This window comes from Collinsella ihumii (genome assembly GCF_030385545.1).
Lineage (GTDB): Bacteria > Actinomycetota > Coriobacteriia > Coriobacteriales > Coriobacteriaceae > Collinsella > Collinsella ihumii.
In genome coordinates, this window is sequence record NZ_JAUEIQ010000001.1 from 455,690 (window position 1) to 497,834 (window position 42,145).

The following is a 42,145-nucleotide window of genomic DNA, read 5'->3' on the forward strand; positions in this document are numbered from 1 at the left end:
CTTCGCGGTTTGTCCAGTGGCCGAAGGAGAACCCCTCGACATCGGTTATGGAAATCGGCTCCAAAGAATCGCTCATGGTCAACTCATTTCTCAACAGGTTCAACGGGCGCGGAAGGACGGATGCAGAGAGGGCCGGATTGCGTCAGCTGCCGGTCGCCACGGCGTAGCGGCGGATGGCCCGGACGGTCTTGGCGATGGGAAGGCCCACAACGTTGTAGAAGTCGCCATCGATGCCGCGGACGAGCAGGCGTCCGCCGACGCCCTGGATGCCGTAGGCGCCCGCCTTGTCGAGCGGCTCGCCGCTCGCGACGTAGGCGTCGATCTCCTCATCGGTCAGGTCGTAGAAGGTCACGTCGGTGACGTCGACGAACGAATGGCGCGCGCGGGCGCTGTCGCCGGCGACGATCAGGCATACGCCGGTCGCCACCTGATGGGTGCGCCCGGACAGCTCGCGCAGCATGCGGTGGGCGTCGGCGGCGTCCGCAGGCTTTCCCAGCAGCTCGCCGTCGATGGCGACGATGGTGTCTGCGGCGACGACCAGCTCGCCGGGCTCGGCGACGGTGCCCGCGATGCACGCGGCCTTTGAGACGGCCAGGCGCTCGACCAGCTCGAAGGGCGTCTCGCCCTCACGCGGCGACTCGTCGATATCCGCGGGGGCGACCCGGAAGTCAAAACCCGCCTCGCGCATGAGCTCGATGCGGCGCGGGGATTGCGATGCCAAGATCATGGGCGCGTCCTAGAGCTGGATGCCCTGGCGGACCTTGTCCACCGCCACGTCGCCCGCGATGTCGCCGAGAACGGCCAGGGCGAAGGGGAGCGCCTGCCCCATGGCCGATGCCGTGATGATGTTGCCGTCGACCACGACGGTCTTGGGGCCTGCGAAGGTGCCCTCCGGGAAGGTCTTCTCGTAGCCGGGGAAGCACGTCGCGCGGCGCCCCTCGAGCAGGCCGAGCTCGCCCAAGATCGAGGGCGCGGCGCAGATGGCGGCGACGTGCTTGGTCGCGGCGAACTCGCGGACCAGGTCGCATACGCGCTCGTCGGCGCGCAGGTGGGCGGTGCCCGGCATGCCGCCCGGCAGCACGATGTAGTCGAACTCGGCGAAATCGATCTCGTCCAGGGTGCAGTCGCAGGTGACGGAGATCTGCTGGGCGGTCACGACGTCGCGCGTCGACATCACCGACACCAGGGCCACGCGCACCCCGCCCCTCCTCAGCACATCGACGATGGTCAGGCACTCGATGGTCTCGAAGCCATCAGCGGCAAGAACGGCAACGGCGGACATGATGCATCCTTTCATCGGGGATATTGACTGTTTATACCCTGTTTCGCGCGGGCGAGTATGGGGTGCGGCAACGTTGGGGGAACGTCCGGCCGCCGGGGACTCGGGCGTCCCTAGGCGCGGGTGAGATGGGCGACCGTCTCGCAGTGGAACGTCTGCGGGAACAGGTCGACCGGCGTGGCGGAGACGACCTTGAAGGTGCCCTCGTCGAGGAAGCGCCGCAGGTCGCGTGCGAGCGTGGCGGGGTCGCACGAGACGTAGGCCACGTCGCGCACCGACGTGGCCGCGATCAGGTCGATGGCGGCGGGGTCGAGTCCCGCGCGCGGCGGGTCGACGACGAGCACGTCGGCGTCCTCGTCGGGGAATTCGCGCACCGCGTCGCCGCCGATGGGGTCGACGTTGTCCAGCCGTGCAATCTCGAGGTTGCGGCGCAGGTCGCGGATGGCGGGGCCGTAGGCCTCGACGGCCGCCACGTAGGCGCAGCGGCGGGCGAGCGGGAGGGTGAACGTGCCGGCTCCGCAGTACAGGTCGATGGCGACGTCATCGGCACCGGGGTCGAGCGCGTCCATGACCAGCTGGATGAGGATTTCAGCAGCAGCGGTGTTCACCTGGAAGAACGAGGGGGCGCTCAGGCGCATCTCGCCATCGGCGATCTTCTCGGTCCAGGAGCCCTCGCCCGCAAGCGCCTCCACGCCGGCGACCTTGCGGGCGCGCCGGTCGCCTTTGGACATGACGCGCACGACGCTCGTGGGATGGACGGCGTCGGTGAGCACACGCGAGACCTGGGCGCGTGGGAAGGCGCCGGTGGGGGTCCACAGCGCGATCTCGAGCGCCTTGGTCCTGCGGCTGGCGCGGATGCCGACGCGCTCGAGGCCCAGATCGCGGGAATTACCGAGATAGGACAGGGCGCCGGCGACCGCCTTCACCGCGCGCGGGTACTTCTTCTCAAAAAGCGGGCAGCTGTCCACCTTGATGATCTGGTCGGGGTCGACCCCGTGCATGCCGAGGCGGAAGCGGTTGTTGTCCCACGAGGGCGCGAGCTCGACCTTGTTGCGGTAGCCCCAGGCGTCCTTCGCATGGCGGATGGGCTTGACGATCGCGTCGACCTCCTCGTCGGAGAAGCGGCCGATGCGGCGCAGCGTCGAGCGCAGGTTGCCCTCCTTGGCCGCGCGCTGGGCGTCCATCGAAAGGTTGCCCCATGGGCAGCCGCCGCAGATGCCCACAAAGGGGCAGGGCGCCTGCACGCGCTGGTTCGAGGGCTCGAGGATCTCGGAGACTACGGCGCGGTCGAACGAGGAGCCCGTGCTCACCACGTCGGCCTCCACGACGTCGCCCACGACACCTCCCGACACGAAGACGGCCTTGCCGTCCTCGGTGCGCGCGAGGCCGTCCGGGCCGTAGGTCATGCTGTCGACGGTGAGTTTCATGAGGGAACCTTCCATTACGTGATATGTGCTATGCGCAGCTTAGCGAAAGCGCTGGTAGATGTCGACGGATTCACGAGCCGACCACGGATTTGCCCGCTCGGTTCGCGTCATCGGCGCCTCCCCTCGGTCTCGATGGGTTGAAGCGAACCCGTCCCCAACGAACCCACCCAACGAACCCATGGGTCCCAAAACGAGGCCGCCCGTGCGGGGGAGCGCACGGGCGGCCGATGCGATGCGGAAAGCGGGCTTATCGCTAGCGCATGTCGCGCTTCTTCTGCTTCAGTTCCTTTTTCTGCTGCTTGAGGGCCTTCTTCTGCTGGTCGAGCATCTGCTGGCGCTGCTTTTGCTGCTGCTTCTGCTGGCGCAGGGCCTGCTTGCGCTGCTTGTTCTCAATCCGCTGCGCCTTGAGCATCTGGTCCTGCTGGCGCTGCTGGATGCGCTGCAGCCTCTCGGCCTCGCGCTCATGCTCCTGCTTGCTGCCGAACAGCAGGGTCTTGAAGCCCATGCCGATGAGCGCGAAGCCCGTGGCGACGCGGCCGATGCGGCGGATGACGATGGTCTTCGTGCCGCCATCCTTCTCGTCGAGGTCCTCGTCGACCTCGTCGGCATCCTCCTGCGGGTCGATGATCGTGGCCTTGACCGATGTCGCGCGCGGCTGCGCGGGCTCAAGTTCGGACTCGGGCTCGAAGGCGGGTCCCGGCGTCGGCTGCGGCTCGGGCTCCGGCGTCGGAGCGGGCTGGGGCGCCGCGACCGGCTCGGGTGCCGGTGCGGGCTCGGGCGCGGGCTGCGCCTCGACGGCGGGCTGCTGGGCGGGTGCCGCGGAGGGCTGAACGACCGGCTCGGGCTCCGTTGCGGGCGCGGGCTGCGGCGCGGGCGCGGGCTGAGCCACGGGCGCCGGCTGCGGCTCGACGATGGGCGCGGGCTCCACCGGCATGCCGTCGGGATGGCCCGCGCCCTCGAGCACGAGCTCGTGATCGGCCTCGACGGCGGCCGCCGGCGGCGTCCCCATGGGGACCGTCGGGCGCGCGGCGGCGCGCTTGGACGCGGCCTTCTCGGCGGAGCTGGCGCGCTCGATCGCGAGCGTCATCAGGTGCTCCTGCGCGATGAAGGGCTCGTCGCCCACGGCGCGCACGATGGGGGCCCACAGGCCCTTGGGCGTGAGCTCGCGTGCCTTCACGTTGTCCTTCAGCTGGATGTCCATGTATTGGATGACCTGCGCGCGCACGCCGGCGTCGAGCACGGGGAACGCGATCTCCACGCGGTGCTCGGTGTTGCGGGTCATCATGTCGGCACTCGACAGGTAGACCGTGTCGGCGTCCTCGCCGAACGCGTAGACGCGCGCGTGTTCGAGGTAGCGCCCCACGATGGAGCGGATGTGCACGTTCTCGGTCTTGCCGGGGACTCCCGGCAGCAGGCAGGAGATGCCGCGGATGATCATCTCGACCTGCACGCCGGCGCGGCTCGCCTCGGAGATCTTATCGATGACCTCGCGATCGGTCAGCGAGTTGAGCTTGAAGAACACGCGTGCCGGCAGGCCCGCCTGCGCGCGGTCGATCTCGCGGTTCAGGCCGGTCATGATGAGCGGCTTCAGGCCCGCAGGGGCCACGCCCAGATAGCGGTAGCTGCCGCGCAGGTTGCCCAGCGACAGGTTCTGGAAGAAGGAGTTCGCGTCCTCGCCGATGCCGGGGTGCGCGGTCATGAGCATGAAGTCCGAATAGAGCTTCGCGGTCTTCTCGTTGAAGTTGCCGGTTCCCAGCAGCGTGATGCGGGTGACCGCCATGCCCTCGCGGTAGGTGATCTGGCAGATCTTGGAGTGGCACTTGAAGCCCTCGGAGCCGTAGATGACGGTGCAGCCGGCCTCCTCGAGGCGCTCGGCCCACTCGATGTTGTTCTCCTCGTCGAAGCGGGCGCGCAGCTCCATCAGGACGGTGACTTCCTTGCCGTTCTCGGCGGCGGCGATCAGCGACTCGCACAGGCGCGACTGCTTGGCCACGCGGTAGAGCGTGATGCGGATGGAGAAGCAGTCATCGTCGTAGGCCGCCTCGTGCACGAGGTCCAAAAACGGGTTCATGGACTCGTACGGGTAGAACAGCAGCTTGTCGCCCTCGATGACCTGCTCGCGCATGCTGCGGCCGGAGTCGAACCCGGGGTTGTTCTGCGGCGTGAAGGGGTCGAAGAGCAGCTCGTGGCGCGACGCCTCCGGGATATGGGACTCCAGCGAGTACACGTAGCCCAGATCGAGCGGGATGTCCACGACCGCCGTCGCGCGCCCGGAGAGCTCGAGCGCCTGGCGGATCGGCTTGACGGTCTCGCGCTCGAGCTTGCCGCGGATGAAGAGGTAGACCGGCTGCAGGCGCAGGCGCTTCTTCAGGATGCGCTTCATGTGCTGGCGGTAGTCCTCTTCCTCCTCGACGCCCTCGCCGTCCGGGTCGATGTCGGCGTTGCGGATGACGCGGATCACGGCGCGGTCCTGCGGCTCATAGGAGCCAAAGCACCCGTCGATGCAGGACATGATGACGTCCTCGAGCAGGATGTAGCGGTACTCTCCCGTGGTGCTGGGGATCTCGATGACGCGCGGCAGCGAGGCGGGAACCTCGATGAGGCCGAGCAGGCCGGACTCGTCGGCCGACGCCGCGAGGCTGCAGACCAGGTACAGGCCGCCGTTGCGCAGGTTGGGGAACGGGTGGCGCGGGTCGATGACGAGCGGGGAGATGATGGGGGAGATGAAGGATTTGAAGTACCCCTCGACGAACGTGCGCTCGTCGCCGATCAGGGTGCTGGGCTCCAGGCGCACCATGCCGCGGTCGGCGAGCTCCTCCTCGAGCTCGTGGAAGGCGCGCGCCTGGCGGGCGTACAGCGGCGGCAGGGCCTCGAACACCTTGTCGATCTGCTCGGACGGCGTGAGGTTGCTCTTGTTGTCGCGCGGCTGGTGCTTGAGCGTCGCCAGGTCGGACAGGCCGCCGATGCGGATCATGAAGAACTCGTCGAGGTTGCTCTCGAAGATGGACACGAACTTGAGGCGCTCGAACAGCGGCACCGACTCGTCGTATGCCTCGGCGAGCACACGGTCATCGAAGCGCAGCCAGGAGAGCTCACGGTTCTGGGTGTAGGAGAAATCGTAACGCTCCGCCTGGGGGATGCCCTCAAGCGGCGCGGGGTCTTTCTTCTTGTCGTCTTTCTTGCGGTCTTTGTCTTTGACTGCCATGGCGGATCCGTCTCTACTCGAAGGGGTATGCGGTACCAACCGCGCCCGCGCCCCGCCGAGGGCGCCTGCGCGATGTGCATAGTTCAACTCCATCATAGGGCCTCGCGCCCCGTGCGGGCGCCTCGCGGGCAAAGCTTATCGGGATGCTTACACGAACGGTCGGGGACCGGTTGAGGGAGGCGCCGACCGGGCCGTCTTGAGCCCGCTGCGGGATGTTCGTCGCGAAGGCGGCCGGAAAGCGGCCTTTCAGGCTGGGTCCGGAACGTGCGCGGCGCGCGCTGTATCCGTCCGGTTGAGAAACCGAACGTTGATAAAACCTTTTACCAACGTGCGCAGGCGCTTCATTTTGAATTTGGTATCAATTCGCGGGCAATAAGGGCCTCATTAGAGCGGATCCGGGGTTCCTCCCAAGGTTTCCGGACCAGCGTGGACAAAGAAACCGCAGGTCACAGGCTTGTCAGATATGGCCGCTTCCAACCCGTACTTGCCGATTTGATACCAAATTCGTTTTCAAGATATAGCAACCCCCTCTATCCTGGGGTTTTGCGGTGCGGTTTCCCCACCGTGCAGCGCCGGGCCCCCAGGACCACCCCAGGCCCCGGGGCCCGCGCGCCGTTCAGCCCAGCCCAGCTTGCGTAATATGGGTTTTATCCAAGGTTTGGGCGCGTTCGGAAAGACGTGAGATAATCAAAAAGATTGTGAGTGGAGAACCGGCGCCTGCGCACGCGGGCGCGGCTGGGCTGCGCGGCGGCCCGCGCGGAAAGGGTAGGTCGATGGCGAAAGGTCTGCATGTCCCGAACGAGATCGGGCAGCTTCGGCGTGTCTGCTTGCACAGGCCGGGCGACGAGCTGCTCAATCTTCCGCCGAGCGAGCTCGACAGGCTCCTGTTCGAGGACGTCCCGTTTCTGGAGGACGCGCAGGCCGAGCACGACGCCTTCGCCCAGACCCTGCGCAACCAAGGGGTCGAGGTCGTCTACCTCGAGGACCTCGTCGCCGAGGCGTTCGACGCCATGCCCTCCGCCCGCGAGGAGTTCCTGGACCAGTACCTCGCCGAGGCCGGCATCAAGGGCAAGATCCTGCCCGCCGCCATCCGCGAGCGCCTGGGCGCCATCGCCGACAACCGCGAGTTCGTGAAGAAGACCATGGCGGGCCTCACCAAAGACGAGATCGACCTGCCGCTCGTGCGCTCGCTGCCGCTCGACGCGGTGTCGCGCGTCGAGAGCGAGACCAACCTCGCCATCGACCCGATGCCCAACCTGTACTTCACGCGCGACCCGTTCGCCGTCATCGGAAACGGCGTGAACCTCAACCGCATGTACTCCGCTACGCGCAACCGCGAGACCATCTACGGCAAGTACCTCTTCAAGTACCATCCCGACTACAAGGACACGACGCTGTACTTCCGCCGCGACGCCTCGTTCCATGCCGAGGGCGGCGACGTGCTGAACATCAACGAGCACACCATCGCCGTGGGCATCTCGCAGCGCACGCAGGCGGCCGCGATCGACGTCATGGCGCAGAACATGTTCTGGGACTCCGACTCCAAGGTGGACCGCATCCTGGCGTTCGAGATCCCCAACTCGCGCGCCTTCATGCACCTCGACACGGTCTTCACCCAGATCGACGTTGACAAGTTCACGATCTACCCGGCCATCATGGAAACCCTGCGCGTGTTCGAGCTGACGCCGTCTTTGCGCTCGGGGGAGGTCTCCATCCGCGAGATCAACGACACGCTCGAGCACATCCTGGCGGGCGCTTTGGGCATCGACCAGGTGAAGCTCATCCCGTGCGGCGGCGGGGACCCCATCGCCGCGGCGCGCGAGCAGTGGAGCGACGCCTCCAACACGCTGGCGGTGGCCCCGGGCAAGATCTGCGTCTACGCGCGCAACACCGTGACGAACGACGTGCTGTACAAAGAGGGCATGGACCTGCTGGTGATCCCGTCCGCCGAGCTGTCGCGCGGCCGCGGCGGCCCGAGGTGCATGAGCATGCCCTTCTGGCGCGACGACCTCCCGACGGGCTGAGACGCCGCGCTCTCGGTTCGTCCGCCTCGCGGTTTATCGTTTCGAAACAGGCGGACCTCATACTTACATGGATGATTGCGCCGGGGAGACCGGCCACAGGAACATGACCGAAAGGAGCCTTCATGGGCGTGAACCTCTCCGGACGCAGCTTTCTGAAGCTGCTCGACTTCACCACCGAGGAGATCGAGTACCTGCTCGCGCTCGCGCGCAACTTCAAGGACCTCAAGCGCACCGGCACCCCGCACCGCTATCTCGAGGGCAAAAACATCGTCCTGCTGTTCCAGAAGACCTCGACGCGCACCCGCTGCTCGTTCGAGGTGGGCGCGATGGATCTGGGCATGGGCGTGACCTATCTCGATCCGAGCGGTTCCCAGATGGGCAAGAAGGAGTCCATCGAGGACACCGCGCGCGTGCTCGGCCGCATGTACGACGGCATCGAGTTCCGCGGCTACGACCAGGCCGACGTCGAGGAGCTGGCCGCCAAGTCCGGCGTGCCGGTGTGGAACGGCCTGACCGACCAGTGGCATCCCACCCAGATGCTCGCCGACATCCTGACCGTTCAGGAGAACTTCAACTACGACATCAAGGGCAAGACCCTCGTGTTCATGGGCGACGCGAAGAACAACGTGGCCCGCTCCCTCATGGTCGTCTGCGCCAAGCTCGGCATGAACTTCGTCGCCTGCGGTCCGGTCGAGTGCATGCCCGCCTCCGACGTGATCGACGCCTGCACGCCGATCGCCGCGGAGAACGGGTGCACCATCACCTTGACGCAGGACCCCGAGGCGGCCTGCCGCGGGGCGCACGTCATCTACACCGACGTGTGGGTCTCCATGGGCGAGCCCGACGAGGTCTGGGCTGAGCGCATCAAGCAGCTCGAGCCGTATCGCGTGACCTCTCAGCTCATGGCGCTGGCGGATCCCTCGGCGATCTTCTTGCACTGCCTGCCGAGCTTTCACGACACCAACACCACCATCGGCGCCGATATCGCGAGCAAGTTCGGCGTCACCGAGATGGAGGTCACCGACGAGGTGTTCGAGTCCCGTCAGTCCAAGGTGTTCGACGAGGCCGAGAACCGCATGCACACCATCAAGGCGGTCATGTACGCGACGCTGAAATAGCGGACGCGCGCCTGTAACGGGCGCCGTGAAGGCAACGAACCGGTACTGCCCATGGGCCCTTCGGATTCATCCGGAGGGCCCATGTGTTAAGCGCCCTTGAGGGGGCCGCCGGTCGCGCCCGTCTCACGGCGTCGCCGCCAAAACGCGGGCGCCGCGGCGCACGGCGTGTGTTTTGTCGGCCCGATTCCGCTGCCGGGCGGGCGGCGGCATGCGTCTCGACTATACTTAGGCAGGCTTGTCGCCAGCGGGCGTCGGGCCGAGCCACACAAGCAGACGTCTGAGAGGAGCCCCGCCCAATGCGCCAGGGATTCGATAACGAGAAGTACATCAGCCTGCAAGCGGAACACATCAAGGAGCGCATCGCTCAGTTTGGCGGCAAGCTGTATCTGGAATTCGGCGGCAAGCTCTTCGACGACTACCACGCAAGCCGCGTGCTTCCCGGCTTCGAGCCCGACAGCAAGTTCCGCATGCTCAAGAGCCTGTCGGACGACGTGGAGATCGTCATCGCCATCAACGCGGGCGACATCGAGAAGAACCGCGCGCGCAGCGATCTGGGCATCACTTACGACGAGGACGTGCTGCGCCTGACCGACATCTTCCGCAGCTACGGGTTCCTGGTGAGCTCGGTGGTGCTCACCCAGTATGCCGGCCAGCCCGCTGCCGACCTGTTCCGCCGCCGTCTGGAGGACCTCGGCATCACCTGTTACCTGCACTATCCCATCGAGGGCTATCCGCACGACATCGATCTGGTCGTGTCGGATGCGGGCTACGGCAAAAACGACTACATCGAGACCTCGCGCCCGCTCGTGGTGGTGACCGCCCCGGGCCCCGGCTCGGGCAAGCTCGCCACCTGCCTGTCGCAGCTCTACCACGAGCACAAGCGCGGTATCGAGGCCGGCTACGCCAAGTTCGAGACGTTCCCCATCTGGAACCTTCCGCTGTCGCATCCGGTGAACATCGCCTACGAGGCGGCCACGGTCGATCTGGACGACTCCAACATCATCGACCCGTTCCACCTGGAGGCCTACGGCAAGATGACCGTCAACTACAACCGCGACGTGGAGGCCTTCCCGGTGGTGAAGTCCCTTATGGAGAAGATCATGGGGGAGAGTCCCTACCAGAGCCCCACGGACATGGGCGTCAACATGGCCGGCTACGCCATCGTGGACGACGAGGCCTGCCGCGAGGCCTCCAAGATGGAGATCGTCCGCCGTTACTTCAACGCGGCCGAGCAGGTCAAGCGCACCGGTGCGGGTGCCGAGCAGGTGGACCGCCTGCGCAACATCATGAAGAAGGCCGGCGTGACGAAGGACTACTCGCCTGCGCGCTCCGCCGCGCTGCTGCGCGAGGAGACCACGGGCGCGCCTGCCGGCGCCATGGTCATGCCCGACGGCTCGGTGGTGACTGGCAAGACCTCCACCCGCCTAGGCGCGGCGAGCTCGCTGCTCATGAACGCGCTCAAGGCCGTGACCGGCGTGGACATGGAGACCGAGGTCATCAGCGACGACGCCATCGAGCCCATCCAGCGCCTGAAGACGCACCGCCTGGGCAGCGTCAACCCGCGCCTGCATCCGGACGAGACCCTGATCGCCCTGTCCATCACATCGGCGACCAGCGAGGTCGCCGCCCGCGTGCTCGAGGGCCTGAAGAAGCTGCGCGGCTGCGACGCGTTTTTCTCCGTCATCATCTCGGCCTCCGACGAGGAGCTGCTGCGCAAGCTCGGCATCAACGTGTGCTGCGAGCCCAAGTACGAGCGCAGCGGCATCTACCACAAATGATACGGTGGGGACGGGGTCAAACGTCTCATTTTGCACGGTGAGGCGATGGGCTGTTCCTCACAGGGCATGATGCAAGCGGCCCTCCGTCTGCCACCCCGGTTCGGGGCCGGCGACGGAGGGCCGCATCTCATCTGGATGGAGATTCGGGCGGCTCACGCCTTCGAGCGGCGTCTGCGATGGGCGGCCCACGCGGCGCCCGCAGCGGCATAGGTCGCAAGCGGCAGCGCCAGGCCCGCGAGATACCACGGGTCGGTGGCGCTCACCAGCAGGTTGAATGTCGCATGATAGGTGATGGCGGCGGCGAGCAGGCCGAACGCGCCCGTGTAGAAGAGCTTTTTCTGCTTGTGCACGAACGTGAAGCCCAGACCCACGGTGACGGTGCACAGGCCGTGCACCAGGCTGGTGGCGAGCCCGCGCGTGAGCGCCCAGCTCACGGCGGCGCTATCGCCCACGCTCATCATAAGGTAGGCGTTCTCGGTGATGGCAAAGCCCACGCCGCAGGAGAAGGCGAGCGCGAGCACCTCGGAGCGGCGGTCGCTGCGGGCCGCGGCGTAGATGAGCACGGGGAGTGCCTTCAAGATCTCCTCCACGATGGGCGCCACCGAGAGCGACAGCTCGAGCGACGTGATGCCCAGCGCCTGCCGAATCATGCCGTTCACGGCGCCGGCGCAGACAGCGATGTAAGATCCTGCCAGCAGATAGGTCACAAGCCAGCGCGAGCGTCCCTGCAGGATGGGAAGCATGAGGGCGAGCGGGACCGCGAAGCAGATAAAGGCTATCGAAACCATTTTGCCACCCCAATTCTTGCGAGGGGCAGCGCCGCCAGGACCGCTGCTGCGGTTGTCAAGCAGGCGGCTGCGTGCATGATGCCGCCTGCCGCCGCGAGCAGGACGACGGGCTGCAGGATGCAGATCGCCAGCACGCAGGCGTTGTAGGGGCGCATGACCCGGATGATGCCCATCTCGATATCGGGCAGCACGAGGTGCTTGGCGGCAAAGTAGGAGGTTCCCGCCACCGGGATGAGCGCCAGCGCCATGGGCGCCATGGCATCGCGGGCTCCGGGCAGAAGGAGTGCACCTTCAAGCACGATGAGCACGGGCGCGGCCAGCGCGCCCAGCCGGTAGGGGCGAAGCTTTGGCTCGCGCCCGTCCGCCAGGGTGTCGAGCGCGCCCACGTAGGAGGAGAACAGGAAGAAGAAGGCGCCGGCGTACCCGATGAGCCCGATGGAGAAGCCCGCCTGCCCGGTGACGAGTGGCATGACGGCGCCGGGGTCTGCGGCGGACAGCTGCTTCAAGGCGAGCGCGGGCAGCGCGCCCGAGCTCACCAGGGCCGTCCGCAGGATGTCGTAGAGCGTTCCCATGGCGTAGCAGGCAAACCCGTAGGTCACGATGCGGAAGAACAGCGGGATGCCGCGCTTCGTGCCCTGGACCAGGCCGAAGATCGTCGAGATGAGGGCCGCAGCCCCGATGAGGGTCTGCATGCGGCTACGCCTTCTGCTCGGCCTGCGATGCACGCCGGCGCATGAGGGCATAGATCGCGCCGCCGCCGACCAGCGCGCCCGCGCCGGCACCGACAGCGATCATGCCGAAGCTGTCTCCGGACCCGCCCGAGACGGTTCCCGTGGCGCCCTGCTGAGCCTGCTGGAGTGCCTCGCAGCCCATGGCGAGCTCGTCGAGCGCGGCGTCGATCTGGTCGTTGACGTTCTGGGCATCGGCGCTTGCGGGGTCGAGGTTCTCGAGCTCACTCTTAAGCTCCTCGATCTTGTCGGCGCGCTCCGAGATGAAGGAGACGAGCTCCGACTGCACGGCCAGGATCTGGTCCGCCTCGTCGATGGTCCCGCGGGAGGCAGAGGCCTGCGCCTCCTGGGCATCGGCGACCGCGCTCGCCGCTCCCTGCACGTAGCTGTTGTACTGACCCATGTAATCCTGGGTGAATTCCATCTGCTGCTGGATGTCGGTGCCGAGGTTTTCTTGCATCGCCTCGATATCGGCGATGATTTGGTCGATCTCCTCTTCGGTGTAGCCGTCGGCGGCGTTTTTGGGCGCGGAGAACTCATATTCTGCCTGCGAGGCGAGCTCGGAGATGCTCTGGGGGATCCTGATGCCCTTGAAGCTGGCCGAGGTGACGCTCGTGCGCTGCTCCTCGGTAAGCGTCACGCCGATCGAGGCGGCGATTTCATCTTGGCGGGCCTTGGTCGCCTCGGCAGCGGACGCGACATCATCCGTTTTGGTGACGCCGTGGGACTTCAGATCGTTCTTGAGCTGATTCGATAGCGTGCCGCCGGAGTTCGAAAGCTCGTTGAGCTGCTTGAGGTAGCCGGCGAGCGCTACAAGTTCCGAGACCGAGGACGGATAACTGTTTTTGAGGGCTCTCAGCCCGTTGATCAACTCCGTGCAGGCCCTGCTCTTATCCTGCTGCTCGCGGATCGCCTCGACCTTCTCCATCGCCTGCTGCTTGTTCTGCTGGGCGAGCTGCATCTGGAGCTGGGCGAAGATGAGCTGGGCGTTTTGCCCGGAGTTCAGGAGCGAGTCGAATGGGGACGGGGTCACGCTGAGCGCGCGGGATGCCGCCTCGGTCGCCTGCTGGTTGGTGGGATCTTCCACCATGAGCTCGACTTGCTCGGTTGCCTCCTCGACAATCTGGGTCTCCTCTGTGACGGTCTGCTGGGCGTCTTCGAGCTCGTCGGCGAAGGCGGGCATCGGCGCCGCAAGCGCGCCGATGAGTCCTGCCGTGATGGCGAGCGCTGCAAACGGGGTGCGAAGTTTCATATGGTTCTCCTCTACATGGCCTGGTCGGTTCCGGGTTGACGTTTGCCCTTCGGATGAAGGGCGATTCGGGTGCGTACGGCATGCTGTTGGTGTCGCGCGGGGCATGCATTCGTGCGCATGCACCACATAATAAGGGAGGGGGTACGATCGTGCTCGCCTCGTCACCCATTGGCGTCGTGAGTGCCCCGAGATTTCGAATGAATGAAATCATCGACTTGTGCCGCCGGGCCCTCTGCCCGGTGCTACGATAAAGACCCGTGAAGACAACAGGACTTCGACGGGAAAGCTCAGGTACAAAACAATGGCAAAACACATCTTCGTCACCGGCGGCGTGGTCTCCTCGCTCGGCAAGGGCATCACCGCCGCGTCGCTCGGCCGCCTGCTCAAGAGCCGCGGCTACAAGGTCACCATGCAGAAGGCCGATCCGTATCTAAACGTCGACCCGGGTACGATGAGCCCGTTCCAGCACGGCGAGGTCTTCGTGACCGAAGACGGCTACGAGTCGGATCTCGACCTCGGCCACTACGAGCGCTTCATCGACGAGAACCTCACGCGCAACTCCAACTTCACCACGGGCGCCATCTACCAGAGCCTGATCCACCGCGAGCGCCGCGGCGACTTCTTGGGCGGCACCGTGCAGGTGATCCCGCACGTCACGAACGCCATCAAGGACAAGTTCCGCCGCATCGAGGAGCAGACGGGCGCCGACGTGGTCATCACCGAGCTCGGAGGCACGATCGGCGATATCGAGAGCCAGCCGTTCGTCGAGGCCATCCGCCAGTACCGCAAAGACGTCGGGCCCGAGAACGTCTGCTACATCCACGTGAGCCTCGTTCCCTACATCGCCGCCGCCCACGAGGTCAAGACCAAGCCCACGCAGCACTCCGTCAAGGAGCTCCGCAGCTTCGGCATCCAGCCCGACATCATCGTGCTGCGCAGCGACCACGAGATCGACAACGCCATCCGCACCAAGATCGCGAGCTTCTGCGACGTCGACGACGACTGCGTGTTCACCAACGAGGACTGCGCCTCGATCTACGACGTGCCGCGCCTGCTGGCGGACCAGGACTTCGACCTGCGCGTCTGCGAGCGCCTGGGGCTCGACCCGCGCGAGCGCCACATGGAGGACTGGTACGGCTTCCTGTCCAAGCAGGACCATGCCAACCGCCATGCCGACCGGGTGAAGATCGCCGTGGTGGGCAAGTACACGCAGCTGCCCGACGCCTACCTGTCGGTCATCGAGGCCCTGCACCACGCGGGCATCTTCTTCGACCGCCATGTGGACGTCCAGCTCGTCGATGGCGAGAGCCTCGATGAGGCCAACGTCGACGAGATGCTCGGCGACGCGTCGGGCATCCTCGTCCCCGGCGGTTTCGGCAAGCGCGCGTTCGACGGCAAGATCTGCGCCGCGCGCTACGCCCGCGAGCACAAGATACCGTATCTGGGCCTGTGTCTCGGCATGCAGGTGGCGGTCTGCGAGTTCGCCCGCAACGTCGCCGACCTGGCGGGGGCCAGCTCGTCGGAGTTCGATCCGGATGGTCCGCACTCGGTCATCGACCTCATGGATTCCCAGGAGGACGTGACCGAGAAGGGCGGCACGATGCGCCTGGGCGCCTATCCGTGCAAGCTCGCCGCCGATTCGCTCGCGCGCGAGGCGTACGGCGAGGAGCTCGTCTACGAGCGCCATCGCCATCGCTACGAGTTCAACAACGCCTACCGCGACCAGCTTGAGCACGCCGGCCTGGTCATCTCCGGGGTGAGCCCCGACGAGAGCCTGGTCGAGATGATCGAGCTGCCGCGCGACGTCCACCCGTGGTTCGTGGCGACGCAGGCGCACCCCGAGTTCAAGAGCCGCCCCATCAAGCCGCAGCCGCTGTTCCGCGAATTCGTGCGCGCATCGGTCGCGCAGCATGAGGGGGTCGCCCGCACCGAGGTGAACCCCATCAACCCGGTCGAGCAGTAGGGCGGCGGGCGCTATGGACGGACGGACGCATGCGCCGCGCGGGCCGCGGCGGGGACGCGAGGGCGCATCGCCCGCGCCGCGGACCCCGCTCGAACGCTGCCGCGACGAATACCTCGGGCATCTCGCCGTCGAGCGCGGGCTCTCCCGCAACACGCTCGACGCCTACCGCCGCGACCTCAACGCGTACGTGTCCTATCTGTCCGAGCGCGGCATCGACGAGGTCGATGCCGTCGCGCGCCGCGACATCGAGGATTTCATCGCGGCGCGGCGCGAGGCGGGCTACGCCTCGTCGTCGATCAATCGCACGCTGTCGGCGGTCAAGGGGATGCATCGGTTCCTGATGCGCGAGGGCATGAGCGGGACGCATCCCACCGCCGGCGTGCGCTATGCGCGCCAAGACGACCGCCTACCGGAGTATCTGACCATCGAGCAGGCGACGGCCCTGCTCGACCAGCCGTTTCCCCAGACCGATGCCGGCGTGCGCGACCACGCGATCCTCGAGGTGCTCTACGGATGCGGGGTGCGCGTCAGCGAGCTCACGGGGCTGGACGTGGGCGACCTGTATCTCGATGACGAGTTTCTGCGCGTGACGGGCAAGGGCTCCAAGGAGCGGCTCGTGCCGATCTCCGGCACGGCCGAAAGCGCCCTGCGCTCCTATCTCGCCGACGCGCGCCGCTCGCTTGCCGCCCATGCGCGCAGCGGCGTCTCGGCGGCGGTGTTCCTCAACGCGCGCGGCGGCCGCATCTCGCGCCAGTCGGTGCACACGATCGTGGAGCGCGCGGGAAGGACGGTGGGGATCGAGGGCCTCCATCCCCACATATTGCGGCACTCGTTCGCCACCCATATGCTCGCCGGGGGAGCCGACCTGCGCGTGCTCCAGGAGATCTTGGGCCATGCGAGCATCTCGACGACGCAGGTCTACACCCATGTCGACCGCACCCAGCTGCGCGAGGTCTACCTGGCGGCCCATCCGCGCGCATGAGGGTGCGCTCGCCATGGGGGGCGGGCGCATCCGGCATATCCGCAGAAACCGAATCGACCGGCTCGCCTTGGGCCAAAACCCGTTCATTCATGAATGAACGGGGCCCGTTTTGGCGTTTGCCCAGGATTCGATTTTCTGACACCCCTCTTCATTCATGAATGAAGAGGTCGGCTGTCATCGTTGCTCGATACTGAACGGGTCGACGGGGCCGACCCGGCGCGCGGGGACGCACCCGAGGGACCGTCCTGGGGCGCGCATCGACCGCAGCGCCGGCGCCCCCACGGCGCCCCCACTTCCTCCCACCGGCGTTCCCACTTCCTCCCACTGGTGCCCCGCGGGCGCGCACATCGCTGCAAAAGCGCGAGGTGTAACAACAAAATAGCTGGTCAGAGGCCTACTTTTTCTCCCACCGCGCTGACCTGCGGATTCTCGATTTCGTCACAACTTCGCCCCGCCGGATAAATCGGTTCAACCTCAGCTTGAACGTTATGCTTTGCCGTCTCTCTGGCGAGGGGTGGTGGCTTTTCGTGCTCAAAACACAAGATGTAGTGGTCGGGGCGATGGCGTTCCGAAACCTCTCAACAAGGTTGGGTGGGTTGGTGGGAGCCGATGGGGGAGAAAGTGGGAAAAAGTGTTGCGAAAGGGTTCGAAAGTCCATAAGATTGAAGACGTCGACAGCGGGGTGGCTCCCGCACAAGCCCACGAATCGCCTAAGGGGGTGCGGCGGTGTATCTCACCGGTACCTATGATCGAAACCTCGATGCAAAGGGCCGTCTGTCTCTACCGCCAGCCTTCCGCAAGCAGTTCGACGAGCAGGTGCGCGTGCTGCCCGCTCCTGAAAAGGAGCTCGACGCCCTGTACGTGTTCACCGAGGACACGTTCAAGGCCTGGCTTGACGATGTGTTCCGCGCAAAGGGCGGTTATGACCCCACGAACGGAGAGCATCGCATGGTCAGGGAGGCGCTGAACGGTCAGGCGGCTACACTCGATATCGATTCGGCCGCCCGCATCAGCCTTCCTGAGCCGTATCGCGCTCAGGCCGGTCTCGATCGCGAGGTCACGATCGTCGGCAACGGCGACCGCCTGGTGATCTGGGACCGTGCAAAGCACGAGGCGCGTCAGGCCGCGGTCAAGAACGTGCTGGCGAACTTCTTCGATTAGGGAAGCGGTCCGGAGGAGAACACGAACATGGAGACGGGATCGTTGACATACGAATATCGGCATGAACCTGTCATGCTCAACGAAGTGCTCGAGCAGCTCGCCTTGCACGAGGGGGAGGTCGTGTGCGACTGCACCCTCGGAGGGGCCGGTCACTCGGTCAAGCTGGCCGCTGAGGTCGGTGCGACGGGCCTGCTCCTCGGCATCGATCAGGACGACATGGCGCTGGCCGCGGCGCACGAGCGCCTCGACCGCGAGGCGCCGGGCGTGCCCCGCAAGCTCCTGAAAGGGAACTTCGGGGATCTGGACGAGCTTCTGTGCTCGGCCCAGGTGCCCGGTGTCGACGGCTTCCTGTTCGATCTGGGCGTCTCGAGCCCGCAGCTCGATATCCCTGGCAGGGGCTTCTCGTACCACGAGGACGCCCCACTCGATATGCGGATGGATCCGGGTAACAACACCTTAAACGCAGCTGAGGTCGTGAACACCTACAACGAAGCAGACCTCGCCCGGATTCTTCGCGTCTACGGGGAGGAGAAGTACGCCCGCCAGATCGCGCGCCAGATCGTGCGCAGGAGGGCGGACGCGCCTCTCAAGACCACGGGAGATCTGGTGGAGGCGGTCAAGGCGGGCATTCCCGCCGCGGCCCGGCGCCACGGGGGGCACCCCGCGCGCAAGAGCTTCCAGGCGATCCGCATTGAGGTCAACCATGAGCTCGATGTGCTCGAGCGCGGCCTCGAGGCTGCGGTCAGATGGGCGAATCCGGGAGGGCGCATCTGCGTCATCTCGTACCATTCGCTCGAGGACCGCATCGTCAAGCGGCTGTTCCAGGAGCATAGCCAGGGCTGCATCTGCCCGCCGGATATTCCGGTGTGCGTGTGCGGGCACGTGCCGGTAGTCGAGATCATCACCCGTAAACCGCTGGTTGCGCAGGCCGAGGAGGTCGAACGCAACCCCCGGGCCCGGTCTGCCAAGATCCGCGTGGCGAGGCGCTTGTGACCTTGCGTGCGATCGCGGTGCGGCCATCCCCGAGCGGCAGCATAAACGTACTTTAATCGCACTACTCTTACTTCGAGGGGAATGGGTTGCATACCATGGGTTATCGTCAGTCAAACGCAGCATTCGCCTATGATATGCAACCCGCCGCAACACCGGAGCGCCTCCGCCAGAACGAGGCGCCGCGCGTCGCCGAGCGCCCGAGCCTGCACGTCGTCACCGGCGAGGGCCGCCAGGCCAACCAGGCGGTCAGCCCGGCGTTCGTGAGCGTCATCAAGGTGTGCTGCGTGCTCATCGCCCTGTTCTGCGTCGTCGGCCTGGCCCGCGTCAGCCTGGCGAGCGCGACGGCGGCGACGCTCAACAACAACGCCGCGCTCACCAACGAGCTCGAGACCGGCCGTGACGAGAGCTCCAACCTCGAGGTCATGCAGTCGGTGTACGGTTCCCCCACGCGCATCCGCGACCTCGCGTCCGGTACGCTGGGCATGGTCGATGCCGAGAACACCGTCGAACTCGACCTTTCCGGTTCGGCCGCATCGTCTGCCACCGAGGGCCAGCCGTCCGCAGACCAGCAGTAGGAGCCGCAAGAGGGGCGCATCTATGGCACAGAACAGAAACGGATACGGTCGCGACCGCTACGGGAGCGACCGCTTTGCTGACCGTCGCTTTGGCGACGGTCGTTTTGACTACGGTTCCCGCGAGCGCCGCGACCGCGCCTCGGCGCGCGCCGCCCGCGGGGGAGGCAGCCGGCGCGGCCGCGGCGGCTCAGGTGCGGGAGGCACCGCATCGGACGGCGCGCTCATGTCCCGCCGCACAATCGTGAAGGGCCTGCTGGGTGCGTTTTCGCTCGCGGGCGTCTTCAAGCTCTCGCAGCACCAGATCTTCTACCACGACGTCAACATGGAGCGCCTCGAGGCGCGCCGCATCGCCAACTCGACGCTGCACGCCAAGCGCGGCACGCTCTACGACCGCAACGGCAACGTGCTCGCGGCGAGCGAGGAGTGCAGCAACATCGCGCTCAACACGTACAACATCGAGGACAAGAAGAAGGTCGCAAGCGCGCTCGTGAAGCACCTGGGCGTCGAGAAGAGCTTCGCGAACGACAAGGTCAACGAGGAGACCACCTGGACCTACGTGGCGCTCAAGGTCGACCAGGACGTGGCCGACGCCCTCATGGAGGAGGGCCTTGCGGGCATCGAGTTCGAGCAGACGATCAAGCGCGTCTACCCGTACGGCCAGCTCGCCTCGCAGGTGCTCGGCGTCGTCAACACCGACAACGAGGGCATCACGGGCCTGGAGCTGCAGTACGAGCAGGACCTGCGGGGCGAAGACGGCTGGATCGCGCGCGAGCGCGGCGCCGACGGCAGCTATATCGCCGGAGGCGCCTACGAGAAGCAGGCGGCGGTCGACGGCGACGACCTGGTGCTCACGCTCGACATCAACATCCAGCGCGAGGCGGAGGAGGCGCTTGCCGAGGCGGTGGCCAACAGCGGCGCCTACCACGGGTCCATCATCGTGACCGACCCCACGAGCGGCGAGATCTTCGCGGCCTGCTCGTACCCCACCTACAACCAGGCCGACCTGTCGACCGCGCGCGCCGAGGACATGAACCTGCGCGTGGTGACCGACGCCTACGAGCCCGGCAGCGTCTTCAAGGCGCTCGTGAGCGGCATGGCGATCGATCTGGGCGTGGCCGACGTGGACACGACGTTCGACGTGCCACCCGTGGTGCTCGCCGGCGACGACGAGGTCACCGACGTCGACGACCGCGACTACGCGATGACCATGACGCTGCGCGAGATCATGCGCCGCTCGTCGAACACGGGCATGATCCTGGTGGGCGAGAAGGTCGGCGCCGACAACTTCGCCGAGTATCTCGACCGCTACGAGATCGGCCATGCGTCGGGCATCGACTTTCCGGGCGAAAACACCGGTATCGTGCGCTCGCGCGACGAATACGACGGCGCGAGCGTGGCGGCCATGTCGTTCGGCCAGTCGGTCTCGGTGGCGCCGGTCGAGCTGACGCGCGCGATCTCGGCCATCTCCAACAAGGGCATCATGACCACGCCCCACTTCCTCATGGCCAAGAAGGGCGTGAAGGTCGATTGGTCCGCGCACGACAAGCAGGTGCTCTCCGAGGAGACGGCGACCAAGGTCGCGGACATGATGCTCACCGTCGTGGACGAGGGCACCGGAGAGCTCGGCCAGGTCGAGGGCTACGAGGTGTCGGGCAAGACGGGCACCGGACAGCGCGCGAGCGAGACCGGCGGCTACGAGCTCGGGAGGTACCTGGCGTCGTTCATGGGGTTCGCCCCGACGAAGGACCCGAAGGTGCAGGTCTACGTCACGCTCGACGGCACGGGGTACACCTCGGTCGCGGCGGCCCAGCCCTTCGCGACCGTCATGGGTGCGGCCCTGCAGGCACTTGGCGTCAAGCCGACCCGCTAGGCAACGTCCGCTTGGCGCGTGTTGGGTCGGGCTCGCTTGCGCTCATGTCGACGGCGCGAGCATCCACAGGGCCTGCACGAACTGGGGTGCCGGTCGCGCTAAAATGTACGGTCGGCATATTCGGCTCGTTAAGGAGCGATGCATGATAGAAATCGCAGTCAAGTACCTCGAGAGGGTCACGGGCGCGAAGCCGTGGACGGGCAACGCCGACCGCGTGTGCCGCGGCGTCGTGATCGACTCGCGCGAGGTCTCCCAGGATTCCATCTTCGTGGCGTTTCCCGGTGAGCGCGTCGACGGCAACGACTTCGCCGCCTCGGCTATCGAGGCGGGCGCCGCGTGCGTCGTGCTGACGTGTGAGCCCGCGCGCGACCTCATCAAGGCGGCCGACCGCCACGAGTGCGCCGTCTTCACCTGCGAGGACCCCACGCAGTTTTTGCTCGACCTGGCGCAGGGCTACCGCGCCCGCATGCGCTGCACGGTCATCGGCGTGACCGGCTCGATCGGCAAGACCACGACCAAGGACACCCTCGCCGCGCTGCTGTCCACGCGCTACCGTGTGCACGTGACGAGCGGCAACCACAACAACCTCATCGGCATGCCGCTGACCATCCTGTCCGCCCCGCGCGACACCGAGATCATGATCTTGGAGATGGGCATGGACGGCTTCGGCCAGATCGAGCGCCTGTCGCGCTGCGCGCAGCCCACGTACTCGGTCATCACCAAGATCGGCACCTCCCACATCGGTCTTCTGGGGAGCCGCGAGAACATCGCGCGCGCCAAGGCGGAGATCCTGGCGGGCATGCCGCCCAGCTCCGAGAACTTCGAGGGGCACCATTCCGCGCTTGTGCTGAACGGGGAGGACGACTTCACCCCCTTCATCATCGAGAACTTCGCCAAGCCCGCGGGCATCGAGGTCATCCTCTGCGGCATGACCGACGATGATGACGTGAGCGCGCGCGACGTCGAGCTCGAGCAGGACGGCTGCCCGTCGTTCACCATCTCGTTCGAGGACGGCGCCCAGTTCAGGACGCACGTCTCGATCCCGGGGGCCCAGTCGGTCGTGAACGTGCTGTTCGCCGCCGCCCTCGCGCACCGCCTGGGCGTCGCCCAGTACGTGATCGACGAGCAGTTCGCGAAGCTGGAGATCACCGGCCGCCGCACCGAGGTCCGCATCTCCGCGTGCGGCGCGCGCATCATCGACGACTCGTACAACGCGGCGCCCGAATCCATGGCCGCGGCCCTCGACCTTCTGGCAAAGCTGCCCGCGACCGGCTCGCGCATCGCCGTCCTCGGCGAGATGGGCGAGCTCGGCTGTGAGGGGGAGCGCCTGCACGCGCTCACCGGCGCCTACGCGGCCGCCAAGAAGCTGGATCTGCTCGTGTGCGTCGGCGGCGAGAACGCCGGGCACATGGCCGCCGCCGCGCGCCTCATGGGCATGCCCGAGGACCGCGTGCGCGTGCTGCCCACCACCGATGCCGCGATCGCGCGCCTCTCGCACGCGATCGCTTCCGATGACCTGGTGCTCGTCAAGGGGTCGCGCTTCGTTGGCCTCGACCGCTTCGTGGAAGAGGTGTGCTAAATGATCGGCAACCCCCTGTATCCTACCTATCAGACGTTTCTCGCCCTCGGCATCGCCGCGCTCATCGCGCTCGTGCTCATGCCGCTGTGGATCCGCATCCTGAAGTTCGAGGGCATCGGCCAGCAGGTCCGCGCCGACGGGCCCAAGCGCCATCTGGTCAAGCAGGGCACGCCGACCATGGGCGGCGTGGTCATCCTGATCTCCGTCGTGCTCACCTGCGTGCTCATGGCCCGCTTCTCCGTCGAGCTGCTGCTCGTGGTCGGGGCGACCGTCGCCACGGGCCTGCTCGGCCTGATCGATGACGTCACGAGCGTCACCCACGGCCGCTCGCTCGGCCTCACCCCGCATGCCAAGATGATCGGCCTCACCCTCATCTGCGTCGTGTTCTGCCTGGTCGCCGTCAACCTGTGCGGCGTCACGCCCGCGGTGCGCTTCCCGGGAGGCTTCACCATCGACCTCTCCGGCATCAAGACCGTCTTCCAGATCGGTGACCGCGCCTACTACATCCCGTGGCTCTACCTCATCTTCACCTGGCTCGTGATCGCGGGCTTCTCCAACGCCGTCAACCTGACCGACGGCCTCGACGGCCTCGCGGGCGGCACGTCCATGATCGCCATGCTCATCATGGCGGCCATCGCCTTCATGCGCAGCGATCCGGGCCTGGCGATCTTCGGGGCCGCCTGCGCCGGCGCGTGCCTGGGCTTTCTGTGGTTCAACTGCTACCCGGCGAGCATCTTCATGGGCGACACCGGCTCGCTTGCGCTGGGCACCGCCTTCGCGAGCATGGGCCTGATCACGAACACCGAGGTCGTCTCGCTCATCATCGGCGGCCTGTTCATCATCGAGGCGCTGTCCGTCATGATCCAGGTCGTGAGCTTCAAGCTCACCGGCAAGCGCGTCTTCCTCATGGCCCCCATCCACCATCATTTCGAGAAACTCGGTTGGGCCGAGACCAAGGTCGTCATCCGCTTCTGGATCGTCGCCGCGGCGTTCGGCGCCCTGGGCTTCGCCTTGTTCTTCCAGCTGGGATAGTGATTCTTCATGCCGTTGCCTAAAACATTCTCGCTTCTGGTGCTCGGTCAGGGGCTGACCGGGATCGACGTTGTGACCTGGGCGCTCGATGCGGGCTCCGCGCGCGTGAGCTCGATCACCGTGTACGGGGGCGCCTCGTCGGAGCCCACTGAGCGCACGCGGGCCCTCGAGTCGGCGGGCGTTCGGTTCGTCTACGGCACCGAGGAGGTCGAGGGCGACTACGACATCTGCGTGGCGAGCCCCGGCATCTCCGAGTTCTCCGACTTCTTCGCCTCCGCCGCAGCGCATGCGGGCGAGATCATGGGCGAGCCCGAGCTCGCCTGGCGCCTGTCGCGCGCGCCGTGGTGCGCCATCACCGGCACGAACGGCAAGACCACGACCACCACGCTCGTGAACCACCTGCTCCAGGGCGCCGGCATCGAGTCCGTGGCGGTCGGCAACATCGGCACGCCGGCGATCGAGGAGGCCGAGAAGCACGGCCCGGACGCCTGGATGGTGGCCGAGCTGTCGAGCTACCAGATCGCGACGACCCATGAGCTGCACCCGCGCGTCGCCGTGCTGCTCAACATCACGCCCGACCACCTGGCGTGGCACCGCACGCACGAGAACTACGCCCTGGCCAAGATCAAGCTGTTCGACAACATGACCGCAGACGACCTCATCATCGTCGACGTCGAGGACGAGGGCGTCATGACGTATGCGGACCGGATTTTCACCGGCGGGCACCGCGTGCTGTCGCTCGGCATGGCCGACGCGGGAACGCGCGACGCGGCTTTCGTGCGCGAGAGCCGCCTTGTCGTGCGCCTGGATGGAGAGGAGTTCGACCTCGTCCACGCCGACGACCTGGCGATCGCGGGGCAGCACAACGTCATCAACGCCCTGGCCGCGTCCGCGGCGGCCCTGTACTGCGGTGCGCCTGCGGATTGCGTCCGCGCGGGCCTCGACACGTTCAGCCCGCTCGAGCACCGCGTCGAGCCGTGCGGCGAGCTCGACGGCGTGCGCTACTACAACGATTCCAAGGCGACGAACACCGATGCGGTCGAGAAGGCCCTGACGGCGTTTCCCGACGACGACGTCATCTTGCTGCTGGGCGGCCACGACAAGGGCACGCCGCTCGAGGACTTCGCCGCCTATGTGTGCGACCACGTGCGCGCCGTCGTGTGCTACGGCGAGGCGCGCGCCCGGTTCCGCCGCGCGATCGAGGACGCCGACCGCAACCAGGACGTGGACATCGCCGAGGCCGATGACCTGCGCGACGCCGTCGACGTCGCGCGATCGCTCGCCTCGCGCGGGGACGTGGTGCTGCTGTCTCCCGCCTGCTCGTCGTTCGACGAGTTCTCCGGGTTCGAGGAGCGCGGCAGGTATTTCAAATCGTATGTGGAGAAGCTGCGCCAGGCGCACGATGACGAGGAATAAGGGTGAGCGTGGGTAACGACACGAAGATGCAGGAGCGGACGCCGCGCCCTCGGCAGGACGCGCGGGGCGGGGTTCCGGCGCGCCGGGACCAGGCCGGCGCCGAGCGCCGCCGCACCGGAGGCCGGCGCCAGTCGGGCGCCGCGCAGGACGGCATCGCCGAGCGCCTGATCGCCGGCGTCCCCGCGCGCATCATGCGCCCCCGCCTCATCTTCCTGTGCTGCCTGGTGGCGCTCGTCGCGTTCGGCCTGCTCATGGTGTACTCCGCCTCGGCGGTCGAGGCCGCCTCGGACGGGTACGCGCCCACGCACTATCTGGAGCGCCAGGCGCTGTTCGCGCTCGGCGGCACCATCCTCATCGTGGTGATGGCCTTCATCCCCAACCTGTTCGACCACTTCAAGCGCTGGCTCGCGTGGCCCCTGTGGGGCGTCGCCCTCGTGCTTTTGGCCGCCGTGACCCTCGTCGGCATGGTCGGCGGCGGCGCGCAGCGCTGGATCAGCCTCGGCTTCTTCACCCTGCAGCCCTCCGAGCTGCTCAAACCGGCGCTCATCCTGGTGGTAGCCAAGCTTTTGTCCGAGTACTATGCGGAGCGCGCGATCGACATCAACACGTATGCGGCCCGCATGGCGATCGCCGTGGGCGTGCCGCTCGTGTTCATCATCGTCCAGCCCGACCTCGGCACGACCCTCATCATCGGCATGACGGTGTTCACGATGATGTTCCTTGCCGGCCTCCCTGTCCGCTACGCCCTGTTCTTCGTGGCGGTGATCGCGGTGGGCGGCGTTCTCGCCATGATCGCGGCGCCCTACCGTCTCCAGCGCTTCCTGGTCACGATGGACCCCTGGGCCGATCCGTACGGAGACGGCTACCAGGCGACGCTCGCCATCATGGCGTTCGCGTCGGGCGGGCTGTTCGGCCGCGGCATCGGCAACTCGACCATCAAGTACAACTATCTGCCCGAGGCCCATAACGACTACATTCTGGCCGTCATCGGCGAGGAGCTCGGGTTCGTGGGCACGGTGCTGTTCTTCGCGGTGTTCGCGCTGCTCATCTGGAGCGCGTTCAAGATCGCGAGCGAGTCCCAGACCGTGTTCGGCCGCCTGGTCGCCGAGGGCTGCGCCGTCGTGCTCGCCGTGCAGTTCCTCGTCAACGCGCTCGGCATCATCGGCGTGCTGCCCATGACGGGAAAGACCCTGCCCTTCATCAGCTACGGAGGATCCTCGATGATCGCGAGCATGATCCTCGCCGGCCTGATCCTGCGCGCGTCGATCGAGTCCGAGGCGCAGACCGTCTACGACATGCGCCGCGACAGCTTCGCCGTGATGTCTCGCGCAGACGCGGGCTCGGCGCATGTGGGCACGTCGACGGCGGGCGAGGCGCGTCCGCGTCGCACCAGCGGGTTTTCCGTATATGATGGAGCGGGTGCGGGCGGCCGCCAGGCTGCGCCCGCGCACCCGCGCACGGCGCGTCCCGCCCGCGACGGCTCCTTTGGGCGCGTCGACCTGGGGCCCGATAGCGCCGATCGCCTGAGAAGCCGCGGCCCGCAGGTGCGTCGTGCGCCGCGGACATCATCGAGAAGGGATCGTTATGACCGATAAGCTCTCTGTTGCCATTGCCGCCGGCGGCACCGCGGGCCACGTGAACCCGGCGCTCGCGCTGGCGGAGGAGCTCGCGTCCCGCGGCGATTCCGTTCGCTTCTTCGGGGAGACGCGCCGCCTGGAGGGCACGCTCGTGCCCCGGGCCGGATTCGAGTTCTTCCCCGTCCAGGTGACGGGGTTCGATCGCGCCCGACCCTGGACCCTCGTCACGGCGCTGGCGCATCTGGCGCGCGAGGAGCGCCGCCTGATCGCGGCGTTCAAGGCCGACCCCTCGCTCATGCCCGACGTGGCGGTGGGCTTCGGAGCCTACGTCGAGCTGCCGCTCATGCGCGCGGCGGCAAAGCTCGGCATCCCGGTGGTGCTGCACGAGCAGAACTCGGTGCCGGGACTTGCCAACAAGCAGTCCGCCAAGAGCGCGGCGCTGATCGCCATCGCGCAGCCGAGCGTGCGCTCCGTGTTCGAGAAGCACGCCGGCCCCTCGACCACGATCGAGCTCACGGGCAACCCCGTGCGCCGGTCGGTGCTCGCGGGCGATCGCGCCCGCGGTCGCGCCGCCCTCGGGGTTCCGGAGGATGCGACCCTGCTGCTCGTGTTCGGCGGATCGCTCGGCGCCCATCACCTGAATCAACGCATGGTTGAGCTCAAGGAGCGCCTGCTGGGGCTCGATGGCGTCTATGTCGTCCACTCGACGGGCAAGGATGACTTCGAGGCCACGCGCGACGCGCTGGCGTGCACGGAGCAGGAGGCCCTCCGTTATCGCGTACAGCCCTATATCGACGGCATGGGCGACATGCTCGCCGCCGCCGACCTCGTGCTTTCCCGCTCCGGCGCCTCGTCGGTGGCCGAGATCGCGGCGCTTGCCGCCCCGTCCATCCTGGTGCCGTACCCGCTGGCGACGGCGGACCACCAGACCACCAACGCGCGCTTTCTGGTCGACGCCGGCGCCGCCGTCATGTTCGCCGACGCGGATATCGACGGCGAGCCCTTCGCCGACAAGCTCATCGGCCTGCTCGGGGATCCCGCCGAGCGCGACCGCATGCGCGCGGCCGCCCGCGGTCTTGCGCAGGACCAGGCGGCGGTGCGCCTGGCGGATGCCGTGGAGGGGCTGCGCCGCTGACCGTTCAGGCGTGCAGACGGCGTGGCCGGCCAAACAATCTCCCCGCGCGCGGCCCGTTTGCGTTAGAGTAATAGGCTGCTGCATTACATCGTCGTCCCAAGGGGAGACCAATTCGACATGGCACAGACTAGCACCATCATCGCGCCTTCGTTCAAGAGCGCTCACTTTATCGGCATCGGCGGAGCGGGCATGAGCGGCATCGCGCTCGTCCTGCACGAGCGGGGCTTCGACGTCACGGGTTCCGACCTCAAGACCTCCCGCTACATCCGCCAGCTCACGAGGGCCGGTGTCGACGTGCGCGTGGGCCACGAGGCCAAGACCATCGATGAGGTCATGCCCGACGTCGTGGTGGTCTCCACGGCGATCCCCGACACCAACCCCGAGGTCGTTCGCGCCCGCGAGCTCGGCATCCCCGTGTGGCCGCGCGCCAAGATGCTCTCGGCGCTCTCGCAGGGATACACCACCATCGCGGTCGCCGGCACGCACGGCAAGACCACGACGTCGTCCATGTGCGCCACCATGCTCGACCGCATGGGGCTCGATCCAAGCTTTCTGATCGGCGGCATCGTCGAGGGCTACGACACCAACGGCCGCAACGGCAAGGGTTCGTACTTCGTCGCCGAGGCCGACGAGTCTGACAGCTCGTTTCTGTATCTCGACCCCAACGTGGTGGTCGTCACCAACGTCGAGGCGGACCACCTCGATCACTACTCGGGCATCGAGGAGATCGAGGCGACCTTCGTCAAGTTCATGAATCTCGTGGGGGAGGACGGCACCGTCGTCGTGTGCGGCGAGTCCTCGCACCTGGTCGATCTTGCGCGCTCGACCGGCCTGCACGTGGTGACCTACGGTTTCGACGCCTCCTGCGACGTCGTTTGCACGCCGGATGCGGCCGGCCACGGGCTGGCCTCCCGGTTCGGCGTCAAGCTGCCCGACGGCACCGAGCGCCAGGTGACCATCAAGAGCAACCCCGGTCGCCACAACATGCTGAACGCCTCCGCCGCGCTGACCGTCGCATGGGCCGTGGGCGAGGACACCGAGGCCGCCGCGCAGGCGCTGTCCTCGTTCGAGGGCGTGCGCCGTCGCTTCACCCACGTGGGCGACGTGCGCGGCGTCACGCTGGTCGACGACTACGGCCATCATCCCACCGAGATCGCCGCGACGCTGAACGCGGCAAGCTCGCTTGACTTCAAGCACGTGGACGTCGTGTTCCAGCCGCACCGCTACTCGCGCCTGCAGGCGCTCGCCAACGATTTCGCCGACGCGTTCGCCCAGGCCGACAAGCTCATCCTTATCGACGTGTTCCCCGCCGGCGAGATGCCCATCCCCGGCGTGACGAGCAAGATGCTCGCCGACCTGGTGGCCGAGCGCCATCCGGGCAAGCGGGTGCTCTACGCGCCCGACCGCGCGACCCTCATGGGCTATCTCGATGCCGAGGTGGAGGAGGGTGACCTGCTCATCACCATGGGGGCGGGCGACGTCACCCAAGTCGGGCCGGAGTATCTCGACCACGTCGCCGAGGCGAACAGGGACGGCCGATAGGCGATGGGCCTGTTCAACGCCGTGATGGCGCTCTCGGGCGCCATCGACACCGATGCGATCGAGGGCGAACGCCTCGCTCGCCATACGAGCTATCGTATCGGCGGCAAGGCGGCGCTGTTTCTCACCTGCCACAGCTACCATGCCCTGCGCCGCGCCGTCGAGGTGCTGACGCGCGAGTCCGTGCCGTGGGTCATCCTGGGCAAGGGCTCCAACCTGCTGGTAGCCGACTCCGGATACGACGGGGCGGTCATCACGCTCGGGCGCGAGTTCCAGCGCTCGGTGCTCGCCGAGGACGGCTGCACGCTCACCGTGGGCGCCGGCGTCATCCTCGCCCGCCTGGTGAACGACGCCCTGTCACGCGGGCTGTCGGGCCTGGAGTTCGCCGTCGGCATCCCGGGCACCGTGGGCGGGGCCGTCTCCATGAACGCGGGGACCCGTACCGAGTGGATCGGCTCGCTCGTGGAGGATGTCGTCACGTACAAGCCCGGCTCGGGCATCCGCCATTACAGCCACGACGACGTGTACTGGGCGTACCGCGAGAGCGGTATCCCCCGCGACGAGATCATCCTTGAGGTCACCTTGAAGTTGAAGCCGGGCGACAAGTCCGAGATCCGCTCGAAGATGGAGCAGTCGCTCGTCAGGCGTCGGCGGACCCAGCCCATCGGGTCGGCGTCATGCGGGTCGGTGTTCCGCAATCCCGCCGACAGAAGTGTGGGAGCTATGGTCGAGGAATGCGGATTGAAGGGTTTTTCCGTCGGCGGGGCCGAGGTGTCGCGGGTTCACGCTAACTTTATTGTGAACAACGGCACGGCGACCGCAAGCGATGTGGTCGCCGTCATCCAGCACGTGTACAAGACGGTAAAGGAAACGTATGGCGTCGAGCTCAAGCCGGAAGTCAAATTCCTCGGCTTCTAAGCAGAAGCCCACCTTCCGGCGCTCGACCGGTGCCTCTTCCTCGCGCAGCGCCTCGGGCGCTCGGCCGAAAGCGGCATCGCCGGCGCCGGTTGCCCATAGCGCGCATGCCCCTGCTCGCACGTACGTGGCGCCCACGAAGCGCGCCGCGGTCAACCACGTCTCCTCTGCTCGCGCCTCGCGCTCCAAGCAGATGTCGGCAAAGCCCCTGGGCACGCGGTCGGGATCTCCCTCTGTGCGCCCTGCGGCGCGTGCGAGCGCGTCGGCCGCGCCGACCAAGCGCAAGGCCGCTACCTCCATCAAGCGCGTCCCTTCCCGCCAGGCAGCTCCTGCTCGCGCCGCCGCCGCGAGCCCCGCGGCACGGCCCGCCCGGCGCGCACCCCAGACCAAGCTCGCCGCTCCTGCTGCCGGCCCCAAGGTCAAGGCCCCCGTCAAGCAGAAGGCGAAGCCGGTCAAATCCGCGCCCTCGCTCGGCCAGGTGCGGGCGAAGGGGCCGACGTCCCACAAGTTCGATCTGAAGAGCTCCCAGCCCGTCAAGCTTCTGGCGGGTGCCGGCGCCGCGCTCTCGACCGCTCGGAAGGGGTTCGCTCCGACGGGTTCCGCGCAGCCGTCCGCCGCGGCGTCCGCGCGCGTGAAACCGACGCTGCCGTCCGCGCCCCGCATCATCGTGGCCGTCGTGCTCGCGGTCGTGCTTGTGTTCGGCCTCGGCGCCGCCGTGCTGGTCAATTCAAGCTTCTTCTCGGTCACCGGCGTCGTCGTCAACGGCAGCGAGCACGTCCCGCAGCAGACCGTCGAGCAGCTCGTGTCGGTCCCCGAGGGGTCGACGCTGTTCAACGTGAGCGATGAGGACATCGCCGCCGCCTTGCTGCAGAACCCCTGGGTGAGCGGCGTCGACATCGAGCGGCAGTTCCCGCACACCATCGTGATCACCCCGGTTGAACGCAAAGTTCAGGCCATCGTCTACCTGTCCGCCGACGACATCGCGTGGGCGGTGAGCGAGGACTCTCACTGGATCGCCCCGGTCTCGCTCGCCTCTGCGGGCACGGGCCAGACCTCGACGGATAGCGCCGAGTGGGATGGCGGCGAGGGCTCGTCGACGGATGCGGAGGCCACGGGGACCACGGGGACCGCCGCGTCGGCGTCGTCCAGCAACCAGCAGAGCATCGACGCGGCGGTGGCGCTCGCTCGCCATGCGGGCGCCGTGCTGCTCTCCGACGTGGGGACCGACGTGTCCCCCTCGAGCGGGCAGGAGGTCACCGACGACACGGTCCTTGCCGGCCTGGAATACGCCAAGGGCTTCAGCGCGGACTTCCTGAGCCAGATCAAGGAGATCTCGATCCCCTCGGTCGAGGCCATCTCGTGCGATCTGGAGTCCGGCGTCGAGGTGTCGCTCGGCAAGCCCGAGGACATCCAGCAGAAGGAGCAGGTCGTGCGCCGTCTGCTGGAGCAGGAACAGGGCGTGACCTATATCAACGTTCGCGTGGCCGATGCCTACACCTTCCGGAGCGCCACGGTGTAGGGCTTCGCCGGTTTGCTGCGCGTCCCGTGACGTCGCGAGGATTGACAGTACGCATATGTCACACCGCTTGATTGAGAGTACGCCTCAGGCACGCTTTTGTGCGAAAAACGTGCCTGAGGCGTACCGTCAATCAGGCGGTGTGACCAGAGCGTACCTTCAATCGTCCTCTCGCTGCACGCGGGCAGATGGTTGTTCGGCGCGCGGAACCCCATGGATTGGGCCTGACCTGCGGCGTTCGCGGACCGCACCGTTCGCCGTCCGCGAACGGTTGAGGGATTTACCTGCGAATTTCACATTTAGAGGATGCCAAAGTTGACTTGACGCCGGATTATATGCAAAGATACAGCAGTTTACCTCGACATTTAATCTGTACTTGAGGGTTATAGTCGACAGGCCGCCAAGCGCTTACACCGATGTTCGGAGGACCGTAACATGCACGAGAACGAGATCAACAACTACCTTGCCGTCATCAAGGTTGTCGGTGTTGGCGGTGGCGGAACCAACGCCGTCAACCGCATGATCGAGGAGGGCATCCGCGGCGTCGAGTTCGTCGCCATCAACACCGATGCCCAGGCGCTGGCCATCTCCGACGCGGACATCAAGGTCCACATCGGCACCGACCTGACGCGCGGCCTGGGCGCCGGCGCGAACCCCGAGGTCGGCCGCAAGGCCGCCGACGAGTCCCGTGACGACATCGCCGAGGCGCTCGCGGGCGCCGACATGGTCTTCATCACCGCCGGCGAGGGCGGCGGCACCGGCACCGGCGCGGCGCCCATCGTCGCCGACATCGCCATGAACGACGTGGGTGCACTGACCGTCGCGGTCGTCACCAAGCCGTTCACCTTTGAGGGCCGCAAGCGCAAGGCGTCCGCCGAGGAGGGCATCCAGACCCTCTCCGAGTGCGTCGACACCATGATCGTCATCCCCAACGACAAGCTGCTCGACATCGCCGAGAAGAAGACCACGATGCTTGAGGCCTTCGCGATGGCCGATGCCGTCCTGTCCCAGGGCACCCAGGGCATCACGGACCTCATCACCGTCCCCGGCATCATCAACCTGGACTTCGCCGACGTGAAGACCATCATGAAGCAGGCCGGTACCGCCATGATGGGCATCGGCACCGCGTCCGGTGACACCCGCGCGGTCGACGCCGCCCAGCAGGCCATCTCCAGCCCGCTGCTCGAGAGCTCCATCGACGGCGCCACGCGCGTCCTGCTCTCCATCGCCGGCTCCAAGGACCTCGGCATCCAGGAGATCAACGACGCCGCCGACCTCGTCGCCAACGCGGTCGACCCCGAGGCCAACATCATTTTCGGTACCGTCGTCGACGAGTCCCTGGGCGACCAGGTGCGCATCACCGTCATCGCCACCGGTTTCTCCGATGCGAACGTCAACCGCCAGGATCAGCTGTTCGGCCAGTCCTCGGCGAGCTCGCGCGCGTCCGAGCCGCAGCATGCCGCCCGCCCCTCTGGCTCCCAGAGCGCCCCGACCCGCAACATCGGCGGGACCGAGCTGCCGAACTTCGGCAACGACCAGTTCGAGCTTCCCGACTTCCTCAAGCGCGGCAACTTCTAAGCCAGCTCGCATCGTCTTCAAAGCGCCCCGGCTGCGGCTGGGGCGCTTTTTTGTCTCGTGCGATGCATGGGCCGGGTGCCCTGCATGCGAGAGATGCGATGTGAAATCGCCCGCGCGCGTCATGGATGCGGCAGGCGGGGGATACTATGCTCAGAATCGATTGAAGGGAGGCCGGCTATGGTCGAGCGCATGCAGCACGGGACGGTTGCGCTGGTGGAGGGTTCCGACGGTCCGGTCAGGTTCGCGTTTACCGAGCGCACCGGCGGGGTTTCCCAGGCCCCGTACGAATCGTTGAATCTGGGCGCCCATGTGGGGGACGATCCCGAAGCCGTGGCCGAGAACCGTCGCCGCGTCCTCGCGGCGCTCGGCGCGGAGGACCTTGTCGACAACCTGCTCGTTCCCAATCAGGTCCATGGGGACGACGTGGTCGTCGTCGACTCGGCCGAACCCGAGGCTCTTTCCCGCGTCCGCGAGCTGATCGCGGCGGGGGCGGACGCCATCGTCTGCACCGTCCCCGACGTCCCGGTCATGCTCTGCTTCGCCGACTGCGTGCCGGTCGTGCTCACCTGTCCCGGAGGGTTTGCGGTCGTCCATTCCGGCTGGAAGGGGACGATTGCCGCCATCTCCGCCAAGGCGGCTCGCATCCTCATGGACCGCACCGGAGAGGACCCTGCGAGCATCCGCGCCTATATCGGTCCGCACATCCTCGGCGATGAGTACGAGGTCTCGCGCGATCTGCTCCAGCGTTTCGCCGACCGGTTCGACCGGATCGAGATGAACGCCGCACGCCTGCTCGACCTGTCGGCCGCGATAGCGGAGGCGCTGGAAGGGGAGGGGCTTTCCGCGGACGCCATATGCGACACGGGGCTGTCGACGATGCGCGAAAACGATCGGTTCTTCTCCTATCGCAAGGAAGCGGGAACCTGCGGCAGGCACGCCGCCGTTGCCCTCATGCGCTGATGGGGCCTTCTGGGCCGGTGCAAATCGGGGTACGTCCCCGATTTGCACCCCCGGCATGCGTGTAATCAGATTCCTGCGCAGTCTTTACATGCGCTTGACATCCCCTCTGTACACTAGGTGTGGTCTTTTCCGAACGCGAGCCGTTCTGTGGACGAGTCGCACGTACACGTCGTTGGCGGGTAGAGATACCTAAGTCGACCGATTGGAGATTCAGTAATGCGTAAGATGTTCTCACGTCAGCTGGTTGAGGCGCGTCACGAGATGCTTTCCATCTACGAGGCACTCGATTTGACGATGCACGATGCGGTCCGCGCCTTCGTGACCAACGACAAGAAGCTTGCCAGCAAGGCCCAGCAGAAGACCCTGCAGATCGATGCCCGCTGCGCGAACCTCGAGGCCGTGTGCTACAACCTGATCGCCACCCAGAGCCCGGTCGCTTCCGACTTCCGCCTGCTCCAGACCGTCATCAACATCGAGTTCAACCTGCAGCGCATCTGCGACAAGGTCCGCCGCATCGCCCGCGCCGCCAAGCACAAGGTGAGCTCCGACATCGAGCTGCCCGCTGAGCTCGTCGAGATCATCGAGCAGGAGGCCTCCTACGTCTACAAGATCGTGGGCCGCTGCATCTCGGTGCTCGTGTGCAACGATCTGTCCCTCATGCGCGAGCTGCTCGTGCAGGACGACACGGTGCACGAGCTCTACGAGGAGTTCTTCCGCGCATACAACCGCATGTCCTCCGTCGAGCTCGCAGACGACAGCTCCTACGACGACCTGCGCCGCGCCATCATGGTCTCCCGGTACCTCGACCGCATCGCGAGCATCTCCATCGATGCGACGAGCTCCCTGTCCTTCCTGCTCACCGGCCAGCGCCTGAGCATCTCCGATATCGCCGAGATCGACGAGGACGAGCTGGAGTCCATGCGCATCCCGTCCGGCGAGGACGTCATCCTGCAGCCGGTCTCCGATGCCCGCTATGTGTCCAACCTGCCCGAGGACGAGATCACCGACGGCCTCAAGGCCCTCATCGCGCGCGCTGCCGCCGGCGATGACGACGAGGTCCTCGACGAGGAGTAGCCTCCTTCGCATACGAATGCTCGTCTGACATCTGGCATATATGTACAGACGATTGCCAAAGCACGGCTTCGCGCAGGCGGGGCCGTGCTTTCGCGTTACCATGGTGTTCGTACCGCAACAGATAAAGAGGCACCTATGGAACGCTATGAAGAACTGATTTCACGCCGTCGCCAGGAGATCTGCGAGCGCATGGCGGATGCCTTGGCGCGCGCCGGGCGCGGTGCGGACGACGCGCTGCTCATCGCCGTCTCCAAGACGGTCGGCACGGACGAGGTTATCGCCGCGATCCGCGCGGGGTACCGCACCTTCGGCGAGAACCGCCCCCAGGAGCTCGTCCGCAAGCTCGCGGACCTGTCCGAGCGCGACGGCCTTCCGCCGGTGCGCTTCGATATGATCGGCAACCTGCAGACCAACAAGATCAACGCCGTGCTCGGTCGCGCCCAGCTCATCCACTCCATCCGGTCCCAGCACCTTGCCGAGGCGGTGTCCAGCCGCGCGGCGCGGCGCATCGAGGCGGGCGAGCTTGAAGCTCCGGTTGATGTGCTGCTCGAGGTCAACGTCAGCGGCGAGGAGTCCAAGTCGGGTTTTGCCCCGGACGAGCTGCGCGCCTGCATGGGTCAACTCGTGGAGCTTATGGGTATTCGCATCCGCGGCCTTATGACCATGGCCCCCAGAGGGGATAAAGATGCTGCGCGCCGGACGTTTTCGGGCCTGCGCGACCTGCGCGATGAGCTTCAGGTCGCCCACGGCATCGTGCTTCCGGAGCTCTCGTGCGGCATGAGCGAGGACTTCGAGATCGCGCTCGAGGAGGGTTCTACCATCGTTCGCCTTGGGCGAGTGGTGTTCGACCCTTCTTTTGCACTACAATAGGGGTGTCTGGGCGCATGCCCGACCTGCACCATCTATACGCCACATGCACCACGGGCAGAGAGGTACCATCGTGAGCTTTCTAGACGACATCAAGAACAGGATTTCAGAGCGCACGAATCGCGGTTTCGGGAACGATTCGTATGGAGACGAGGAGGGCTACGCCGACGGCTACTACGATGAAGCCGACGGTTCCTACGACGAGCGCGGCTACGGCCAATCCGAGTCCTATGGATACGAGCCCCAGGAATCCAGCCATGGCGTGCTGGGCCAGACCCATCGCGGCGAGGCCGAGTCGGTCGCCGTGTACACGCGCAGCGGCCAGCTCGTAGGCGATGCCGATCGTCACGCCACGACGTTCAACCCGCCGGCGCGCAGCGCCGACGCCGCGTACCGCCCCGGCGCCTACGACACGCCCTCGAGCTACGCCGAGACGCGTCGCCAGGCCGCCGCGAGCGCATACGCGCCCTCTCCGGCCGCTGCCGACACCACCGCGCACATCAGCGCCGTGGTCAACGGCAATCCGCAGCTGCCCGCCTACATCCTGCGCCCCGAGAGCTATGACGACGTCGAGACGGTCGTGCGCCGCGTGCGCACCCGCCAGCCGGTCGCGCTCGTCTTCGTGGGCGTCCGCACCGAGATCGCCAAGCGCGTGCTCGACTTCAGCTACGGTTTCGCCTGCGGCCTCGGCGCCTCGGTCAAGGAGCTGGGGGACCGCGTCTTCATCGTCCTGCCCCAGGGCTGCGAGATCAAGGATTCCGACCTCGCCAAGCTGCGGGACGACGGCTATCTCAAGTAACCGAGGAGTTCGATACCAATTTACACCTTGCTTCAAGTGCTCTCGACGCTCGTGAATTTCTACGAGATTCTGATCGTCGTCTACTGCCTGTTCAGCTTCTTTCCCATCCGACAGGGTGGATTTATGTACGATGTGGCGATGGTCCTCAACAGCCTGGTCGGGCCGTATCTCAACCTGTTCCGCCGCATCATCCCCCCGATGGGCGGTCTCGACTTCTCGCCGGTTATTGCGCTTCTTGCGTTGAACCTCGGTTTTCGGCTGCTCGTCAACATTTTGCTGTAAGATGACACGAGGCGCACGCCGCATCCTGGATGCGCCTCAGTGACGAAAAGGAGAACTACCATGGCTATCACACCTGCTGACATCCAGGCGCAGACCTTCTCCGAGGCCAAGCGCGGTTATGATCCCGGAGAGGTCGATGTGTTCCTCGAGCAGGTTTCTGCCGAAGTCGACGCCATGCTCAACAAGATTGTCGATCTGAAGGGCCGCCTGACCTCCACCGAGCAGGAGCTGGCCGATACGCAGGCCCAGCTCGCCGCCGCTCAGGCTGCCGCCCAGGCCGAGCCCGTTGCCGCTCCCGCACCCGCCCCGGCGCCCGAGTACACCGCCAGCGAGCGCCAGATCTCCGCTGCGCTCATCGCCGCCCAGCAGACCGCCGACAACATCATCTCCGAGGCGCGCGAGAACGCCGAGCGTATCCGCAACGAGGCCGACGCCAAGGCGCGCGAGGTCATCCGCCAGGCGCTCGCCGAGAAGCAGACCGAGATCGAGGAGATCGACCGTCTCAAGGCTTCCCGCGAGGAGTTCAAGAGCGAGTACCTCAAGCTCATCCAGCACTTCATGGACGATGCGCAGAACTCGTTCCCCAAGGACCTGCTGAGCTCCACCCCGAGCGGTTCCGCCGCCGCGGTGCCTGCGGCCGATCCGGCGCCCATGACCACGCCCACCCCGGTGCCCGAGCCCGCTCCCGCGCCGATGCCCACCCCGGTCGCCGATCCGTTCGCCCCGATCGACAACTTCGGCGTCGACGATCTCGACTAGGTTCCAGGCTATTTTGCAGTCTCTAGGGCCGGTTGCACTACCTGTGCAGCCGGCCCTTTCTCGTTGCGGCCCCTGAACGCGATCGGGGACGCAGACTCCATGCGCTTGCGCGGGCCTGCGTCCCCGATGTGCGTGATGAGAACAAGAAGGGCAAAGCGGGCCGATAAGCCGGGTTCTGTCGAGGACGGTCATTTATCTCGGCGCGCATGTCTCCATGCGGCTCCTCGCACGCTACCCGGACGCGGGTCGGGCCGACCCATGGCGCCCCTATTTGCGCTTGCTCCGGATGGGGTTTACCAAGCCGCCGTGTTGCCACGACGCTGGTGGTCTCTTACACCACCGTTTCAGCTTTTCCCTTTACGGCACGCCGTAGGTGGGAGTCTTCTTTTCTGCGGCACTGATCCGTCGGGTTGCCCCGCCTGGCCGTTAGCCAGCATCCTGCCCTGTGGAGCCCGGACTTTCCTCACGCCGAAACGGACGTTTCGGTCGCGCGACCGTCTGGCCCGCTTTGCGAAGGGCATTATAGCATGCCGCGACCGAGCGAGGTGCGGCCTCGGGCGATCTCTCACACTGTCTATCAGGGGTTGGCTTACCACGAGCTTACAAAGAGCTTACAAACAAGGTTGCTTGTAACGTATTGGCTAAGAAACGGTAAAGTGATACCCTTTACAGGCGCATACGCGCAGGTCCACGGGCTGTTTTGGCACAGTCCGCCCCTTTGCGCTATACGGTTTGAGCGTTCGGGTGCTCCACTGGTCGTTTGGGCTGTATTCGCATGCGTTACAACGGAGGAGTTGGCGTCTTGGAAGTTTCTCTAGCTGAATTCTTGGGTCAAGTAACCTCGAACCCGATCATGGCGATATCGGTGTTGCTTACCCTCGGGGTCATCTTCGTCAACGGATGGACGGATGCCCCCAACGCTATCGCCACCTGCATCTCGACGCGCTGCATGAACGTGCGTCCCGCGATCATCATGAGCGCGATCTTCAATTTCTTGGGCGTCTTGATCATGACGCACCTCAACGCATCAGTAGCCTCAACAATCTCCAATATGGTCGACTTTGGCGGTAACGCCCACGAAGCGTTGATCGCCTTGTGCGCGGCGATGTTCTCCATCGTGGTCTACAGCGTGGGCGCGTCGATATTCGGCATCCCCACGAGCGAGAGCCACAGCCTGATCGCCGGCCTCACCGGCGCCGCGCTCGCCATCCAGAACGGTCTGGACGGCGTCAACGGCCAGGAGTGGATCAAGGTCATCTACGGCCTGGTGCTGAGCCTTGTTCTCGGTTTCGCCATCGGCTGGGCGATCTGCAAGGCGCTGACGTATCTTTGCGCGAACGTAGATCGGCGCAAAGCCAACGGGGCCTTCAAGTACCTGCAGATCTTCGCCGCGGCGGCCATGAGCTTCATGCACGGCGCGCAGGACGGCCAGAAGTTCATCGGCGTGCTGCTGCTCGGCGTCGCGTTCGCCAACGGGCAGCCCGACCTCTCGGGCGCGGTCATCCCGGTGTGGCTGATGCTCCTGTGCTCCACGGTCATGGGTGTCGGCACGAGCGTGGGCGGCGAGAAGATTATCAAGTCCGTGGGCATGGACATGGTCAAGCTCGAGCGCTTCCAGGGCTTCTCGGCCGACCTCGCCGGCGCGTTCTGCATCCTGCTCTCGACCGTGTTCGGCATTCCCGTGTCCACCACGCACACCAAGACGAGCGCCATCATGGGCGTGGGCGCCGTCAAGCGTCTCTCGGCGATCAACATGAGCGTCGTGCGCGACATGATGCTCACGTGGGTCTTCACGTTCCCGGGATGCGGCCTTATCAGCTTCGTCATGGCCAAGCTGTTCATGCTGCTGTTCTAACGTCCGTATCAACCGTTTCGCAATGGACTTTCGCGGGCCGTCTGTCTGCGCGCGAAAGATGAAAGTATAGCGACTGCTACTTGGGAGGCAGGTCTCGTGGCCAGGAAAAAGGATTCTTTCTACTTCGATTCGTTCACCTCGTGCGGTCAACTCGCATGCCAGGCGGCTCAGCTGCTCGCCGACATCATGCGCACGTTCGACCCTGATCGCATAGGCGAGAACATCGACGCCATGCATGCGATCGAGCAGCAGGCGGACGAGCACAAGCATCAGGTGCTCGACGCCCTGAGCACGGCGTTCGTGACGCCGATCGACCGCGAGGACCTGGCCGAGGTGAGCGACTACCTCGACACCGTGGTCGACCGGATCGAGGGCGTGCTGCTTCGGCTGTACTTCGACAACATCCAGTCCATCCGTCCCGACGCGCTGCAGCTCGTCGAGATGATCGAGCGCAGCTGCCAGGAGATGTGCAAGCTTTTGGAGGAACTGCCGCAGTTCAGGCGCACCAACTCCCTGCGCGAGCATGTCATCGCGATCAACTCGATCGAGGAGGAGGCCGACCAGGTCTACATCAACGCCATGCGCAAGCTGCACACGTCGTGCGACGACCCCATGCAGGTGTTCACGTGGCACGAGGTCTACACGTTCTTGGAGTATTGCGTCGACAGCGTCGAGCACGTTGCCGACACGGTTGGCTCCATCGTGATGAAGAACAGCTAGGAATGCGCCGGTCAATCGCTTTCGCGCCTGCGGGAGATTGACGGTACGTTTTGCGAAGCCGATAACGGGCCCCATGTCGCTTGCATGGGGTCCGTTTGTTTTTTTGCGTCGCATCGGTCTGGCTCCTTACGGCAGAATCGCCCGACGCCTATGGTCCCGGCCCGTCTTCCTGCAAAACTTGATACGATTGGTAGCGGTTCGTTTTCGCCATGTTGAGTTCGAGGGACGGGTATGGAGAGCTATATCACGATGCGGGCAGGGGTCGAAGCGACCGGCGAGTTCATCGACCGCAAGAGCCGGTTCATCGCCCAGCTTGTGCACGTGGAGACCGAGCAGGAGGCTGCTGCCCACCAGGCGGCCATGCGCGCCCGGCATTTCGACGCGCGCCATAACGTGCCGGCGTGGATTCTGGCGGACGGCCGCGAACGGGCAAGCGATGACGGCGAGCCGCAGCGCACAAGCGGCATGCCCACGCTCGAGGTGCTGCGCGGAGCGAACCTGCGCGACGTCTGCTGCGTGACGACCCGGTATTTCGGCGGCACGTTGCTCGGGCCGGGCGGCCTGGTGCGCGCGTACACGGCGGCGGCGCAGGCGGCGATCGAGGCGGCGCGCGCGGCGGGCCAGCTCGTCGAGATGACGAGCGTCGTGCCGGTGGATGTTCGCATCGCCTATCCTCAGTACGAGCAGGTGCTGCACGTGGCGGACCATGCCGGCGCGCACGTCTCGGGAACGGACTTCACCGATTCGGTGTGCCTGCACCTTGTCTTCAAGGCGGGGGAGGAGGAGCCGTTTCTGGCCGCTCTCACCGAGCTGCTTGCCGGAAAAGAGGACGTCGACGTCGGTTCTCCGCGTTTCGCCGAGTTCTAGGCGCCCTCGTCCTGTTCATTCATGAATGAACAGGGGCGTTAAAAAATCCAATCCTGGGCAAACGTCAAAAGGTGCTCCGTTGATTCATGAATGAGCGAAGGCATGAGCCTCAGGAAACGTTGATCAACGGCACTGTACTCCCCTCTATTGCGTCGAAGGGCCCGGGGATGCCACTCTCCGTGGAGAAAGTGGCTAGAAATTTCTATTTTGCTGTTGCTGAACCAGGATGGAGGGGCCAGAGGCCTGGTGTCGGCCAGGTTTCTCCTCGGCAGTGCCCGATTCGAGGATGCAAGGGTTCGGAAATCGTCTTTTCAACCAGCCAATGCGGACAAGATGGGTCAATCGGACATTTCCACCGCGCTCGGCTTACAGCAAAACAGAAATTTCTAGCCACTTTTGCCCGAAGGAGGGTGCGGCAGGAATCCTGGAGCGCGGGCGCGTGAACGACGGTACGCTATAGGCACACAGCTCAATCCAAGGTACGCCATAGGCACGCTTTCAGGCGAACAACGTGCCTATGGCGTACTCTCGA

At 66.0% G+C, this 42,145-nt stretch carries 35 protein-coding genes and 1 other RNA gene (1 of these 36 only partly in view); 27 read left to right on the top strand and 9 right to left on the bottom strand.

What is annotated here, in order from left to right; all coding sequences use genetic code 11:
* From QVN30_RS02045 to ppk1, 5 genes are all read right to left on the bottom strand, one after another.
* On the bottom strand, nt 1-76 hold the start of the coding sequence (locus QVN30_RS02045) for a P1 family peptidase (protein ID WP_289835240.1). Its footprint begins 920 nt before the window's first position; only the first 76 of its 996 coding nucleotides appear in the window; it begins with the start codon at nt 74-76; its stop codon lies off the left edge, out of view.
* A 66-nt stretch (nt 77-142) separates the two neighbouring features.
* Nucleotides 143-727, bottom strand: a complete 585-nt coding sequence (locus tag QVN30_RS02050) for a Maf family protein (protein WP_289835241.1) — start codon at nt 725-727, stop codon at nt 143-145.
* A 9-nt stretch (nt 728-736) separates the two neighbouring features.
* Complete coding sequence (locus QVN30_RS02055; protein WP_066831816.1) at nt 737-1,282, bottom strand: DJ-1 family glyoxalase III; 546 nt, start codon at nt 1,280-1,282, stop codon at nt 737-739.
* 110 nt (nt 1,283-1,392) lie between these two features.
* The gene (gene rlmD, locus QVN30_RS02060; protein WP_289835242.1) at nt 1,393-2,706 is read right to left on the bottom strand and encodes a 23S rRNA (uracil(1939)-C(5))-methyltransferase RlmD; all 1,314 of its coding nucleotides are present in this window, start codon (nt 2,704-2,706) and stop codon (nt 1,393-1,395) included.
* A gap of 253 nt (nt 2,707-2,959) precedes the next feature.
* A complete protein-coding gene (gene ppk1 / locus QVN30_RS02065; RefSeq protein WP_289835243.1) occupies nt 2,960-5,911 on the bottom strand; it encodes a polyphosphate kinase 1 in 2,952 nt (983 codons plus the stop codon).
* Nucleotides 5,912-6,684: 773 nt separating this feature from the next.
* Here ppk1 and QVN30_RS02070 point away from each other — a divergent pair.
* From QVN30_RS02070 to QVN30_RS02080, 3 genes are all read left to right on the top strand, one after another.
* A complete protein-coding gene (locus QVN30_RS02070) occupies nt 6,685-7,935 on the top strand; it encodes an arginine deiminase (protein ID WP_204564623.1) in 1,251 nt (416 codons plus the stop codon).
* A gap of 122 nt (nt 7,936-8,057) precedes the next feature.
* Nucleotides 8,058-9,053: an ornithine carbamoyltransferase gene (gene argF / locus QVN30_RS02075; protein ID WP_066833057.1), complete on the top strand. Its 996-nt coding sequence runs from the start codon at nt 8,058-8,060 to the stop codon at nt 9,051-9,053.
* 296 nt (nt 9,054-9,349) lie between these two features.
* Nucleotides 9,350-10,831 (top strand): DUF1846 domain-containing protein, encoded by a 1,482-nt coding sequence (locus QVN30_RS02080; RefSeq protein WP_289820746.1) that lies wholly within the window; start codon nt 9,350-9,352, stop codon nt 10,829-10,831.
* 152 nt (nt 10,832-10,983) lie between these two features.
* Here QVN30_RS02080 and QVN30_RS02085 read toward each other — a convergent pair whose 3' ends face one another.
* Genes QVN30_RS02085 through QVN30_RS02095 form a run of 3 tightly spaced genes read right to left on the bottom strand, consistent with a single transcriptional unit; the run spans nt 10,984 to nt 13,599 of the window.
* Nucleotides 10,984-11,619 (bottom strand): PrsW family glutamic-type intramembrane protease, encoded by a 636-nt coding sequence (locus tag QVN30_RS02085; RefSeq protein ID WP_087199568.1) that lies wholly within the window; start codon nt 11,617-11,619, stop codon nt 10,984-10,986.
* A complete protein-coding gene (locus QVN30_RS02090; RefSeq protein ID WP_087199565.1) occupies nt 11,607-12,311 on the bottom strand; it encodes a hypothetical protein in 705 nt (234 codons plus the stop codon). The genes QVN30_RS02085 and QVN30_RS02090 overlap by 13 nt, the downstream gene beginning before the upstream one ends.
* A gap of 4 nt (nt 12,312-12,315) precedes the next feature.
* The gene (locus QVN30_RS02095; RefSeq protein WP_289820745.1) at nt 12,316-13,599 is read right to left on the bottom strand and encodes a hypothetical protein; all 1,284 of its coding nucleotides are present in this window, start codon (nt 13,597-13,599) and stop codon (nt 12,316-12,318) included.
* Nucleotides 13,600-13,900: 301 nt separating this feature from the next.
* On the opposite strand from QVN30_RS02095, the gene pyrG reads away from it, so the two are divergent.
* The 21 genes from pyrG to QVN30_RS02200 all read left to right on the top strand — a co-directional run bounded on the left by pyrG (nt 13,901) and on the right by QVN30_RS02200 (nt 38,171).
* The gene (gene pyrG, locus QVN30_RS02100; RefSeq protein WP_289835244.1) at nt 13,901-15,562 is read left to right on the top strand and encodes a CTP synthase; all 1,662 of its coding nucleotides are present in this window, start codon (nt 13,901-13,903) and stop codon (nt 15,560-15,562) included.
* A gap of 13 nt (nt 15,563-15,575) precedes the next feature.
* Entirely contained in the window at nt 15,576-16,544 is a 969-nt protein-coding gene (gene xerD, locus QVN30_RS02105; RefSeq protein ID WP_289835245.1) for a site-specific tyrosine recombinase XerD, read from the top strand.
* 726 nt (nt 16,545-17,270) lie between these two features.
* Nucleotides 17,271-17,705: a division/cell wall cluster transcriptional repressor MraZ gene (locus QVN30_RS02110; protein WP_066833023.1), complete on the top strand. Its 435-nt coding sequence runs from the start codon at nt 17,271-17,273 to the stop codon at nt 17,703-17,705.
* A gap of 27 nt (nt 17,706-17,732) precedes the next feature.
* The gene (gene rsmH / locus QVN30_RS02115; RefSeq protein ID WP_204541747.1) at nt 17,733-18,698 is read left to right on the top strand and encodes a 16S rRNA (cytosine(1402)-N(4))-methyltransferase RsmH; all 966 of its coding nucleotides are present in this window, start codon (nt 17,733-17,735) and stop codon (nt 18,696-18,698) included.
* A 134-nt stretch (nt 18,699-18,832) separates the two neighbouring features.
* Entirely contained in the window at nt 18,833-19,273 is a 441-nt protein-coding gene (locus tag QVN30_RS02120; protein ID WP_289835246.1) for an FtsB/FtsL family cell division protein, read from the top strand.
* A gap of 22 nt (nt 19,274-19,295) precedes the next feature.
* A complete protein-coding gene (locus QVN30_RS02125; protein ID WP_289835247.1) occupies nt 19,296-21,143 on the top strand; it encodes a peptidoglycan D,D-transpeptidase FtsI family protein in 1,848 nt (615 codons plus the stop codon).
* A gap of 142 nt (nt 21,144-21,285) precedes the next feature.
* Nucleotides 21,286-22,722 (top strand): UDP-N-acetylmuramoyl-tripeptide--D-alanyl-D-alanine ligase, encoded by a 1,437-nt coding sequence (locus tag QVN30_RS02130; RefSeq protein ID WP_289835248.1) that lies wholly within the window; start codon nt 21,286-21,288, stop codon nt 22,720-22,722.
* Nucleotides 22,723-23,754, top strand: coding sequence for a phospho-N-acetylmuramoyl-pentapeptide-transferase (gene mraY, locus QVN30_RS02135; protein WP_204564610.1), 1,032 nt, complete (start codon nt 22,723-22,725; stop codon nt 23,752-23,754).
* A 9-nt stretch (nt 23,755-23,763) separates the two neighbouring features.
* On the top strand, nt 23,764-25,170 hold the full coding sequence (gene murD / locus QVN30_RS02140; RefSeq protein ID WP_066833012.1) for a UDP-N-acetylmuramoyl-L-alanine--D-glutamate ligase: 1,407 nt from the start codon (nt 23,764-23,766) through the stop codon (nt 25,168-25,170).
* A gap of 8 nt (nt 25,171-25,178) precedes the next feature.
* Nucleotides 25,179-26,765, top strand: coding sequence for a putative lipid II flippase FtsW (ftsW, locus tag QVN30_RS02145; RefSeq protein WP_289835250.1), 1,587 nt, complete (start codon nt 25,179-25,181; stop codon nt 26,763-26,765).
* Entirely contained in the window at nt 26,755-27,882 is a 1,128-nt protein-coding gene (gene murG, locus QVN30_RS02150) for an undecaprenyldiphospho-muramoylpentapeptide beta-N-acetylglucosaminyltransferase (RefSeq protein ID WP_289835251.1), read from the top strand. Before ftsW ends, murG begins: the two co-directional genes overlap by 11 nt.
* Nucleotides 27,883-27,999: 117 nt before the next feature.
* Nucleotides 28,000-29,424 carry a UDP-N-acetylmuramate--L-alanine ligase gene (gene murC, locus QVN30_RS02155; RefSeq protein WP_289835252.1) on the top strand — a complete coding sequence of 475 codons (1,425 nt, stop codon included), beginning with the start codon at nt 28,000-28,002 and terminating at the stop codon, nt 29,422-29,424.
* 3 nt (nt 29,425-29,427) lie between these two features.
* Nucleotides 29,428-30,339 (top strand): UDP-N-acetylmuramate dehydrogenase, encoded by a 912-nt coding sequence (gene murB / locus QVN30_RS02160; RefSeq protein ID WP_204564603.1) that lies wholly within the window; start codon nt 29,428-29,430, stop codon nt 30,337-30,339.
* A gap of 124 nt (nt 30,340-30,463) precedes the next feature.
* Entirely contained in the window at nt 30,464-31,855 is a 1,392-nt protein-coding gene (locus tag QVN30_RS02165) for a cell division protein FtsQ/DivIB (RefSeq protein ID WP_289835253.1), read from the top strand.
* 432 nt (nt 31,856-32,287) lie between these two features.
* A complete protein-coding gene (gene ftsZ, locus QVN30_RS02170) occupies nt 32,288-33,430 on the top strand; it encodes a cell division protein FtsZ (protein WP_087199541.1) in 1,143 nt (380 codons plus the stop codon).
* Between the two features lie 177 nt (nt 33,431-33,607).
* A complete protein-coding gene (locus QVN30_RS02175; RefSeq protein WP_289835254.1) occupies nt 33,608-34,390 on the top strand; it encodes a purine nucleoside phosphorylase YfiH/LACC1 family protein in 783 nt (260 codons plus the stop codon).
* 216 nt (nt 34,391-34,606) lie between these two features.
* Nucleotides 34,607-35,464: a phosphate signaling complex PhoU family protein gene (locus tag QVN30_RS02180; RefSeq protein WP_204541115.1), complete on the top strand. Its 858-nt coding sequence runs from the start codon at nt 34,607-34,609 to the stop codon at nt 35,462-35,464.
* Between the two features lie 135 nt (nt 35,465-35,599).
* Entirely contained in the window at nt 35,600-36,334 is a 735-nt protein-coding gene (locus QVN30_RS02185; RefSeq protein WP_289835255.1) for a YggS family pyridoxal phosphate-dependent enzyme, read from the top strand.
* Between the two features lie 70 nt (nt 36,335-36,404).
* Nucleotides 36,405-37,130: a cell division protein SepF gene (locus tag QVN30_RS02190; protein WP_066832981.1), complete on the top strand. Its 726-nt coding sequence runs from the start codon at nt 36,405-36,407 to the stop codon at nt 37,128-37,130.
* Nucleotides 37,131-37,157: 27 nt separating this feature from the next.
* Entirely contained in the window at nt 37,158-37,412 is a 255-nt protein-coding gene (locus tag QVN30_RS02195) for a YggT family protein (RefSeq protein WP_239456056.1), read from the top strand.
* Nucleotides 37,413-37,472: 60 nt separating this feature from the next.
* Nucleotides 37,473-38,171: a DivIVA domain-containing protein gene (locus QVN30_RS02200; protein WP_066832976.1), complete on the top strand. Its 699-nt coding sequence runs from the start codon at nt 37,473-37,475 to the stop codon at nt 38,169-38,171.
* A gap of 148 nt (nt 38,172-38,319) precedes the next feature.
* Here QVN30_RS02200 and rnpB read toward each other — a convergent pair.
* Nucleotides 38,320-38,681, bottom strand: an RNA gene (rnpB, locus tag QVN30_RS02205) — RNase P RNA component class A.
* Nucleotides 38,682-39,024: 343 nt separating this feature from the next.
* Between rnpB and QVN30_RS02210 the strand changes: the two genes are divergently transcribed.
* From QVN30_RS02210 to QVN30_RS02220, 3 genes are all read left to right on the top strand, one after another.
* On the top strand, nt 39,025-40,026 hold the full coding sequence (locus QVN30_RS02210) for an inorganic phosphate transporter (RefSeq protein WP_411431535.1): 1,002 nt from the start codon (nt 39,025-39,027) through the stop codon (nt 40,024-40,026).
* Nucleotides 40,027-40,122: 96 nt separating this feature from the next.
* Nucleotides 40,123-40,746 carry a DUF47 domain-containing protein gene (locus QVN30_RS02215; RefSeq protein ID WP_066832969.1) on the top strand — a complete coding sequence of 208 codons (624 nt, stop codon included), beginning with the start codon at nt 40,123-40,125 and terminating at the stop codon, nt 40,744-40,746.
* A gap of 231 nt (nt 40,747-40,977) precedes the next feature.
* Nucleotides 40,978-41,613, top strand: a complete 636-nt coding sequence (locus QVN30_RS02220) for an IMPACT family protein (protein WP_087199527.1) — start codon at nt 40,978-40,980, stop codon at nt 41,611-41,613.
* Nucleotides 41,614-42,145 lie beyond the last annotated feature (532 nt).

What these genes read in the sequence shown, in the direction of transcription:
- xerD (WP_289835245.1), top strand. Translation starts at nt 15,576, where the DNA reads ATGGACGGACGGACGCATGCGCCGCGCGGGCCGCGGCGGGGACGCGAG.
- murB (WP_204564603.1), top strand. Translation starts at nt 29,428, where the DNA reads ATGGGCCTGTTCAACGCCGTGATGGCGCTCTCGGGCGCCATCGACACC.
- murG (WP_289835251.1), top strand. Translation starts at nt 26,755, where the DNA reads ATGACCGATAAGCTCTCTGTTGCCATTGCCGCCGGCGGCACCGCGGGC.
- pyrG (WP_289835244.1), top strand. Translation starts at nt 13,901, where the DNA reads ATGGCAAAACACATCTTCGTCACCGGCGGCGTGGTCTCCTCGCTCGGC.
- QVN30_RS02080 (WP_289820746.1), top strand. Translation starts at nt 9,350, where the DNA reads ATGCGCCAGGGATTCGATAACGAGAAGTACATCAGCCTGCAAGCGGAA.
- ppk1 (WP_289835243.1), bottom strand. Translation starts at nt 5,911, where the DNA reads ATGGCAGTCAAAGACAAAGACCGCAAGAAAGACGACAAGAAGAAAGAC.
- QVN30_RS02185 (WP_289835255.1), top strand. Translation starts at nt 35,600, where the DNA reads ATGGAACGCTATGAAGAACTGATTTCACGCCGTCGCCAGGAGATCTGC.
- QVN30_RS02095 (WP_289820745.1), bottom strand. Translation starts at nt 13,599, where the DNA reads ATGAAACTTCGCACCCCGTTTGCAGCGCTCGCCATCACGGCAGGACTC.
- QVN30_RS02220 (WP_087199527.1), top strand. Translation starts at nt 40,978, where the DNA reads ATGGAGAGCTATATCACGATGCGGGCAGGGGTCGAAGCGACCGGCGAG.
- QVN30_RS02210 (WP_411431535.1), top strand. Translation starts at nt 39,025, where the DNA reads ATGGCGATATCGGTGTTGCTTACCCTCGGGGTCATCTTCGTCAACGGA.
- ftsZ (WP_087199541.1), top strand. Translation starts at nt 32,288, where the DNA reads ATGCACGAGAACGAGATCAACAACTACCTTGCCGTCATCAAGGTTGTC.
- QVN30_RS02130 (WP_289835248.1), top strand. Translation starts at nt 21,286, where the DNA reads ATGATAGAAATCGCAGTCAAGTACCTCGAGAGGGTCACGGGCGCGAAG.
- argF (WP_066833057.1), top strand. Translation starts at nt 8,058, where the DNA reads ATGGGCGTGAACCTCTCCGGACGCAGCTTTCTGAAGCTGCTCGACTTC.
- rsmH (WP_204541747.1), top strand. Translation starts at nt 17,733, where the DNA reads ATGGAGACGGGATCGTTGACATACGAATATCGGCATGAACCTGTCATG.
- murD (WP_066833012.1), top strand. Translation starts at nt 23,764, where the DNA reads ATGCCGTTGCCTAAAACATTCTCGCTTCTGGTGCTCGGTCAGGGGCTG.
- QVN30_RS02085 (WP_087199568.1), bottom strand. Translation starts at nt 11,619, where the DNA reads ATGGTTTCGATAGCCTTTATCTGCTTCGCGGTCCCGCTCGCCCTCATG.
- QVN30_RS02200 (WP_066832976.1), top strand. Translation starts at nt 37,473, where the DNA reads ATGGCTATCACACCTGCTGACATCCAGGCGCAGACCTTCTCCGAGGCC.
- QVN30_RS02090 (WP_087199565.1), bottom strand. Translation starts at nt 12,311, where the DNA reads ATGCAGACCCTCATCGGGGCTGCGGCCCTCATCTCGACGATCTTCGGC.
- QVN30_RS02175 (WP_289835254.1), top strand. Translation starts at nt 33,608, where the DNA reads ATGGTCGAGCGCATGCAGCACGGGACGGTTGCGCTGGTGGAGGGTTCC.
- QVN30_RS02180 (WP_204541115.1), top strand. Translation starts at nt 34,607, where the DNA reads ATGCGTAAGATGTTCTCACGTCAGCTGGTTGAGGCGCGTCACGAGATG.
- QVN30_RS02055 (WP_066831816.1), bottom strand. Translation starts at nt 1,282, where the DNA reads ATGTCCGCCGTTGCCGTTCTTGCCGCTGATGGCTTCGAGACCATCGAG.
- QVN30_RS02050 (WP_289835241.1), bottom strand. Translation starts at nt 727, where the DNA reads ATGATCTTGGCATCGCAATCCCCGCGCCGCATCGAGCTCATGCGCGAG.
- QVN30_RS02070 (WP_204564623.1), top strand. Translation starts at nt 6,685, where the DNA reads ATGGCGAAAGGTCTGCATGTCCCGAACGAGATCGGGCAGCTTCGGCGT.
- murC (WP_289835252.1), top strand. Translation starts at nt 28,000, where the DNA reads ATGGCACAGACTAGCACCATCATCGCGCCTTCGTTCAAGAGCGCTCAC.
- QVN30_RS02120 (WP_289835246.1), top strand. Translation starts at nt 18,833, where the DNA reads ATGCAACCCGCCGCAACACCGGAGCGCCTCCGCCAGAACGAGGCGCCG.
- QVN30_RS02125 (WP_289835247.1), top strand. Translation starts at nt 19,296, where the DNA reads ATGGCACAGAACAGAAACGGATACGGTCGCGACCGCTACGGGAGCGAC.
- rlmD (WP_289835242.1), bottom strand. Translation starts at nt 2,706, where the DNA reads ATGAAACTCACCGTCGACAGCATGACCTACGGCCCGGACGGCCTCGCG.
- mraY (WP_204564610.1), top strand. Translation starts at nt 22,723, where the DNA reads ATGATCGGCAACCCCCTGTATCCTACCTATCAGACGTTTCTCGCCCTC.